This is a genomic window from Streptomyces sp. NPDC046203 (assembly GCF_040646255.1).
Lineage (GTDB): Bacteria > Actinomycetota > Actinomycetes > Streptomycetales > Streptomycetaceae > Streptomyces.
This window is the reverse complement of record NZ_JBEYZX010000001.1, coordinates 1-57464: the sequence shown is the minus strand read 5'-3', so window position 1 is coordinate 57464 and position 57464 is coordinate 1. Positions and strand designations below refer to the sequence as shown.

Genomic DNA, 57464 nt, shown 5'->3' with positions numbered 1-57464 from the left:
CGGCGGGTCGCGTGGCGGCTTCCTCGCCGAGGGCGAGTGCCAAGGCACCGAGGAAGAGATTGTCGTGGATCACGACCGTCGCCGGGAAATCGGCGAGCGTGTCCTTCAGGGCGCGGCACTGGGCGGCGGTGGGGTCGCCGAAGACATGCATGACGTCCCACACCTGAAGGGCCGGACCGGCCGGGATCCGGGCCCGCTCGGGGAAGCGGGCCGCGAAGTCCCGGTCGTCGTAGTCCGCTTCGGCGGGCAGTGGACGGAACTCCGGTCCCGCGGCCCGCACTTCGTCCGCGAAGCGCGCCCCGCCCAGGAACACCACCTGGTGTCCGGCACCGGACAGATGACTCGCGATACGGAGCAGTGGGCCGTGGTGGCCGGAGACGGGTGTCGCGGCGACGATGATCCTGGACATGGTGGATTCCCCCCGTTGAACGGTCGTCGAACGGTCGCTGCGCGCGCCGGAGCGTCGCGTGCGGCGAGACTACGACCGCCCGGACCCGGCAGCGTCGACTTTCGGCCGCCCCGGCGCGCCGGGGGTGGGGCGTGGGGCGCGCCTGGCGTCGGGGCGCCGGCGGCTCCTGGGTGGCAAGGGGGCGCGCCACAGGGGAACGGGCGGGCTCCGTCGGCCGTAGGGCAAGCCCTGTCAGCCGTACGGCAGGACTTGCCGACCGTACGACTGACTCCACCGCTCGCGCAGGGCAGGCTCGACCGGCCCGGCCCTGCGGCAGTCCCTACCGGCCGTACAGCAGGGCCGCCTCGTACGCCTCGTCCGGGTCGAGCCTGCGAAGTTCCTCGGCGATGAGTTCGGCGGTGGTGCGGACCTTGAGGGCCATCACGCGGTGGGGCTGGCCGGGGATGGAGAGATGGGCGACCGGGCCCTCGGGGCGGTCGATGACGATCTCACCGTCGGGGGTGCCCATGCGCACGGCGGTGACGACGGGACCGTCGGTGACGACCCGTTCGACGGGCACGTTCAGCCGCCGGCCGAACCAGCGGGCGAGCAGCTCGGCGCTCGGGTTGTTCGCCTCGCTCTCGACGGCGGCCGAGGTCACCGTCGCCCGGGCCTGGTCGAGGGCTGCGGCGAGCAGCGAGCGCCAGGGCGTGAGCCGGGTCCAGGCGAGGTCGGTGTCGCCGGGCGCGTAGGCGGCGGCCCGGGCGTCGAGTGCCGCGATCGGGTTCTCGACGGCGTACGCGTCGGTGATACGGCGCTGGGCCAGGGCCCCGAGCGGGTCGCGGGACGGCACCTCGGGGGCGTCGACCGGCCACCACACGACGATGGGAGCGTCCGGCAGGAGCAGCGGCAGGACGACGGAGTCGGCGCGGAGCGCGATGTCGCCGTGCAGCCGGAGCAGGACGGTCTCGCCCGCGCCCGCGTCCGTGCCGAGCCTGACTTCGGCGTCGAGGCGGGTGGTGTGCCGCTCGCGCGGGAAGCGGGCGTGCCGCTTGATGACGACGAGGGTGCGGGAGGGGTGTTCCCGGGATGCCTCGTTGGCGGCCCTGACGGAGTCGTAGGCGTTCTCCTCGTCGGTGACGATGACGAGCGTGAGGACCATGCCCACGGCCGGGGTGCCGACCGCCCGGCGGGCCTCCAGGATCGCCTTGTTGATCTTGCTGGAGCTGGTGTCCGTGAGATCGATCTTCATGACCGGCGGCAGTCCCTTCCCTCGTGGCGTACCCGCATGTATGCCAGCACCGGATCGGCTCCGGATCTTCCCGCCCCAGTATTCAGGATCGGGGCGCGCGAGTGGTCCCGGTCGTGGTGACGGCCGTTCCCGCCCGCGCCGTGGGTCACCCGGCCTCCGCCGCGCGCGCCAAGTGGCCGACGGCCAGGACCAGTTTCCCCCGGGTGTGCCCCCGGGCGCCGAGCCGCCATGCCTCCGGGGCCTCGGTGAGCGGCAGCACCCGGTCGACGAAGACGGTGAGCCGTCCCGCGTCGGCGAGTTCGGCGAGGCCGGACAGGGCGGCGCCGTCGGGCCGTACCCACACGTAGTGGCCGCCCGCGTCCGCGGCCCGCGGGTCGGCGATGGAGGCGAGGCGCTCCGGGGAACGCAGCACCTCCAGGGAGACGTCGACGGACTCGCCGCCGACGTAGTCGAGCGCGGCGTCCACTCCGTCCGGGGCGAGTGCCCGTACGCGATCGGCCAGTCCCGGTCCGTACGCGACGGGTTCGGCGCCCAGGCCGCGCAGGAAGTCGTGGTTGGCGGGGCTCGCGGTGCCGAGGACACGGGCACCGCGGGCGACCAGGATCTGGGTGGCGAGGGAGCCCACTCCCCCGGCGGCGGCGTGGACCAGCACGGTGTCGCCGGCGCCCGCGCGGACCCGGTCGGCGGACTGGAGCGCGGTGAGTCCGGCGAGCGGCAGGCCCGCCGCCTCGGCCCAGTCGAGCGTGCGCGGCTTGCGGGCGAGCATCCGGACCGGGACGGCGACCCGCTCCGCGTAACCGCCGCACTCGGCGCTGTCCTTTCGGATGTACGCGAACACCTCGTCGCCCGGGGCGAACTCGGGCGAGTCGAGGCCGTTGCGTTCGACGACACCGGCGACGTCCCAGCCGGGAATCAGCGGGAAGTGGGTCACCATCAGGGGGTCGAGCCCGCCGCCGGACATCTTCCAGTCGACGGGGTTCACCCCGGCGGCCTCGACCCGCACCAGGACCTCGCCGGGGCCGACCTTCGGCTCGGCCAGCTCCACGGGGACGAGGGCGTCGGGGCCGCCGTACTCGGGCAGGGCCATCGCCTTCACGCCGTCACTCCCCCGGCCCGTCGGCACCGGCACCGGGCTCCGCTCCGGAGTTCTCCTCGGACGCGGCCCGTGCCAGGGCCGCGGAGCGGCGGCCGACGACGCACGCGGCGCCGAGCGCCGTGCCGAGGAACGCGGTGGCGACCACCCAGGGCCGGTCGACGGCGTGTCCGGTGGCATGGTCCAGGGAGTACCGGCCGGCTCCGGCGAGCCCGATGGCCGCGGCGGTGAAGCCGAGGAACGCGGGGTACTCGTAGCCGCCCTTCATGGCGAAGAAACCCGCCGGGGCGTGCACCGCGACCGCTCCGGCCATGGCTCCCGCGGCAGCGGCACCGGCTGCCGGGGTGGCGAGCCCGAGGGCGAGCAGGGCCCCGCCGCCGGCCTCCCCGAGCCCGGCGGCGAGCGCGCTCTCCCGGGCGGGCGAGAAGCCCATCGCCTCCATGTTCTTCGTCGTCCCCTCGATGCCACCGCCGCCGAACCAGCCGAAGAGCTTCTGGGCGCCGTGCGCGGCGAGGACGGCGCCGGTGCCGACGCGCAGCGCGAGCAGTCCGAGGTCGCGGCGGTTGAGCGTGGTCATGGGGACTCCCGGTGAGCTGGGGTACGGGGGTGGGGCGGGCGATGTGGGTGGCAGCGACGGGCCCTGGGGCGGGCCCGGTCTCCACTCTGCGGGTCGCGGTGGCCGACCACCTCGCGACGCTCGTCCATATAGGTCATCTTTTGCGACATTCATCAGGTGTTGCTTGAGTAAGAACGCGAAGGGCGACCTCTCCGGTCCGCCCGGACGGGCCGGCGCGGGCCGACGCGGGCCGACGCGGACCGGCGCGGACCGGCGCGGGCCGACGCGGACCGGCGCGGGCCGGGTGTTCCGGGTGTTCCGGGTGTTCCGGACGGGCCGCACCGCGCGGACAGGCCGTACGACAACGGGACCACAGCGGGATCACAGCCGATGAGAAGCGGAGCGACCGCCATGACAGACACGTATGAACACCCGCCGTACGAGCCTCCGGGGAACGGCGGACGGGACGGCCTGCCGCCGGGGCCGCTCGGCAGACTGGCCGACTGGGCCTGGCAGGCCATGCTGTTCGCCGGCCTGGCCGCGCTGGTGCTCGGCGTTCTCGTCCTGGTGTGGCCGGGGCACTCGCTGGTCGTGGCCGGTGTGCTGTTCGGCCTGTACCTGCTGGTGAGCGGTGTCCTGCATCTGATCGCCGCGTTCGGGACCCATGGCAGGACGTCCCTGCGGGTGATGGCCTTCATCAGCGGCGCCCTGTCGATCCTGCTGGGCCTGTTCTGCTTCAAGGGCACGATGCAGTCGATCCTCCTGCTCGCCCTGTGGATCGGGATCGGCTGGCTCTTCCACGGCATCACGCAGACGATGGCGGCCGTCTCCGACCCGCGGATGCCGGCCCGGGGGTGGCATATCTTCCTGGGCGCCATCAGCGCGCTCGCCGGTGTCGTCCTCATCGTGTCGCCGCTGGAGTCGGCGGCGGTCCTGGCCGTGCTGGCCGGTGCCTGGCTGATCGCGGTCGGTCTGATCGAGATCGTGACGGCGTTCCAGGTCCGCTCGCGCGCCAGGCAGATCCCGCACGGCGTCTGACCCCGGCCCCCGCCCGCGCCTCGCCCCCGCGCGCCGCGCGTGCGGCTCGGGCCGTCCTCCTCCCCGTACGCGAGAGGGCGAGCCGTCTTCTCGCCGCACCACCCCCACCGCCACCGCCCCGGAAGAGGTCGCGCCGCACCGCCTCCTCGGCTCCGGGGCGCCCGCGCGTCCGGCCCCGGCCCCGGTCCCGCTCCCGGCCCCGGCCCTGGCCCTTCGCCGACCCTGACCCTGGCCCCGGCCGTGTCGCCGCGCGCCCCACGTGGCGGTGGGCCCCGGATCCTCCGGGATCCACGGGCCTCCTGCCGGGCCCGCCCGACGCTGCGTTACATTCTGCCGGTCCCTGATCACGATCCCTCGCGATCCCTCTCCCTTCCGGAGCCGGCACCCCATGAACGACATCGTCAACGGCCTTGGCCGGACCGCGGCCTACGGCGCCCTCGGCGTCGTCCTGCTCATCCTCGGCATCGTCCTCGTCGATCTCCTCACCCCCGGCAAGCTGGGCCGGCAGATCTGGGAGGACCGCAACCGCAACGCCGCGATCCTGCTCAGCTCCGCGCTGCTCGGCATAGGCGGCATCGTCTTCACCGCGATCTGGACGACGTACGACGACTTCGCCAAGGGCCTCGCCTCCACGGCCGCGTTCGGTCTGCTCGGCCTCGTGCTGATGGCCTTGGCCTTCTTCGTGGTCGACCTGGTCACCCCGGGCAAGCTGGGCGCGACGCTGGTCGACCCCGAGCCGCACCCGGCGGTGTGGGTGACCGCCTCCGTGAACCTGGCGGTCTCGGCGGTCGTCTCCGCCTCGATCGCCTGAGCCGTACGTACGTACGTACGTACGTATGCATGCATACCCCCGGTGCGTGCGGCGACGGTCGTCGGCACGGTCCCCGGGACTCCCGGACCGCCGCACCCGGGGTCAGCGCTCGGGCGTGGCCGGTGCCTCGACCTCCAGACGCCGGTGCCGGCGCGGACCTCGGTAGAGGAGAGCCTCCCAGCCGAGGCGTTCGAGCGCGGTGGCGCAGGCGGTGAGGGCGGATTCCGCCGCGTGGGCGGCCCCGGCGGCGGGCGGGCCGAGCCACTCGACGACGGCGGTGCCGGGGCGTTCGCCCGCCGTGACGCGATAGCCGGTGGCCACGCGGACACCGTCCGCACCGACCGCCGACGGGGGCTGCTTCGCCGCCTCCAGGGCCAGGGCCACCGCCCGGACCGGCTGCCGCACCTCCCAGTCGGCGGGGCGGGCGGCCGGATCACCGCCGCCGCCCCGACGTCCGGTCAGGCGACGGATCTGGAGCAGCCCTTCGAAGGCGGTGCGCACCTCACGGGAGCGCTGTTCCGCCTCGGCCCGGGGCAGCGGCGGGCCGTCGCCGGTGGCGGCGTCGAAAGCGCCGCTCACAGCAGCCGCCGGATGTCGCCGCGGACCCGGTAGAAGCCGCCGGAGGCCGGGTGCAGCGCCTCGACGACGTAACGGGCGCCGGGTTCGCGGATGGCGCGCGGGAACTGCACGTTCCACCCCTCTTCGTAACCGTCGGTCAGCACCCGTACGCGGGTACGGCCCGATTCCTGGACGCATTCGACCACGATCGAGCCGGTGGGCGCGGCGTGGACCACGTCGACGGCGGCGACGGTGGTGGCGGGGGCGTAGGTGGGCAGGGCGGCGGCGAGCTTGATGTCCTGGGCGACGGGGACGGTGCCCTGCTGAGCGGCGGCGATGGCCGCCTCGCTCGCGTCGACGCACACCAGGGTGCCGTCGGTGGTGACCAGGTAGAGCCGCTCGTCGTGGTACTGCATGGACAGCGCCGAACCGCCGCCGGTGCCCAGTTTCCACAGCCGGGTGCCGTCCTCGGCGAAGCAGTACACGGAGGAGGCGTTGTCCCCGGCGAAGACGAACCGGCCGCCGGGCGAGGTGGCGCAGGAGTAGACGGGGCTGTCGCAGCCGTACACCGCCTCGGTGCGGCCGGTCCGCTTGGCGAGCCGGTGCACCTGGCGGCGGGCGGTGCCCGCGTACACGGCGGTGTCCTCCTGCCAGCCGAACAGCACGCTGCCCTGGGTGGAGGTGTGCCACAACTCGCCCGTGCCGTCGGAGGCGTAGGCGGTGACGCCGGCGCTGTCGCCGTAGTAGACGGCGTTCTCGTCCGCGCGGACCATCCAGGCGTGCTCGCCCCGGCCGGACCGGGACCACTGGTGCTCGTCCTCGTGGTCGATGACGGTGAGCCGGCCGGAGCGGTCGGCGACGTCGAGTACGCCCTCGTGGATGTCGAGCCAGAAGATGTCGACGTCGGTGGAGATCTCGTACGCGGCGAACGGCAGCTTGGACGACAGGTCGTAGACCCGGCCGTCGTCGCAGCCCGCGTAGATCCAGAAGTCGTCGGCGACCAGGCACTTCACCCCGTCGGGCAGGCTGAACCGGGCGTGGATCCGGCCGTCGTGGCCGAGGGTGAAGACCTCGCCCGCCTGGTTGCCGACCCAGCAGCGCTCGTCGTCGACATGGATGCCGAAGGCGGCGGAGCCGGTACGGAAGCGCCACAGGACCGGGGCGACCGCGCGGGCCGTGGAGGGCGCGGAGGTGACGGTGCGCCGGGTGACCGGGCGGGCGGCGCGTCCGCCCTGGACGGCCGGCGCGTACCCCTTGCGGACCTTCTCGCTTATCTTCTTCGCCGCTGCCGCCTCGGCCTTCTGGACGGTCGGGAACGTCGAGGTCTGGGTCTGCCCGGCGGCACCGATACGTCCGTAACGGACCGACACCACCGTGCCGGAGATCGTCACTTCGTAGAACTTGTGCGCGCCGCCGCCGTCCTGCGACAGCTCCAGATAGGTCTTGGCCGTCATGGTCGAAAAGGTAGAGCCGACCACTGACAACGACCTCCGGAGCGGGACGAAAGTCCGTCCGATTCAGGACTTTCGTCACAGCATTCCGGGCATAACCCCTGTGACGATGAATATCGAAGATCATCCGACATGTCGTCATCTCGCCCCCTCGGTCGAGTGACGGCCGGAAGGGCCCCATGACCGAGCGACAGAAGCGGCCCGTGCTGCGTGTGCGGTGGCACAGCGACGGCATACCGATGGACGACCTGTTCCGGGCCGACCCCGCGCTGCCGACCGCGGCATTATCGCCGGTCTCCCGGCCGACGTGGACCGGTCGGCGACCGGGCCCGTCCGAGCCGCCGGGACACACCGCGCGCGTCGATCAGGCCGGCCGTGCCGATCGGGTCGGCTGTACCGATCGGGTCGGCTGTACCGATCGGGTCGGTTATGGCGATCAGGCTGAACAGGCCGGGCGGAACGGCCCGGTGGAACGGACCGGCCCGGCCGACGCACCGTCAGCGGCCACCGGGCCCGGCTCCGAGCCCCGGGCCGGAACGGCGCTGACCACGGCAACGCCGACGGCCAGGGTTGGGGCAAGGGCTGGGGCAAGGGCTGAGTCTGGGGCCAGGGAGCCGAAGCCCCCGATGCGGCAGTCGGCACCCGAGGCCAGGGCCGCCGGCCCCGCGGCGCGGACACCCGACCCGACCACGTCGCGCCGCCCGCCGGACGAGCCCGACCTGGTCGAACGCCCCGGCCCCGCCCTGCCCGGCTGGACCGCCGTACTCCTCGGGGTCACCGCGCTCGGCTCGGCCGCGGAGCTGCTCCACGGCGCCGGGCCCCTGCGCGCGGTGCGCCTGCGGCCCTGGGAGTGGGGCGCGCTGGCCGGCTGCGCGGTCGTCGCCGTGATCGCCTTCGGCGGGCTCACCCGGGGCCGGACCGGATCGGCCTGGGTGCTCTCGCTGTTCGGCCGCTATCGCGGCAGCGTGCGGCGCACCGGCCTCGTCTGGATCAGCCCGTTCGTCCTGCGCCGCCGGATCGACGTACGGCTGCGGCACTGGCGCAGCGAGCCGATCGCCGCCGTCGACGCGGAGGGGACGGCGCTGCGGGCCGTGGTGCTCGTGGTGTGGTCCGTACGGGACACGGCGCGGGCCCTGCTGGCCGTGGACGACCACCAGGACTATCTGCGCGAGCAGGTGGAGGCGGCGACCGCGCGCGTCCTGTCCCAGCTGCCGGCGGACGCGTTCCGCGGCGACGGTCCGTCGCTGCGCGACGCCGAGGCGGTCGGCGACCGCCTGACCCGGGTGCTCGCCGCGGAGTGCCGGCCGGTCGGCATCGCCGTGTTCTCGGCGCAGCCGACCCGGATCGAGTACGCGCCCGAGGTGGCGGCGGCGATGCGGCGCCGGCAGATCGCGGCGATCGACGCCAAGCACCGGGACACGGTCCTGACCAGCGTCATCGACGCGGTGGACGACACGGTGACCCGGCTGACCACGCGCGGGCTCGTGGACCTCGACGACTTCGAACGCCAGGCCCTGGTCAAGGATCTGACCGTGGCCTTCTACACCCGTCGTGGCGGATTGACCGACCAGGGTCAGGAGTGAACACCTCATGAACGCGCACCCGAACGCACCCGCGCAAGCACACGCACACACGCGCCGGAAGGGCGACGCGCTCGCGCACCCACGCCGTGGACGCGCCGTGAGCGACCGCTTGGAGAACGCCCCCGCTGCCGGAGCGACCGGCGGTGCCGGGGCCATCACCGGGGCGGCAGGCGGGCTCGGCGGAATCGTCGGGCGTCTGCCCGTGCCGGGTTTCGCCGAGGAGCCGGCCGACGGCTGCGACTGCCCCGGTTGTACGGCGTTCCGCGTCGCCGCCCGCGCCGCGCGCGGGGGCGGAGCCGGCGCGCTGCGCGGAATACGCTGCGCCGTCGTGGCCACGCTCGGCGCGGTCGCGCTGGCGGGCACCTGCACGGGTACGGCGGCGGCCGAGCCGGCGCCCTCGCACGCGGGCTGGGACGGCTCGCGCTACTGGTTCAAGAACGCGGCGGGCGAGTGGCGCTGGACCCGGCACCACGACACGTACGTGCGCGACGGGGACGGCGCGGCGCACCCCGCCACGTCCTCGACCGCCCGACCGTCCCGGGCCAAGGCCGAGCCGGTCTTCCGAGGACGCCAGGGCTGGGATGCCAAGGACCGCGTCTACTGGTTCAAGAGCGGCGGCCACTGGTACTGGACCAGTCACCAGGCGAAGTACGAGCAGCGGACGGGCCTGAAGACGGGCGGTTCGTCCCCCTCGGGCCACGGCTCCGGCTCCGGCTCCGGTCACGGTTCGGGGAGCGGTTCAGGAAGCGGTTCGGGGCACGCTTCCGGGAGTGGTTCCGGTCATGGTTCCGGGGGCGGCATCGCGGCCGGCCGGGGCTGGACGCGGCCGGTCTCCGGATACGTCTTCACCGGCACCTACGGCGAGCGGGGCACCTGGTCGCTGGGCTACCACACGGGGCAGGACTTCGCGGTGCCGACGGGCACGACGGTCCGCGCGGTCGGCCCGGGCCGGGTCGTACGCACCGGTTACGACCGCAGCTACGGCTACGAGGTGGTGATCCGTCACTCCGACGGCCGCTACACCCAGTACGCCCATCTCTCCCGTATCGACGTGTCGGCGGGCCGGAGCGTGTCGGGCGGCCAGCACATCGGGCGCTCGGGCGCCACGGGGAGGGTGACGGGTCCGCACCTGCACTTCGAGGTGCGGACCACGCCGTACTTCGGCTCGCATGTCGACCCGCTGGCGTATCTGCGGAAACACGGCGTCCGCGTCTGAGAGCCGCCCCCGGGGCCCGGCCCCGTGCACCTCCGGCCGTCGCCACGGCCACGGCCTCCGCTCCCCCGGGGATCCGGGAAGCGAAGGCCATGGACACGGGGCGGGGGCCGCAGGCCGCAGGGGCCGCGGAGGCGCGTCAGACGGCCTCCGCCGACTGCTGGTTCTCCTTGATCGTGATCCGGCCCTTGCGGAGGGTCGCCAGGCGCGGCGCGCGCCGGGCGATGGCACTGTCGTGGGTGACCATGACGAAGGTCAGCCCGTGCTCCTTCCACAGCCCGTCGAGCAGTTCGACGATCTCGTCCCGCATGGACTCGTCGAGGTTGCCGGTGGGTTCGTCGGCCAGGAGCACCTTGGGGCGCTTGACCAGGGCACGGGCGATGGCGACGCGCTGCTGCTGGCCGCCGGAGAGTTCGGAGGGCAGATGGCCGGCCCGTTCGGCGAGGCCGACCGACTCCAGGGCCTCGGCCGCGCGGCGACGGCGTTCGGCGGCGCGCGTGCCGAGCGGGACGAGCGCGGTCTCCACGTTCTCCTGCGCGGTGAGCGTGGGGATGAGGTTGAAGCTCTGGAACACGAAGCCCATGGTGCGGGCGCGGACGGCGGTGAGGCGGCGTTCGGAGAGGGTGGCCAGGTCGGTGCCGTCGAACACGATGCTGCCCGAGGTGGGCCGGTCGAGTCCGCCGAGCATCTGGAGCAGCGTCGACTTGCCGCCGCCGGTGGGGCCCTGGATGACCAGTCGGTCGCCCTCCTCGACGGTGAGGTCGATGCCGTCGAGAGCGTCGACTCTCGTCTGGCCGCGCCGGTACTGCTTGGTGACTCCGGTGAGTTCGTACATGGGATGCAACTCCTGCGGTGCGGCGGTACGGGGTGGGGGCGGGGTCCGATCCCCGCGACGGGCTCGCGCGAGCCCGTGCCTGGGCGGTCGTGTGGCCGGGTGGCCGTGAGGCCCCGGGAAGGCCCGGGCGGTCGTGACGGCCCCTGGCGACCGTGACCGCCGCGATGCCGCGGCGGCACGGTGACGCGATGGCCATGACGGCCGGGTGACCGGCCCGGATGGCCGGCCCTGGTGACCGGCCCGGGCGGGCGGCCCGGGCGGGCGGCTCGCGCGGGCCGCTATTCGACGCGGCGCAGCGCGTCGGCGGGCCGCAGCCGGGAGGCGCGCCACGCGCCGAACGCGCCCGCGACGAGTCCTCCCGCCAGGGCGAGGAGAACGGCCAGTCCGACGGTGGTGCGGCTGACCGGGGCGGTCAGGGCGATGTCGAGGGTGCGGCCGACCGCGCCGGCGCCGCCCGCTCCGAACATCCGTCCGCCGCCGGGGCCGCCGCCACCGGGCCCGCCCTCGCCGGCCATGCCGCCCGCGCCGCTGCCGAGTTCGGCGGTGAGGGTGGGGCTGATGGCCGTGACCAGCCACGCGCCCGCGAGGCCGAGGGCGATACCGAGCGCACCGCCGATCAGACCGTTGACGAGGGCCTCGCCGACGACCTGCCGGGTGACCCGGCCGCTGCGCCAGCCGAGCGCCTTCAGGGTGCCGAACTCGCGCACGCGCCGGCTGACGGCGGAGGAGGTGAGCAGCCCGGCGACCAGGATGGCGGCGAGCAGCACGGCGTACGAGAGCCAGCGGCCGACCGTGGTGGCGAGCCCCGAGGCGGTGTCGAGCGAGCCGGAGACCGTCTTCGCCAGGTCGGCGGAGGTGGTGACGGTGGTGCCGGTGACGTTCTTCTGGATGGCGGTCTTGACCGCGTCGATCTGCTGGGAGTCGGTGGCCCGCACATAGACCGTGGTGATCTTGCCGGCGTTGTCGGCGAGCGTCTGGGCCCGCTTCAGCGGCAGATAGACCTGGGCGGCGGACTGGCCGCTGTCGGCGGTGGCGATGCCGACGACCTTGAACTTCACGTCCTTGACCGTGAGGGTCTTGCCCACGGCCAGCCCCTCCTGCTTCGCGTACGCGCTGTCCACGACGACGACGGCGGCATCGGTCTCGGTGGTCTTGAAGCCGCGGCCCTCGCTGATCGTGGAGGTGGTGAGCGGTCCGAGGTCGGGGGTGGTGACGTCGGTGCCGTAAAGGGTGAAGGAGTCGACGTCGAAGGCCGCGCCGCCGCCGGTGACGGACCCGCCGGGCCCGCCCATGCCGCCGCCCGGGCCCCCGGGGCCGCCCTGACCCTGCCCCTGGCCCTGGTACTCGCCCCGCTTGAAGTCGCCGTTGATCTTGAGGTTGACCAGGCTCAGTCCGCCCACCGCCTCGGCGACGCCGTCCTGGCGGGCGACGGTGCCGACGGTGCTGTCGGAGAGGGTCTGGAAGCCCTGCACCATCAGCCGGTCGCTGCTCTGCTCCTTGCCGTCGCCGCGGCCCTCGAACTCGAACCGGGGCCGCTCGGGCTTCTCTCCGGACTGCGGCTGCTCGCGTGCCTTGGTGACGGTCAGATCCGTGCCGAGACCGTAGAGGGATTCCAGAACCTTGCTCTGGGCCTGCTTCATACCGGACGAAACGGAGCTCACGACGATGACCAGCGCGATACCGAGCGCGAGCCCGGAGGCGACGACGAGCGCCGCCTTTCTGCGGCGGCGCAGTTCGCGCCGGAGGTAGGTGAAGAACATGCGGGCGACGTTAGAAGCCCAGGGTGATGAGCGGATAAGGCCCGCGTGAGAGCGGGATGAGAGAGCGTGGTGGGGGTGCGGCGCGGGGGCCGGCGCGGGGTGTCCGGGACAGGTCGGACACGGGGCCGGAGAGGGCTCGGGCCTGAGAGGGCTCGGGCCTGAGAGGGCTCGGGCCTGAGAACCATGCGAGCGCAGTGGTGCGGGGCCAGGGGCAGAGGTCAGGGGGCAGGCGGCAGGGACCGGGGCCCAAGACCCGCGGTCGAGGACCTCAGGTCGAGAACCCGGGGTCGAGGACCCGGGGTGAGGACGGCTCAGGCGCCGTACGCCAGAGGGTCGGCCAGGATGTCGTGCAGCACCAGGGCCGCCGCGCCCCGGGCGGCGTCGGCGGTGCTGGAGGCCGCGCGCAGCCGGCCCCGGGCGGGGGTCCACAGGCCCGAAACGACCCGCAGCCCCAGTTCGGCCTCGGCGGCGGGGACGAGCCAGGCCGCGAGACGCGGGAAGATGCCGCCGAGGACGACGGCTTGCGGGTCGAGCAGGTTGACCGCGCCGGAGACGGCGACACCGAGCATCCGGCCCGCCTGGTGGAGTGCGGCGAGGGTACGTTCTTCGCCGTCCTCGGCGCGTCGTACGAGAGCGTCGACGCCGGGCGCCCCGGCGGCCCGGAGCAGGGCCGCCTGGCCCGCGTACCGTTCGAGGCAGCCGCTCGAACCGCAGCGGCAGCGCGGGCCGTCGGGCACGACGGTCAGATGGCCGATCTCGCCCGCGAAACCGTGGGCCCCGCGCAGCAGTTCGCCGTCGAGGACGATCGCGCCGCCGACTCCGATCTCGCCGGTGACGTGGACGAAGGTACGGATGCCGCCGAGGCCGCCGAACCACAGCTCGGCGAGGGCCGCGACGTTGGCCTCGTTGTCGGAGGCGACGGGCAGGGCGGGGGCTCCGGCGGGTCGGGCGGCGGCGAGGGCGCGGGTGAAGAGGGTGTCGGCGTCGACCCGGTTCCAGCCGAGGTTGGGGGCCTGCTGGACGGTGCCGCCGGCGACCAGACCGGGCAGCGCGAGCCGTACGCCCGTGGGCCGCAGGTCCTGCGCGGCGGCCTCGGCGAGGACTTCGGCAGCGACGGCCGCGGCCCTGCGCAGCACTTCCACGGGCGCGAGGGCGCGGTTGTCCAGCCGGACCGTGCGGCGCACCCGGTCGGTGCCGGTGAGGTCGGCGACGCACACGCTCACGTAGTCGACGTTGAGTTCCACGCCGAGGCCGGCGGGGCCGGTCGAGGCGGGTTTGAGTACGGTGCCGGGCCGGCCGGCGTGGCCGCTGAAGGTCTTGCCCGACTCCACCAGGAGCCCGAGTTCCATGAGCTGTTCGACGAGCGAGGAGACCGCCGGGCGGGTCAGCCCGACGTGCGCGGCGACCGCCGCGCGGGTGGTCTCGCCCGCGTCGTGGACGGTGCGCAGCACCAGGCTCAGATTGTGCCGGCGTACGCCCGCCTTGTCGGCTTTGGGTGGCTCGGCGGAGCGGCGGGGGCTGTTCATGGTGCGCATGAGCCTAACGGCAGGGCACCGGAACGGCCCAGGCCTGTCCGCCCCCGGTATCGACCGCTCGCGGACGGCGCCCCTCCGTTCGGCTCGCCGGGAACGGAGCCGAGGCGGTGCTGAAGCTGAACAAGCTCGATGCCGGGGTGCCGACAGATCCAGAGCTTCTGGTCCGGTACCGCCGGGACGGTGGGATACGCGCAAGGTGGAAGTCTCACCGACGCGCAGAGGGCCGGCCCGCGACAGATACGTCCGGATACGACGGCCCCTGTAATCGCGGGAATCATTCTCCCCGCAGGGGGCGGATCACAGTCGAACGGCTGATCAGCGCAGGCACGAGAGTCGCAGCAGGGCCTCGTTGCGGATCTCCGGGTCTGTATCCGACGTCAGCGTTCGGAGTCGGGTGATCAGCTCGCCGCCACTCTCTCCGGTCGCCCAGCGTGGGTCACTGTCAAGTTCCGCGGCCAGTTGGTCAGCCGTTCCCTCATCGGACGCCACCGCACGGGCCGCGAGCACGGCACGCAGGCCGGCCAAATCCCTCCGAGCCAGCAGAGCCGCAGCGGTGGCAGAGGTCACTCCGGTGTCCTGGGCGTCCAGGAGGAGACGGTGCAGGACACCGGCGACACCTTCGATCCGGGACACGGCCGCCAGCCGTTGCCCTGCCGCCGTTCTTACGCGCCAGTCCGGAGAGTCGGCGTCAGCGACCGAGGGATGAAGCGCTTGGTTTTCGGAATCTTCCACGGCACCAGGTTCCCAGCCCGCGACCGACGCGTTCGTCACCCGCCGCAGTCCGCTGTTCACCGTCGCGTACGAGCTGCCGGGCTCGGGGTGCGGGTCTGGCGCGCGTATCCGGTCCTGATCACCGGCGTCCACTCGGTGCGCGCCCCGGAGAAGCTGACCCAAGGGCGCGGGAGACGCCGGTGAGCCGCTGCCGGCGACGGCCGACGCCCGGAGAGTTACCCCGGAAACATGGAGAAAGAATGGTTATCGGACCGCATCGGGGTATGCGCCAAGGTAGGCCCCGCGACCGTGGCCGTCACTGGCCCGCGCCCCGCCGGGCCACGGGCCATCGACCCCGCACCGAAAGGCGATGAGTCGCCGTGCAGGACTTCGAGCTGCTGGACGTCTCCTTGTACGTGGAGGAACTGGGACGCCTCGGCATACCCCTGGGCGGCTCCGGGGCCAAGGGACCCCTGGAGATCCCGGAGGGCGCGGTGGTCAGTCTGGGGCTCACGTTCCGGCTCGGCAGGGACATCGACGCCGTGGTCTTCGAGGACGTCCGGGAATGGGACGGCGAGCAGATCGGGAGTACACGGACCGCGCTCGGCGGGTTCCGGACCGGTGGCCCGTACGAGGTGCGCCTGCCTCCGGAGCGGCTGCCGGTGGGCCGTGCGCACTGCGGGGTGTACGGAGTGACCGGGCGTGTCGTCGACGGCGAGGGCCACCCGCTCGCCGAGGAGCACCACCGGATCGAGGTCGCGCACGAGCCGGACGCGCATGGGCCCGAGGCGCACGAACCCGAGGCGCACGAGCCCAAGGCGCCCGGACCCGGGGCGCACGCCCCGAAGCCGCACGGCTGAGCGGGCCACCGGGTCGCCTGGTCACCAGGCCGCGCGTCCCGTACGTAGAGCAGGCACACGCAAAGGCCGGGGCCCGGTGTCGTGATCACGACACCGGGCCCCGGCCTTTGCGGTCGGACCGCCCCTCGGACCGACCCGGGGTTCCCGCTTCGGGCCCCGGGCGCGGGCCGCTCAGGACCTCTGCTTGAGGGCCTTCAGCTCGGCGCCCCGGGTGCCGGGCCGCCGTACCGCCTCCTCGCGGGGGCCGGCGGCGGGCCGGGTGGTCCGCGCGAAGGCGGCCAGCAGGGCGCAGCCGGCCACGGCGGCGGGTGCCGTCACGGCGAGGACCGTGCCGACGCCGTGGGAGCGGCCCCAGGTCAGCAGCAGCGCGGTGACCAGGGCGAGGGCGAGGCCCGCGCCGATCGTGCCGGCGATGTGCGCCGGGCGCGGCCCGTGCGGCCGGGGTGCGGCCCAGTCCAGGGCCGCCCAGGTCGCGGCGTCCTCCCGCTCCTCGGCGCGGCGCCGGACGGTCGCCCTGATCCGCAGGACGACGGCGGCTCCGGCCCCGGCGGTCACCACCGCGAGCAGCGGCGGGACGGGCACGCCGAGCATCATCAGCAGGGCGGCGACCGCCGCGGTGGCCCAGCCGGTGACACAGCCGGCCGCGGCGAGGCGCCGGGAGACCGGGCGGTCGGCACCGGCCCGCAGGTCGACCAGGGCGGGGACGTACCAGACGCATCCCGACGCGGTCACCGCGCCGATCCCGAGCGCGAGCACGCCGCCGGTCATCGCTGGCTCACCAGCTCATGGGGCTGCTGCAGGGGCTCGGCCCCGTTCTCCAGACGGTCGACCTGCGCGATCTCGGGGTAGTGCAGGTCGAAGGCCGGGGATTCGGAGCGGATCCGCGGGAGGCTGACGAAGTTGTGCCGCGGCGGCGGGCAGGAGGTCGCCCACTCGAGCGAGCGGCCGTAGCCCCACGGGTCGTCGACCTCGACCTTCTTGCCGTACTTGGCGGTCTTCCACACGTTGTAGAAGAAGGGCAGGAACGACAGGCCGAGCATGAACGAGCCGATGGTGGAGATGGTGTTCAGCGCGGTGAAGCCGTCGGCGTCGAGGTAGTCGGCGTAGCGGCGCGGCATGCCCTCGGCACCCAGCCAGTGCTGGACAAGGAAGGTGGCGTGGAAGCCGACGGTCAGGGTCCAGAAGGTGATCTTGCCGAGGCGCTCGTCGAGCATCTTGCCGGTGAACTTCGGCCACCAGAAGTGGAAGCCGGCGAACATCGCGTACACCACGGTGCCGAACAGCGTGTAGTGGAAGTGCGCGACCACGAAGTACGAGTCGGTGACGTGGAAGTCCAGCGGGGGCGCGGCCAGGATGACGCCGGTCAGACCGCCGAAGGTGAAGGTGACGAGGAAGCCGATCGCCCAGAGCATCGGGGTCTCGAAGGACAGGGAGCCCTTCCACATCGTGCCGATCCAGTTGAAGAACTTCACGCCGGTGGGGATGGCGATGAGGAACGTCATGAAGGAGAAGAACGGCAGGAGCACGCCGCCGGTCGCGTACATGTGGTGGGCCCACACGGTCACGGAGAGGCCGGCGATGGCGATGGTGGCGGCCACCAGGCCGATGTAGCCGAACATCGGCTTGCGGGAGAAGACCGGGATGACCTCGGAGATGATGCCGAAGAACGGCAGCGCCAGGATGTACACCTCTGGGTGTCCGAAGAACCAGAAGAGGTGCTGCCACAGGAGTGCGCCGCCGTTGGCCGGGTCGAAGACGTGCGAGCCGAACTTCCGGTCCATTTCGAGGGCGAAGAGCGCCGCCGCGAGCACCGGGAAGACCAGCAGGACGAGCAGCGAGGTCAGCAGCACGTTCCAGGTGAAGATCGGCATGCGGAACATCGTCATGCCCGGGGCGCGCATGCAGATGATCGTGGTGATGAAGTTGACCGAGCCGAAGATGGAGCCGAAGCCGGAGAGGGCCACGCCCATGATCCACATGTCGGCGCCGACGCCGGGCGAGTGGATGGCGTCGGAGAGCGGCGCGTAGAGGAACCAGCCGAAGTCGGCGGCGCCCTGCGGGGTGAGGAAGCCGCCCGCGGCGATCAGCGAGCCGAAGAGGTACAGCCAGTACGCCACCATGTTGAGGCGCGGGAAGGCGACGTCGGGCGCGCCGATCTGGAGCGGCATGAGCCAGTTGGCGAAGCCGGTGAACAGCGGCATGGCGAAGAGCAGCAGCATGATCGAGCCATGCATGGTGAACGCCTGGTTGAACTGCTCGTTCGACAGGATCTGGGTGCCGGGACGGGCCAGCTCCGCTCGCATGACCAGGGCCATCACACCACCGATGACGAAGAAGAGCAGCGCGGAACAGAGGTACAGCGTTCCGATCTGCTTGTGGTCCGTCGTGGTGAGCCAGGACACCCACGAGGGCCGTACGGGGCCGCTCTTGGCGTCCGGGCCCGGGGGTGCCGGCTGTTCCGCGGGCTTCAACTGAATGCTCTGTGCCTCGTCCACAGGACGGCGACCTTTCCTCTGTGATGCGGGATACGGCCGGAAGACGCCCGCACACGGGGGACGGGAGAGGCGGCGGTCTTCCGGCCGCCCCAGATGATCTCCGTGAGGGCCCCCTTGCCCGATAGGGCCGAACAGTCCTGGGGCCCGGAAAGGCAGGAGGGCCGAACGGCCCCTCCCGTTCGGCAGGGGGGCATCGCGTACCCTCCGAAGTGCACCCTCGCGCGATGTCACAGCGCGTCAGGCCCCGATCGGAGCCTGATCGCGGCACCGGATCGCCAGGATCGCTCCGGATCACTTCGGACCGCCCAGGATCGTCTCGGACCAGACAGGATCAGTCCAGACCACTTCAGGCCGTTCCGGATGGCTCCCGATCGCTCCTGACCGTTCCAGGCCGCTCTGACACGCCACGCGCCGATCCCGACGCGGACACCGCACGGGACCGCCACCGGCCACCACCACTGGCCACCGACCCGGACCCCGACCCGGACTCCGACCCCGACCCCGACCGTACGCAACGCCCCGCGGCAGAACGAGAGCCTCACCCTCACATGACCGACACCGCCCCGCACGCGCGTCCGCCCTGGCCCCGGCTCGACGTCCCCGAGCGGATGCACGGGCTGCTCGCCGCCGTGATGGACCTCGGCCGCGATCTGGAGCTGCCGCAGGTGCTGCGGAGCATCGTGGAGGCGGCGGCCAACCTCACCGACGCCGAGTACGGCGCGCTCGGCGTGATCGGCGACGACGGCGAGCAGCTGTCCCGGTTCCTCCCCGTGGGCATGGCCGACGACATGGTGCGCCGGATCGGTCCCGCGCCCTGCGGCCACGGCATCCTCGGCGAGCTGATCCACAACCCGGCGCCGCTGCGCCTCGACGACCTCGGCAGCCATCCGAACAGCTTCGGCTTCCCGGCCCACCACCCGCCGATGCGGACCTTCCTCGGTGCGCCGATCCGGGTCCGCGACGAGGTCTTCGGCAACATCTACCTGACCGAGAAGCGGGGCGGGCGGTCCTTCGACGCCGACGACGAGGCGGTCCTCACGACCCTGTCGATGGCGGCGGGCGTGGCGATCGACAACGCCCGTCTCTACCGCGACAGCCGGCGTCGCGAGCGCCGTCTCGAAGCGCTGGGCGAGATCACCCGCGCCCTGCTGGCGGGCACCGCGACCGACGACGTCCTGCGGCTGATCGCGCGCCGGGCCATGGAGGTGGCCGACGCCGACCTCGCGACCATCCTGCTGCCCTCCGGACCGGCCGGCGAACTCACGGTCGAGATGGCGCACGGCGACACCGCGGATCTGGTGCGGGGCGCCGTGCTGCCCGCCGCCGGGTCGATCGCCGGTCTCGCCGCGCAAGGCCAGGAGCCGGTCGTCACGAACGACGTACGCACCGATCCGCGGGCCACGCCGCTGGGCGGCGCCGGGGACGCGCATGGGGCCGTGGTGGCCGTACCGCTGCCCGTGAGCGACGCCGGGTGCGGGGCGCTGCGGCTGAGCCGCAAGGCCGGCCGGCAGGCGTTCGACGACACCGAGACGCTGCTCATCAGCGGCTTCGCGGACCAGGCGGCGATCGCCCTCGAACTCGCCCGGCGGCGCGCCCAGTCCGAGGAGCTGACGGTGCTGCACGACCGCGACCGCATCGCGCGCGATCTGCACGACGTCGCGATCCAGCGGCTCTTCGCCACCGGCATGACACTGCAGAGCGCGACCCGGACGATCGACGACACGGGCGCGGCGGAGCGGGTCACGCGGGCGGTCGACGACCTCGACGCCACCATCCAGATCATCCGCTCCACGATCCTCCAGCTCCGTACGGCCGACGACGACCGCAACGGTCCCGCGCTGCGCCGGCGGCTCGCCGAGACGGTCCAACTGGCCGCGCAGCACCTGGGGTTCAACCCGTCGCTGCGGATCACTGGACCGGTCGACAGCACCGTGCCGACCGAACTGGCCGAGCACGTCCTGGCCGTGACGGCGGAGGCGCTGAGCAACATCGCGCGGCACGCGCGGGCGAGTCGCGCGGACGTCGTGGTGGCGGTGCCGGACACGGCCGACCGGCTGCTGCTCACGGTCACGGACGACGGCATCGGGCTCGGGGCGGCCCGGCCCACCGGCGGGCTGCTCAACATGAGTTCGCGCGCCGAGCAGTGCCGGGGCAGCCTCCTGGTGGACGCGCCGGACGCGTACTCCCAGGGCACCCGGATCACTTGGAGCGCACCGCTGCACACCGACTGACGACCTCGGTCCTTCGCTCGCGGCCCTCCGTTCACGGGGCGGAGGCGTCGGATCGCACCTGCCGCCTGCGCCCTCGGGGTCGCCCGGAGTCCGCTCCGGGCGACCCCAAGGTGTATTCCGGGCTGTGGAGCGCAAGTGCGGCCAGGGCGGGGCCTGTTCAGTGACTACCGGCCTCCGGGCCGACAGGGCCATGGCCGCCCTGCGGTCGGGAGCCGTGACGGGCTGCGGCGACCCGCAGGGCGCACCGGGAGCGGACATGCCTGAGGCCCGTCCGGCGGATCAGGGCCGGACGGGCCTCAGGGGTCGGCTCAGGAGGCGGGCGGGCGGCCCGGGTTCTCCCGAAGGCGTTCGGCGATCATCGCGGCCTGGATCCGGCGCCCCACGCCCAGCTTTCCGAGGATGGACGACACCCGGTTCTTCACCGTCTTCTCGGCGAGGAAGAGCCGCTCGGCGATCTGACGGTTCGTCAGCCCGAGGCCGATGAGATCGAGGATCTCCAGCTCCCGGGGCGAGAGCCGGTCCAGCTCGCGGGGCACGGACGACTCCGGCTCCGGTTCGGGCTCGCGGATCCGGGCCATCACGCGGCTCGTCATCCGGGGGTCGAGCAGGGACTTGCCCGTGGCGACCGTACGGACGGCGGCGATCAGGTCCGAGCCGCCGATCTGCTTGAGCACGTATCCGGCGGCACCCGCCATGATCGCGTCGAACAGGGCCTCGTCGTCGTCGAACGAGGTCAGCATCAGGCAGGCCAGTTCGGGCAGCTCCGCGCGCAGCTCGCGGCACACCTCGACGCCCTCGTGGTCGCCGCCGGTCGCGTTGCCGAGGCGTACGTCGAGCACGGCCACGTCCGGCCGGGTCGCGGGCACCCGGGCCAGCGCCTCGCGGGCGTTCGACGCCTCGCCGACCACCTCGATGTCGGGCTCCGCTTCGAGCAGGTCGCGCACGCCCCGGCGGACGACCTCGTGGTCGTCGAGCAGGAAGACCCGCACGGGCTCGCCGGGACCGGCGGCGGGCCGGCCGGCGGTCAGCACGTCGGACGCGGCGCCGCGGCCGCGGGGGCGATCGGACGAGTGGGACGGTGCTTCACCAGCAACTCCTGGTCGGGGCGACGGCCACCACGGTGGTGGGGGCCTGCGGTCCGGGCCACCCGGCCCGGACACGGAATCGAGCGTCAGTATGACAACAGGGACCGCAGGCCGTTCGGCCCCGGTCCCCCAGGGCCGAACGGCCCTATGGGCGCTTCGGGCCCCGTGGTCGACTCTCCCTCGCGTCCTGGGGTGCCCGCCCCGCCGTGACCCGGACCCGTCCCCCGGGGCCGGGGCCGGCACACCCGGGGCGCCCAGACTTCCGTGCGTTTGACGGACGCGCGGCAGCCGGCAAGGCGGCGGGGTCCGGACCGAACGAACCGGACCGGACCCCGGCCGGACGAAACCCGCGCGATGCCCGGCGGGCGGCGTGAACGGGTGCCGTGCCCGGGCGCGGCGCCCAGGCGCCTGACACGAATGCCGTACGCGAGTACCGCGCCCATCAGATGCGCCTGGGATCACCGCGAGGGGCACGGCCGGCCCCCGGGGTCCGTACCGCTTCACTCCCCCGGCCCCACGCTTCCGGCCGCGCACGAGCAGGCCCGCGCAGGAACGAGCCCGCGCAGGAGCGGACCCGCACCGGACCCCGCGGACCCCCCTCAGGCGGTCCGGACCCCTCTCCGTACCGGAACCGGGGTGCGCACCGCCTGTACCGGCGTACGTACCGCCCCGGCCGGCCATACGACCTCCACCTGAACCCCGCGCGCCCGCGCGTAGGCGACCATGTGGGCGGTGGCGTCCCGGCCGTTGGTGGGCGAGCCGTCCCAGACGGCGAGGACCCGGTCGCAGTGCAGGATCAGCGCCTCGTCGGCGCGGACGCAGGCGTCGCGGTCGGCCGGGTCGTACGCGAGGAGCCGTACCTCCTCGGCGAGGGCCATCACCTCGCGGGCCTGTTCCACGGCGCGCGACGGGAGCGGCGCGGGGACCGCGCCCTGGGCGGGCAGCAGGGCGACGAGATCGCGGCCGGCGGCCCGTATCGCGCGGGCGAAGGCGGCGGCCGGCCGGGTGCCGGCACGGACCAGACCGGGGGCCGGCTCGGCGTACCGCTCCAGACAGGCCCGCAGCTCGCGCTCCACCAGGGCCGACGTATCCGGCGGCAGATCCTCGTGCCCCACCACTCCGATCATGCCTTTCCCCACTTCCCGGCCCTCCGGCGCTCGCCGCCCGTCGTCTCGTGGGACCGTCGAGGCCCGTGCCTCAGTGAACAGGGCGGCGCCGCCGGGATGGCAGGGGCCGAACGGCCCTTCCACCGCCTTGGCGCGTGCCGTCTACTGAGAGGACCGGGGCACCCGTGCCCCGCCTCTCTCTCGCGCATCACGCGACTCCATACGCAAGGCCCAGGAAGGCACCAGTGAACGAAGCCGCCCCCGCCCACGACCGTGCTGCCGACCCCGTGACAGAGCCGAGGCGACGTACGGTCGAACTGGAGGGCGACGAGGCGCTACGGCTCCTTTCCGGGGTCCCGCTCGGCCGGATCGTCTTCACCCGGCAGGCGCTCCCCGCCATCCGTCCCGTGAACCACCTCGTGGACGACGGCGACATCATCATCCGCACCCACGAGGGGGCCGCGCTGGCCCTGCACGCGCAGCAGGCGGGGGCGCGCGGCGTCGTCGTCGCATACGAGGCCGACGACATCGACCTCACGGCCCGGCTCGGCTGGAGCGTCGTCGTCACGGGCTACTGCCATCTGGTCACCGACCCGGAGGAGGCGGCCCGCTACCGGGCGGTCCTCAAGCCGTGGACCGACCAGCGCTCGGATCACGTCGTGCGGATCGAGCCGGACCTGGTCACCGGTATCCGACTGATCGCCGAGGACTGACCGCCGCTCCCCCGGGCCCGAGGCCACTGGCTCCCGAAGGCCCCGGGGCCGGCCGCCGGCGCCCGGCCCCGGGGGCCACGAGTTCCCGGGCCCCGGCTTCCGAAGGTCCGGCGCCCGGCCCCCTCAGGAGCGAGCGGCGGCGTGGTGGACGAGCGCGCCGAACAGGCCCCGCTGCGCGGGGTCGGTCGCGGCCGTGTCCTCGGGATGCCATTGCACGGCCACGAACCACCCTGGTGCGGTGGGGAGTTCGAGCGCTTCCACCGTTCCGTCCCCGGCGGTGGCCGTCACGGTCAGGCCCTCGCCCAGCCGCTCCACCCGCTGGTGGTGGTAGCAGGACGCCTCGACGGTACCGTCCCCACCATTCGTGCTTCCCGGGGCTCCCGGGTTCCCCACGCGCCCCAGGGCGCGGGCCGTTCGGGTGCCCGGCTGTACGGTCACCGGGTGGCGCAGATGGCGGTGGTCGTGGCCGGGGCCGCCCATGTCCTGCTGGAGAGTGCCGCCGAGGGCTACGTTGACGGCCTGCAGTCCCCGGCAGACCGCGAGCAGGGGAATGCCCGACTCCAGGGCCTGGCGCGCGACTTCGAGGTCGAAGGCGTCCTGGTGGTCGTCGACGTCGTACACGCTCGCGTGGGTGCCGGCGGCACCGTAGCGGTACGGGGCGATGTCGCCGCCGCCGGGGAGCAGGACGCCGTCGAACCGGGCGAGCCGGGCGGCGACCTCCGTCTCCTCTTCCGGGCCGGTCGGATGCAGGCTCACGGGTTCGCCGCCCGCCCGCCAGACGGCCTCCATCAGCGCGCGGGCGTTGACCTCGGCGGCGTAGCGCAGGGCTGAGGCCGAGGCGGAGAAACGGGCGGGAATCGCGATCAGCGGGCGGGCGGGCCGGGCCGGACGGGCATCGCCCGCCCCGGCCGCACCGGACTCACAGATCTCGCGGGTCTCGCCGGTCTCGCCGGTCTCGCCGGTCTCGCCGGTCATTCGGCGGAGGAAGCGGCAGAAACGCCGGTGGGCCCCGACTCCAGAAGTCGTCCGCCGTCCCACACCACACCGACCTGGCGGTAGTACGCGGCGATGGGCTCGCGGATCTCCAGCCGGGCCAGTTCCTCGGTGGGCGACGCGAAGAGTTCGAGGTCGGCGTCGCCGACCCACGCCTGTCCGCCCTCGAAGGACGCCGCCCCCGACTCGACGAGCTCGTTCAGCGCGAGCCCCTTGCCCTTCTCGATCGAGGGCAGCCAGCGGTGGTGGGCCATCGGGTGCCCGTTGACGAATCCGGCGGTCTCGGACGGCTCGCGCAGCGTCACCACGGCCTGGGCGAGACGGCGGTCCGCGGCGGCGAGGGTGGCGCCGAACCGCGCGCCCGCCTCGATCCGGGGCGCCGGCCCGTACGGGTGCGGGCGGGTCTGGTGCAGGGAGCCGAGCTTCTTCGGGTAGCCCTGGTGCAGGCCCCGGGCGATGGCGAAGTCCTTGTCGACCCAGATGTACACGCAGCGGCTGTACGTACGGCCCTGATACGAGCACCGGACGACGACGAACGCCTCCTTGTACTGGGCCCGCACCGGGTCGAGCAGTTCTTCGCCGGAGGCCGCGCAGGACTGCCAGTCGGCCCAGATCAAGGCCACCGCGCCGGGGTCCTCCTCGGCGAGTTCCAGCGGCTCGGGCAGCAGCTCGCGCACCCGGTCGGGGTCGGTGCGGTACTCGATGGTGAGCAGGTCGCCCGAGTAGTGCCACGGCGGGGACGGGATCAGGGACGAGGCACCGGTCGCCGTCTTGGGGTGGAAGAAGCCCTGGACGTCATGGGCACGGGACATGTCGGCACGCTCCTGGGGAGGTTCGGAGGGGCCCGCCGCGCGGGTCGCACGGGTCGCGCGAGGCGGCGGGCAGGCAGAGGGGGCACCGTCGCGGGTCGGGGCGACGGCGCGCCGCGAGCCGTACGAGGACGGTGGCGGGTGGAGGGGACCGGCCGCCCGGGTCGGTCAGGTTTCGGGCGGCCGGTCCGGTCGGGGAGGCCGGTCCGGTCGGGGAGGCCGGTCCGGTCGGGGAGGCCGGTCCGGCCGGGGAAGGTACGGCCGGCCGGGAGGGGCGAGCCCAGTCGGGGAAGACCGGGCCCGCCGGGCCGAGGAAGGCCGGGAAGGGCGGGCCGGTCAGGGGCGGGCGAGTCGCTCCACCCGCTGGTGCAGGCTCTCGACGTACGTCTCCGACTCGGGCTTCATCAGGACGCTGCGCAGGATCCGCGCACCGTCGGCGTCCGCGGTGAGGCCGGGGTGACGGGCGGTGAAGCGCTCGGCGCCGACGCGCAGGGTGCTGAGGAAGACCGGGTCCTCGGTGTCGTTCATGCCCTCGTGCATGATCCGGTCGGCGGCGGCGTCGATCTCCGACAGCTTGCCGCCGGGAGTCACCGGGAAGTAGCTGACGATGTCGAGCTGCGGCTCCTGGTAGAGCTCCAGGTGCTCGGAGTTCTCGATCAGTTCCGACCAGCGCAGCGCGGCCCGCCGGCCGGCCGCCAGGACCTCGCCGAGTCCCTCGCGGGTGGGCGGGAGCATCTGGAAGGTGAGCCACAGTCCGGCGGCCGACGCGCCCGCCCGGGAGCACTCCAGGCTGATCTCGCCCAGGTGCAGTTCGTCGGAGGTGAAGTAGGTGTACGGCGAGTCGTGCAGGTAGAAGCGGCCGACGGACGGGTCGCGGAAGAGGACGGCGCCGCAGCCGTAGGGCTGCAGTCCGTGCTTGTGCGGGTCGACCACGAGGGAGTCGGCCTGGGCGATGGCGCGCCACGGCTCGGCCGGGATGCCCTCGGGGCCGTCCGCGCCGGCCAGCAGGGTGAAGAACCCGCCGTAGGCGGCGTCGATGTGGATCCGCACGCCGTAGCGCTCGCGCAGGGCCAGGGCCTCGTGCACGGGGTCGATGGAGCCGAGGCCGGTGGTGCCGGCGGTGAGGACGACGGTGCCGACCCGGCCGCCGCGCAGGAGTTCCTCCAGCGCGTCGAGGTCCATGCGGCCGAGGTCGTCGGTGGGGACGGGGAAGCCCTCCACGCCGAGGACGCCGCACATGCGGCCGTGCGTGTAGTGGGCTTCGGCGCTGTAGGCGACACCCTTGCCGGGGTGCGTCTCCCGGGCCACGAACAGCGCTTCGAGGTTGGCTATGGTGCCGCTGGTCGTCAGGTGGCCGAGGTGGGTGTCGAAGCCGAACATGGTCGCGAGCTGCTGCACGACCTCGCGCTCCATGTCGGCGGTGGCCGGACCGCCGTCCAGGGCGTGGTTGTTGGGGTTGATCAGCATGGCGGTGAGGTAGCCGACCACGGCCGCCGGGTGCGGGGGCTTGAGCATCTGGCCCGCGTAACGCGGGTGGAAGAAGGGGTAGTTGTCCTTCAGCCGCTCGGTGAAGACCTCGAACGCGGCGGCAAAGCGGCTTTCGTCGACGGCCAGGGCCGGGTGCGGGTCGTAGGGGGCGAAGCTCTTCGTCCAGTCGGCGTTCGAGGCGACCGCCGCGGCCAGCCACTTGTTCAGATCCATTGAGTCACACTCTTCCTCGGTCGGGTTCGACAGGTCCGGTCCCGGCGCGTCGGACGCCGGCACGCACGAGGTCCGCGCGCATGTGATGCACGCGCACGAGATCCGCGCGCTCGGCGTCCACGCGCCTGGTGTCCACGCGTGGTTCAGCGCTTCGGCGGCCTGATGCCGCGGAACTCCCAGTCGCCGCCCAGCGCGGTGGACAGCACCTCCTCCGACTCGGTGGGCTGGGCGCCGACGTCCGTACGGATCGGGGTGGGGCCGGTGACGATGTGGTTGACGAGCCGGCCGAGCCCCTCGACCTCGACCTCGACGACGTCGCCCGGCTGGACGGGCCGCGAGTTGGCGGGCGTGCCGGACAGCAGCACGTCGCCGGGGTGGAGGGTGATGGTGCGGGCGATGTCGGCGACGAGGTAGTGCATGTCCCAGGTCATCTCGTCCGTCGAACCGTCCTGCACGACCTCGCCGTTGACGTAGGTGCGCAGGCGCTTGCCGCGGAAGTCCCAGTCGGTGACCAGGCCGGGGCCGAGCGGGCAGAGGGTGTCGGAGCCCTTGACCCGGAGCATGGATCCGGCGTCGGTGTCGCGGAAGTCGTGCAGACCGTAGTCGTTGGCGACGGTGTAGCCGGCGATGTAGTCGCCCGCCTCGGCCGGGGAGATGTTCCGCGCGGTCCGGCCGATGACGATGGCGACCTCGCCCTCGTAGTTGAGCCACTTGCAGCCCTCGGGGCGGACCACGGCGCCCCGGTGGGAGTTGAGGGCGGAGACGGGCTTGTGGAAGTACGTGGGGGTGTCGGTCAGGTCGATGCCGAACTCGTCCACGCGGCTGGTGTGGTTGAGGTGGACGGCGATCACCTTGGACGGCTCGACCGGCGGCAGGTGGTGGGCGTCCTCGACGGCGACGCGGCGGCCGTCGGCGGCGAGCAGTTCGTCCCCGTCGACGACGACCTGGACGGCGGCGCCGTCCAGCAGGATGCGGCGGTATTCGGGCATGGCAGGACTCCTGGTCACGGGTGTGCGGGGACGGTGCGGGTCGGCCTGTGTACGGCTCGCCCCTGTGCGGGTGGGCGTCCGTACGGGCCGGTATGCGTAAGGGGGTTGGTGTACGTACGGGGATCGGCGTACGTACGGGTCACGGGTCCGCGAGGAACCCGGACGGGCGTCTCGGGTGTACGGGGCGGCCGCCGGCACGGATCACGGCCGTACGTACGGGGCGGCCGGCCGTACGGATCACTGCTGTACGGCGAGGGCGGGCGCGGCAGGGGCGGCGGGGGCGGTCCAGCCTCCGGCGGGGCGGTCGAACCACAGGTGGACCTGGCCGGTGCCGACGGAGTTCTCGTACGCGCCGTACTGCCGGGCCTTCGCGGTGCACGCGCGTTCCCCGAGAGCGCCGGCCATCATCGTGTAGTGGTGGAACTTCGCTTCCGGCTTGAACCGCATGAAGTCCTCCATGGTGTCGAGGACTTGGCCGTGGCGACCCTCCTTGAACCAGGCGATCCGCTCCTCGTCCGCCGCGCGGGCCTCGGGGGTGAAGATGTGCGCGGGGTCGCTGGCCTCGTGGTCGCGCAGTTCGCGCAGCGGCCAGAAGGAGTGCGAGAGGGCGCCGGAGGCGATCAGCAGGACGCGGCGGCCGGGGGTGGCGGCGATGCCGTCGGCCAGGGCGCGGCCGAGTCGGAGGTGGTCCTCCACGTCGCCGGTCTGGCAGACGCCGATGGTGACCCATCGCTTGTCGGGCAGTCCTTCGCCGAGGAACTTCCAGAGGTTGATCGTGGCGTAGTAGACCGGCAGGTAGGTGTCGTCGATCGGGGTGATGTAGGTGCCGTGGCGCTCGGCGAACGAGGCGATGTTGTGGGCGAGTTCGGGGTCGCCGGGGTAGTCGTACGGCATGCGGCACATGCCGCGCGGCAGCTCCTCGGAGGTGAAGAGCCCGGCCCGGCGGTCCTGTGCGGTGACGACGAACTCGACGGTGGTCGCCCAGTGCGAGTCGAGGACGACGACGGTGTCGTAGTCGTCGCGCTCGAAGACGTCCTTGCGCAGTTGCTCCAGGCCGGTGACGAGCGTGATCTCCTTGCCCTCGTTGAGTTCCAGCCGGACCTCGCGGGGCAGCACGATGGTGGGGACGTGGGCGAGAAGGCCCGCTCCGGTGATCTCACCCACGGTCCTGCCATCCCTTCGGCGCGGTCACGGTGTTCTTGAGGTCGCAGTAGAAGTCGAAGCTCCAGGTGCCGCCCTCACGGCCGACGCCGGAGTGGCGGGAGCCGCCGAACGGCGCCTTGAGGTCGCGCACGAAGAAGCAGTTGACCCAGACGGTGCCGGCGACGAGCTGTGCGGTGACGCGGTCGGCGCGCTCGCGGTCGCCGGTGACGAGGGTCGCGGCGAGACCGAAGCGGGTGTCGTTGGCGAGCCGGACGGCCTCGTCCTCGCCGGTGAAGGTCTGGAGGGTCAGGACCGGTCCGAAGACCTCTTCCTGGACGATCTCGGAGTCCTGGGCCACGTCGGTGAGCAGGGTGGGGGCGTAGAAGTTGCCACCCCGGGGCTGTCCGCCGATGACGGTGCAGGCTCCGGCGGAGACGGCCCGCCGGACGAAGCCGTCGATCTTCTCCAGCTGCCGGGTGTGGATGACGGGCCCGATGTCGGTGGCCTCGTCGCGCGGGTCGCCCTGGCGCAGCGCGGACGCCTTCTCGGTGAAGCGCCGGGTGAACTCCTCGACCACGGCTTCCTCGACGAGCAGCCGGGTGCCGGCGAGGCACACCTGTCCGGCGTTGTCGTACTGCTCCACCGCCAGATCGACGGCCAGGTCGAGATCGGCGTCGGCGAACACCAACAGCGGTGATTTGCCGCCGAGTTCGAGGCTGACCGGAGTGAGCTGCGGGGCCGCGGAGGCGGCGATCCGGCGGGCGGTCGGCACGGAGCCGGTGAAGCTGATGCGCCGGACGTCCGGGTGCGAGGTGAGCGTGTCGCCGATCTCGGCGCCGTACCCCTGGACGATGTTGAGGACTCCGGCGGGCAGTCCGGCCTCGGCGGCGATGTCGGCGAGCAGGGAGGCGGTCAGCGGCGACCACTCGGCGGGCTTCAGGACGACGGTGTTGCCGGCGGCCAGCGCGGGGGCGACCTTCCAAGTGGCCAGCATGAGCGGCGCGTTCCACGGGGTGATGAGCACACACGGGCCGGCCGGGTCCCAGTCGACGTGGTTGGTGTGACCGCGGGTCTCGAAGTCCTCGTGGCCGAGGGTGAGCAACCAGTCCGCGAAGAAGCGGAAGTTGTGTGCGACCCGGGGCATCACACCGCGCCGGTGAGAGCGGAGCAGGGCGCCGTTGTCGGTGGTCTCGACGATCGCGAGGTCGTCGAGCCGTCGCTCCACGCCGTCGGCGATGGCGTGGAGGACGCGGGCGCGTTCGGCGGGCGGCGTGGCGGCCCAGCCGGGGAAGGCGGCCTTGGCGGCGGCCACGGCGGCGGCGGCTTCGGTCGCGGTTCCCCGGGCGATCTCGGCGAGTTCGCTGCCGTCGATCGGCGAGAGGTCGGTGAACGTGTCGGCGGAGGCGACGCGTTCACCTCCGATCCAGTGCCGGGTGTCGACCGGCACTCCGGCGACGACAGCTGTCCCAGATTCGCGGGGCATGTCCCCACCTCCAATTCGTTTGACCCCGAATAAACAGCCGGACGCGCGGGGGTGTCAAGGGATCCGACAGATTTATTTGGACTCAAACGTTTACTGGGGACGGCACCCTTTCACGCAGGTGACGACCCCCCACCCGGCAAACCGACGAACGGTCAACTCGCGTACGTGTCCGGCTCTTCGAGACGCGCGAGCCCCGCAGAGACGGGCCGTGCGCACATGCCGCGCTCTATCCCCGCGGACGGCGGCCCGAGCGACGCGGAGCCAGAGTCTCCCCGTCGAGCAGTTCCCGCCGCCGCCGCTCCCCCTGCTCCTCCAGATTGCTGACGATGGCCCGCAGGCTGTCGGCGAGCCGCAGGCACTCGTCGGCGTCGAGCGGCGCGGCGACGAACGCCTCCTCCGCGTTGAACGCCGGGAACAGCTCCTCCATCAGCCGCTCCCCCTCGGGTGTCAGCGACAGCAGTAGTCGGCGCCGGTCCTCGTGATGGGCGGAACGGGCCACCAGGCCGCGCGATTCGAGGGTGCGGGAGATCCCGGTCAGGGTGCCCTTGGAGACACCGGCCTCCTCGGCCACCGACCAGCTCTCCGCCTCCCCCCAGATCCACAGCACCCACAGCACCACGAAGCCGGTCCAGGTCAGTTCGTGCGGACGCAGGACCGAGTTCTCCAGGTGCTGGCGGACGGCCGCGGCGGCGCGGTGGATGTTTCCCACGGCGGCCATGGCCTCGTGCTGGATGGACAGACCGCCCAGTCTGCGCCGTACGGCCTGCTCGGTTTCGGTGATGGTGCGGCGGGACCCGGACACGGGATCCTCCTCGACTTTCGGTGACGGCAGAGCCGCCGGCGGTTGCGTCGCGGCCAAAGGTATCCCCCTCGGCCGCCCGGCTCCGGCGGCCCGCGCACCGCGCGGGGAGCGCCGGGACACCCGGGACGACACGGAGGGCCGCCTCCGGAAACAGGCCCGACAAAGTCGCCCCGCCCCCCTTGTGGGCACCGCACCCGGCTCTTATCGTTTGGCGTCAAATGATCTTCCCGGCCCGCCCGGCCGTCCGACGGTCCCTCCCCGCCGTCCGGTGCCGGCCGGGCCGCGCCTTCGGCGTGCCTTCCGCCGTGCGGACCGCGGACCACCACGCCGCACAACCGCACACACTCCCGTCGCACCCCTGGAGTTTCCCTTGAGCGCCCACCCCGACCCCGAGGTCCGACCCACGATGGAGGCGCTCGCCGCCGAGGGGGTCGACGTCCTCCGCGTCACGTACCCCGATCTGATGGGCTCCGCCCGCAGCCGGGACATCCTGCTGCAGCACCTGCCGCACGCGGCGGGACACGGCCTCGCCTTCAGCCGCCTCGTCTACCACACCGCCGCCCGCGGCGATCACTCCGACGTCCCCGGCGGCCTGGCGGCGGGCATGCCCGACGTCCTGGTCCGGCCGGACCTCGGCACCGTGCGCGCCCTGCCCTGGGAGCCGGGCGTGGCCTGGTGCATCGGCGACGTCCACGACCCGGCGACCGGCCGGACCGTGCCCGAGTCCCCCAGGGACCTGCTCCGCCGGGTCACCGCCCGGCTGGACGACGCGGGTCTGACCGCCCTCGTCGGACCCGAACTCGAATACGTGCTGCTCGAACCGGACGACGGCGCACCCACCGGATGGCGGCGCTACGCCGCCGCCCCCGGCAACGTCTACACCACCGGCCTCCGGGGCGACCCGGACGGCCATCTCCTGCGTACGACACGGGCTTTGCGCGACCTCGGCCTGGATGTCAGCGGCGGCAACCGCGAGTTCGACGGCGGGCAGTTCGAGATCAATCTCGACCACTCCGAGGCGCTGGACGCCGCCGACCGCGCCTTCCGGTTCAAGGCCGCGGTCAAGGAACTCGCCCGCGCCGAGGGCCGGCTGGCGACCTTCATGGCCAAGCCGACCAACGACGGCGGCGGTACGGGATTCCATCTGCACGTCTCCCTCGTCGACGCGCACGCAGCCAACGTCTTCGACGCGCCCGACGCCCCCTACGGCCTCGCCGACATCGCCCGGCACGCCCTCGCCGGGGTCCTCGCCCACGCCCCCGCCCTGTCGGCGCTGCTCAACCCGACCGTCAACTCGTACAAGCGGTTCGGTCCCGACACCGCCGCGCCCTGGCTGATCAACTGGGGCCTGGACAACCGCAACGCGATGGTCCGCGTCCCGCCGGAGCGCGGCGGCGGCGCCCGCCTGGAGGTCCGCCTCGGCGACGCCACCGCGAACCCGTACCTCGCCATCGCGGGTCTGCTCGCCGCGATGCGTCTCGGGATCGACGCCGGTGCCGAGCCGCCCGCGCCGGCCACCGGCCACGCGTCCGACACCCGCGCCGCGGACCGGCTGCCGACGGACCTCGGCCGGGCGCTCGACGCCCTGGAGGCGGACACCGCGCTCACCGAGGTGCTCGGAGCGGACTTCGTCTCCGCCTTCCTCACCTTCAAGCGGGACGAGCTGGCGCGATTCCACCACTACGTCACCGACTGGGAGTTCCGTGAGTACGCCGAGATCAACTGAGCCGGGAAAGGACACCGCCATGCGCGCGCTCGTCATCCAGCACGACCATGTGACCGCTCCCGGGATGGTCGGAGAACGACTCGTCCAGCGGGGCTACGAGCTGACGGTCCTGACCGTCGTCCCCGAGGAACTGCACAGGACACCGGACCTCCACCGCGACTTCCCCGGCGCCGAGGGCTGGGACCTCGTCGTCTCGCTCGGCGCCCCCTGGTCCGTCTACGACAGGGCTGCGGTGGGCGGGTGGATCGACGGTGAACTCGCCCTCCTGCGCGAGGCGCACCGGCTCGACATCCCGGTGCTGGGCATATGTTTCGGGGCCCAGGCCCTGACGACCGCCCTCGGCGGCAGCGTGGAACGCGCTCCGCGTCCCGAGATCGGCTGGGTGGAGATCGACAGCGACGATCCCGCGCTCGTCCCGGCCGGCCCGTGGATGCAGTGGCACTTCGACCGCTGCCTGCCCCCGCCCGGCGCCGAAGTGGTCGCCCGCAACGACGTGTGCGCGCAGGCGTTCCGCACCGGCAACGCACTCGGGGTCCAGTTCCACCCCGAGGTCACCCTGGACATCGTCCAGGGCTGGCTCGGCCTCGACGGCGCGGTGGAGCAGTGCGCGGAAGTCGGCCTCACTCCGGAGGAGTTGACCGCACGCTGCCGGGCCATGGAGCGGGTCGCGCGGGACAACGCGTACCGCTTGGTCGACACCTTCCTCGACCGGGTGGCGGCCCGGCCGGCCGGCTGACCCGGCACGGCCGTCAGCGGGAGCGGACCGGGGCCGGGCCGGGGGCGGGGGCGGGGGCGGGGGCGAGCAATCGCAGCGCCGCCTCGTGCGGGGACCCGGGCTCGGCGTGGTAGACCTTGAGGATGTTGCCGTCCTGGAGGTCGGCGGACTGGTACATCAACTCCATGTCGCCGACGGCGGGATGGCGGAGCACCTTGGTTCCTTCGACACAATTCGCCACCCGCTGACGGCACCACAGTTCCGCGAACTCGTCGCTCTGGATGGACAGTTCTCCGATCAGCTCGGCCAGCCGGGAGTCGTGCCGGTGGTTCCCGGAGATGAATCGCAGATATGTCACGTTCGAGACGGCCTCGGCGGCCCAGTCCGCGTACAGCGCCCGTACCTCGCCGTCCAGGAAGTTCAGACGGATGACGTTGGGGCGCTGTCCGGCATGGTCCGGGGCTTCCGCGTCGAGATGGGGAGCGAAGAGCCGGTGGAAGAGCGGGTTCCAGGCCAGGATGTCGCAGCGGTAGTTCAGTACGGCCGCCGCCACGCCGCCCAGCGAGGTCAGCAGCATCCGGGTGGCCTCGCTCACCTGGTCCTCGCACGGCGCTGGACGCTCCGGGTCGCTCACCGGCGTACCGATCTTCAGCAGGTAGTCCCGCTCGTCGGGGTCCAGTTCCAGGGCGCGGGCGATGGCGAGCAGGACCTGCGGCGAGGCATGGGCGGTCCGGGCCTGTTCGAGCCGGGTGTAATACGTCTGGCTCACGCCCGCGAGCGCGGCCACCTCCTCGCGCCGCAGCCCCGGGACCCGCCGGGATCCACCGGGCCGCAGCCCTCTCTGCTCGGGGCGGACGCGCTCGCGCATCCGCCGCAGGTAGCCGCCGAGGTCCGTGTTCACGATGCTCTCCATCCCGTCGATTATGGAGTCCGGTCCGGTCAGGCGGCTCGGCGAGCACCCGGCCGCCGGCGCTTGCCCGCCGCCTTGCGCAGGGCCGTCCAGATCAGCGGCCCGGCGACGAGCTGACAGACGGCGGTGACACCGACCGCCGTGTGGATACCGGTGAGCCGGGCGGCGACGCCGGGCACCGCCGGCCCGGCGACGGCGACCGACAGCGCGCTCGTCAGCGGGATGCCGATCGCCATGCCCACCTGCTGGCTCTCGGTGGCCATGCCGGTCGCCATGCCCTGCTCGCCGACGGCGGCGGAGGAGGTCACGATCACCATGAAGGACAGCGCGGCCGTCATGGAGAAGAAGGCGTTGACGAACTGGGTGGCGATCAGCGGGACCAGCCAGCGCGGGTCGGAGCCGGCCGCCACCACGGGCAGCATGAAGGCGCCCTGGAGGGTCAGGGAGAGGCCGAGCAGGGTGCGCGGCGAAACCCGTCGCAGGATGCGGGGTCCGAGCGCGCCGGCGATGATCTGCCCCACGCCGATGCCGAGCAGGACCAGACCGGCGGCGAGGGACGACAGACCCAGAACGTCCTGGACGTACAGACCGGTGAAGAAGATCAGTGCCGTCTCGCCGCCGAAGATGAACAGCGCGGCGAGATTGCCGAGCGCGACGTCCGGCTTCTTCAGGACCCGTACCGGGACCAGGGCGTCGGCCGTACGGCTCTCGACGAGCCAGAACGTGCCCAGCAGGACGGCGGAGGCGATCAGACAGACCGCGGCGGGGAGGTCGAACCCGTACTCTCCGGCGCGGGTGACGCCGTAGACCCCGGCGAACAGTCCGGCGGTGCTCAGCACCGCGCCGGGCAGGTCGATCCGGCCGTGCGGACGGGTCCCGCGAGCGGGGTCGGCGCCCACGACCCTCGGGACCACGAGGATCGCCGCGAGCGCCACCGGGACGTTGACGAAGAACGCCCAGCGCCAGGAGAGCACATCGGTGAGGAGGCCGCCGAGTACGGCTCCGGCGCTGAATCCCGAACTCATCATCACGCTGTTCAGGCCGAGCGCCCGGGTCCGCAGGGCGGGTTCGGTGAACGCGGTGGTGAGCAGGGCGAGCGCGGCGGGGGTGACGGCGGCGGTGGCCAGCCCTTGGAGTGCGCGGGCGCACAGCAGCGTCGTGGGCGCGTCGGCCATGCCGCCGACCAGCGAGGAGAGGGCCAGGACGGCCATGCCGGCAACGAAGATCCTGCGGCGCCCCACATAGTCGCCGACGCGGCCGAAGACGAGGGTGCAGCCCGCCGCGCACAGGGCGAAGGTGGTGGCGATCCACTGCAGGCCGCCGGCGGAGAAGCCGAGGGCCGTGCCGACCCCGGGAAGGGCGACGTTGAGGACGGAGAAGTCCGCTGCCAGCATGAACTGCGCCGCCAGCAGCGCCACCAGGGCCGCGCTCTGACGTGGGGTCATGCGGACGGGCGAGGGCCGGGGCAGTTCTGTGGCAGTCGGTTCGGTGGCCGGTTCGGCGGTTGACTCGGTGATCGCTTCGGCGGTTGACTCGGTGGTCGTCATGGCACCCAGATTCGGGCGCCGGGTCGCGGCCTGCCAGATCCGCCTTGAGGACACTCCCGCCGAGACTGTCACTGGCAGGGTCACCCTCGGACCACCTTGACGAGCCACTCGCTCCAACGGCGGCACCCGGCACTCGGCACGACGACCGGCGGTGCGGCGATGCGGCCCGGTTCCGGACCGGCGGACGCTCGTCCCCGCGACGCGCACCGGGTGTGCCCGGCCGGATCGGATTCCGGCCGGGCACACCCGTTCGCACGTTCAGGTGAGGCGAATTCCCTTGTCGGATACCGCAGTTCAGATACCGCAGTTGGGTGCCGACCAGTAGCGGCTGGCCCGGTGGTCGACATGGGCGTGGTCGTCATGGCCGGGGTAGCCCGGGCCGAGGATGCCGTTGAAGCCGTGGTTGCGCGCCTCCTTGTCGAGGGTGCACAGCGCGTGCGGCCCGGCGCCGAGGTCGGCGGCGTCACCGTACATATGACGGCTGGTCGCGGCACCCCCGACGGCACTGTTGCACGCCTGGCTGCGGAAACCGCTGGTCACCCGGATCGACTGGTCACCCAGGGCGTGGCGGAGCGCCTCCAGTTTCCACATGGTGCGCAGGGCGTTGGACTTGGCGGTGGCCGCGCTGACGGCACCGCCCGCCCAGGTGGAATTGCAGTGGTTGAGCTCGGCGTACGAGAAGTGGACCGGAGTGCAGTCGTCGTCCTGGAGCGCGTAGATCTTGCCGAAGGTCGCCGGGCCCGCGACGCCGTCGGCCGCCAGCCCGTACGCGGATTGGAAACGCTTCACGGCGGCGGTGGTGGCCGGGCCGTAGGAACCGTCGATGGCCAGCACGGCACCGTAGCCGGGGTAGCCGGCCACCCGGATCTGCAACGCCGTCACATCGGCGCCGGACGCCCCCTGGGAGAGGGTGCGCGACCAGGTGTAGCAGCCGTCCGCCTGCGCGGGGCCGGCGGTGGCCACCACACCCACGACCACGGACGACAGCAGCATCACGAACGAGAGGAGCAGACGTACGGGGCGGGACTGGGCGGTGCTTCTGCGCATCGGACCTCCATCGCCGAACAGGTCTGAGACGACCCGCCAGCCGGGCCGCCCCCCGAGGTTGGCGGCCGGGTCGACGCGCGTCAACCCTGTGGAACAGCCGCCTCTTTACCGACACCTCGTCTCCTCGGCGGGTTCACTTCGGGGGCGACGGGCGGGGCAAACAAAGCCGACGGCCAGCACCGGCGAATCGGGCTGCACCGCCCTTCCCGAGTCTCGCCCGAGGCCCCGGACCACCACTCACACGTGTGCTAATCTCCCGACACACGTGTGAGGGAGTGTGTTCCCGTTCCCGCGTGTCAGCGCCTGCGAAGCCACCCTCGTGATGCAAGGAGACGGACCGATGGCCGGCACCATCCCCACTGGCGACACCCGCGCATCACGCCCGGATGACCCGCATATTTGTGCAGGCCACAGCCCTTCGGCGAGCGATCGCGGGTTCGCCCTCGACGGCACAGGAGCGTCCGCTGCACGGCCGGCTCCCTCATTTCCCGTCCCCTCACAGTCCGCCAAGAGCGGAACACGTATCTCCCTCCGCGCAACCCTGACAGCGGTGGCCTGCGTGGCCCTCGCGTCGGGGTGCTCTTCCACCCCCGAGGCTCCCGCTGCCGACGGGCGCCCCTCGGTGGCCCACACGCTGCGGGCTCTCGTCCCACAGGGTGGAGGGCTCGCCGTACGCGCGTCCGGTGAGGCATCGGAGGAACCGCTGGCCCCCGCCGTTCTGACGTACACGGACGCCGGCGGCTCCGGTCGGCTGTCCGCCTCGGTCGGACGCGTCCCAGCACCCGTCGCCGCGCAGCTCTCGCAGTGCCCCGACCCGTCCGAACACCCCTACAGCCGGTGCACGGTGACGAAGCTCGACAACGGCGCGACGTTGCTCCTCGACCAGTCTCCCGTCGACGAGACCAAGCCCTCGGCCGGGCAGCGGTGGACGGCGGTGCGCATCGACCGGGACGGCGGTCAGGTCGCCGTCTCCGCGTCCCGTGACGGTGGGAGCGGTGGTGGCGATGGCGGGGACAGCTCCGCCCGCCCTCGGCCGGCGCCGGCACTCGACGGACGACAGCTCACCGACATCGCCGTCTCGGCCCGGTGGAATCCCGTCCTGGCGGCCGTTCCCGCGCCTCCCCGGGGAGCCTCTCCCGCACCCTCCTTCCAATATCTGCCCGCCGCGAAAATCACCGAGGTCATCCGTCGTGCGACGCCCCAGGGGCTGCGGACCGCCGACGAGGGAGGAGCCCCGGGCTACGGGCATCTCACCGTGGACGACGGCCGGGGCAGCTGCCTGATCGCGGTCACCGTCCAGAGGTGGAAGCCGGGCGACAAGGCCCTGGAGGAGGTCTTCGCGGGAGCCGCCGGGCAGGCGGACGGAACCCGGGTGAAGACCACTCGCGATCACCCCCGCAAGGGCGGCGAGGGGGCCGTCGCGTGGTCGGTCGACACCTGGCGGTCCGACGGGCTGCGGGTCGCCGTCACCGAACTCAACACCCACGCCTACCGGCTGCCGGGCAAACGCCACGACCCCGCACTCGGCGTCGACCGGCTCAAGCGGCTGGCGCTGTCCGACGCCTGGCGCACGGCGATCGCGGAGGAGGACTCCGTACGACGGCAGCGGTGAACGCCCGCCCGAGCCGCGCCGCACCCTTCCCCTTTCTCCACTCCCCTGCTTCCCCCTGGAACTCTGCTCCGCCTCCTGCCGGAGCAGAAGCACGTCCTGTCCGATCCGTACGACCCACCGGAGGATGACCATGCGTTTCCTGAACCGAGCCACGTCACTGGCCGCCGTCGCCGTGACCACGTCCGCCCTGACCCTGGTCCCGCTCGCCCTCGTCTCCCAGGCATCGGCCGCGACGTCGGTCGGGGGCTGGTCGCTGTGCCGGGACTACGACCTCAAGAACTGCAACTGGTGGTCGGTCGGCAACGACCCCTACTCGCCGGACCTCGGCAAGGGCGACAACTCGAGCTCCGGCGTCGAGAACCTCCAGGACAAGATCTCCTCGATCCAGATCCAGGGCGCCAAGACGCTCTACACCTGGAACGACAACAACTTCACCGGCATCCAGGGCGTGTTCCAGAACAACTACACCTGGAACACCCTCAACTACCCCTACAACGACTCGATTTCCTCGATCCGCACCTGGGGCTGATCCCACCCGGCGGCCCGTCGCCGTATGAGCGGGCCCGTGGGGCCGGCCGACCGGAAGCCCGGCGGCCGGCCCCACTCCCACCTCAGGCGTTCCGAGACCGTGGCCGTGGCCGTGGCCGTACCGTCATCCGGATCCCGTCCCGCGCCCACAGCACGAATCGCTCCACCGGCGTCACCTCGTGCCCCGGCACGGGCTGAAAGCGCAGCCGCTTGAGGAGGACGGCCAGCACGAGCTGGGCCTCGACCGTGGCCAGGGCGGCGCCCTCGCAACCGCGCGGCCCGAGCCCGAACGGGACGTAGGCGAGTCTCGGCCGACCGGCGATCTCCTCCGGTGTGAACCGTTCGGGGTCGAACCGCTCGGGGTCGGGCCAGTACGCGGGGTTCATGTGCAGCGCCCAGAACGGATAGAACACGGTCGTTCCGGCCGGGATCCGGTACGGGCCCACGCGCAGTTCCTCGGTGGCCTCGCGCGCCCCGTACGGGCCGGGTGGGAAGAGCCGCATCGATTCCTTGAGGACCCGGTCCAGATACGTGAGCCGCTTCAGGTCGGCGTAGTCGGGCACCGCGCGATCGCCGAGCACCCGGTCCAGTTCGCCGGCCACACGATCGGCCGCGCCGGGATGCAGGCCCAGCAGATGCAGCGTCCACGACACGGCGACCCCGGTGGTGTGGTGCGCCGCGAGCAGCGTCACCATCACCGTGTCCCGGATCCTCGCCGGACTCTCCCCCGCCTCGACGAGCGCCCCGATCAGATCGCTGCGGCCGGTTCGGCCGTCCGCGTGATGCGCGGCCACCGCACGGTCGACCCTGCCCCGCAGATACGCGAGGGCCTCCTCGGCCCGCTCCGCCGAACGCGGATCGGCACGCGGCACCTGGTAGAGCCGCCCCAGATGCTCGGTGAGCACCTCCTCGAAGGCCTCGACGACACACCCCTCGTCCTCCTCGGCCCCCTCGCCCGTCTCCGTCCCTTCGGCCGCTTTGCCCCCGGTGCCGAGGGCGAACCCGTCGATCATCCTGAGCGACAGCGTGGTCAACTCCTGTTGCAATTCCACTGGTTCGCCTTCAGGCTGCCGGGCCCACCGGTCCGCGAGTTCCCGTGCCTGCTCCGTGAAGCGCGCGAAGTGGCGCTCGTGGGCGGGTCGTCCGGCGAAGACCGAGAGCATCAGCCGTCGCCAGGGCGTGTGTTCGGCGGCGGGAAGCACCTGGAGGTTGCCCGCCTCGCACAGCGGGTCCAGGAACGCGAACAGCTCCTCGGGCCGCTCGTCGAGATGCGCGGTGGCCTCCAGGAGCACCGGGTCGGCGATCGACACGGCCGTGTCGGCGCCCGGCAGCCGAAAGCGCACGACGGGACCGTAGCGCTCGTGCAGATACAGCTGGTACCGGTGCAGCCCGCCCGCGGCCGCGATCGCGCGCGGCCCATCGTCGTCCTCGGGCTCGGGGCCAGGGATACGCATGACGGTCCTTCCGTTCCTGAGCCGTGCCGTCGCGGTCCGCCCGAGAGGCGTTCGGCTCACCACGCCACCGGCGGTTCCCCTCCGTCCCTCGTGTCCTACCCCTCCCCCGAGCGTGTGGACGCCCTCCTCGTGGGCAGTGTCACCCATCATCGATCCCATCGGCGACATCCACCCCGATCACCGATTCGACCCGAGGGAGCATGGAGTGACGTCTCGTCGGAACGCGACGGATTCGACACCTGCCACACCACCCGACCACGCCGAGGCCCCGGGCTACGACTTCATCGTCGTCGGCGCCGGCTCGGCGGGCTGTGTGCTCGCCAGCCGGCTCACCGAGGACGCCGGGGTCCGCGTCCTGGTCCTGGAGGCGGGCACCGACACCGCGGGCCTGCCGGAGGCCGTCTCCGATCCGCCGGCCTGGATGAGCCTGGGCGAGACGCCCGCGAACTGGGGCGACACGACGGTCCCCCAGCTCGCCGGCTCCCTTCCCCCGCGGTCCGCTCCTCGCGTCATGCTGCCGCGCGGCAAGGGACTGGGCGGCTCGTCCTCCATCAACGCCATGGTCTTCGCCCGCGGTCACCGCAGCGGTTACGACAGCTGGGGCGAGCACGGCGCCAAGGGCTGGACCTTCGACGATCTGCTCCCCTACTTCCAGCGCACCGAGACCACGCGCGGCGGGGCCCCCGGCCGCGGCGAGGCCGGTCCGCTCACCGTCGCCCCGATGGCCGAACCGAACCCCATCGGGCTCGCCTGCCTCGCCGGTGCCATCGAGACCGGCCTACGCCGCGCCACCGACATCAGCGGCGGGCTCGAAGAGGGCTTCGCCCCCGTGGACCTCAATATCGTCGACGGGCGCCGGCAGAGCGCCGCCGACGCCTACCTCACCCCCGCTCTCGGCCGGCCCGGCCTCCATGTCGTCACCGGAGCCATGGCACACCGGCTGATCTTCGAGGGCCGGCGCTGTGTCGGTGTCGAGTACGACGTCCAGGGCCGGGTTTCGCGTGCGCGAGCGGTGCGCGAGGTCGTCCTCACGGCCGGCGCCATCGGCTCCGCCCAGCTTCTGCTCCGCTCGGGGGTCGGGCCCGGCCAGAAACTGCGCGAGGCCAGTGTGGAGGTGTTCCACGAGCTGCCGGGGGTAGGCCGCAATCTGCACGACCACCCGCTCCTCACCCTCGTCCACCGCACCCGCCGCACGGTGCCCCCGTCCCGGGGCAACCACGGCGAGATCATCGGACTGCTCCGCAGCGCGCCCGAACTCGACGGGCCCGACCTCCAGTTCATCTTCGTCGACATCCCGTTCCCGAACCCGGAGCCTCAGGTGGCCAGCGGATTCTCGATCGGGATCTCGCCCATCCGGCCGTACAGCCGCGGCACCCTGCGGATCACCTCGGCAGACCCGTACGCGCGACCGGTTCTCGACCCCGGCTACTTCACGGACGAGCGTGACGTCCACACCACGCTCCACGGCATCCGCGTGGCGCGGGAGATCGCCCGCTCCTCGGCGCTCGCCGTCTGGGGACCGGAGGAGGTCGCCCCGGGGCCGGAGGTCACGGACGCCGCGTCGTTGAGCGTCTACGCGCGCACCGCGTACACGTCCTACTGCCACCCCGTCGGGACCTGCGCGCTGGGCGAGGACGAGGGCTCCGTGGTGGACTCCGCGCTGCGTGTGCGCGGGCTGGAGGGGCTGCGCGTCGCCGACGGATCCGTCATTCCCTCGATCCCCTCCAACAACACCAACCCGACGGTCTACGCCATCGCCGAGCGCGCCGCCGCGTTCCTGCGCGAGGGCGTCTGAGCGACGCCGGGCGCTTCCCCCGCGGGCCCGTGTTCCGGGGGATGCGCCCGGCACCGCCCGACGCACCCTGCGGTCCCGCGGCACACCGTGCGATCCCGTCGGACCGGCTCCGCATGTGCACACGTGTGCGCATGCGGCCCGCGCGACGATCATCGTTCCGCGGCAAGGTGTTACACTGCCGGAGAAGTAGACCGTTCGTAGAGGAGAAGCAGACGTGGTGGGTGAAGACGACATCTCCGGGTGAGATCCGGATCTGACGGCCACCGGCCGGTGCCGAAGAGCACTGCCGCCGAGGTGGTCGGCTTTGTCGTGCCCCCTTTTCACCCGTCTGCCCAGGGCAGAGGTCTATCACTCCGCCCTCAGTACTTCCGAGGTCTCGCCATGTCCGACGCCACCATCATCTGCTCGAACCTTTCCTTCTCCTGGCCCGACGACACGCCGGTCTTCCACGACCTGTCCTTCAGCATGCCCTCCGGCCGCACGGGCCTGGTCGCCCCCAACGGATCCGGCAAGTCCACCCTGCTCAAGCTGATCGCCGGCGAACTCGCGCCCACCGGCGGCTCGGTGAGTGTCGACGGCACCCTCGGCTACCTCCCGCAGAGCCTCCCCCTGACCGGGAATCTCACGGTCGCCGAGGTGCTCGGCATCGCCGAGGTGATCCGCGCCCTGGACGCCGTCGAGTCCGGCGACGTCGACGAGAAGCACTTCACCACCATCGGCGACGACTGGGACATCGAGGAGCGCACCCGCGCCCAGCTCGACCGTCTGGGCCTGGCGCATCTCGCCCTGGACCGCAGCCTGAGCACGCTCAGCGGCGGCCAGGTGGTCTCCCTCGGCCTCGCCGCCCAGCTGCTCCGGCGCCCCGACGTCCTGCTGCTCGACGAGCCCACCAACAACCTCGACCTGGAGGCCCGGCACAAGCTGTACGACGTGCTGGCGGACTTCAACGGCTGCCTGCTCCTGGTCAGCCACGACCGTGCGCTGCTCGACCGCATGGAGCGCATCGCCGAGCTCGACGGCGGCGAACTGCGCCTGTACGGCGGCAACTTCACCGAGTACGAGGAGGCCGTCCGCGCCGAGCGGGAGGTCGCCGAGAAGAACGTACGCAACGCCGAACAGGACCTGAAGCGCGAGAAGCGGGAGATGCAGCAGGCCCGCGAGCGGGCCGAGCGCCGCGCGAGCAACGCCGCGAAGAACCTCAAGAACGCCGGGCTCCCCCGGATCTTCGCCGGCAACATGAAGCGGGGCGCGCAGGAGGCCGCCGGGCGCTCCGGGCAGATGCACGCCTCCCGGGTCAGCGAGGCCAAGGCCCGTCTGGACGAGGCCGGGCGTGCGCTGCGCGAGGAGCAGCGTCTCACCCTGGAGCTGCCCGACACCAAGGTGCCCGCCGGCCGCACCCTGTTCCTCGGCGAGGGAATGCGGGTGAGGCTCGGCGACAAGGACGTCTTCGGCCCCGGCGGTCTCGACCTGACGGTCCGCGGCCCCGAGCGCATCGCGCTGACCGGTCCCAACGGCGCCGGGAAGACGACCCTGTTGCGGCTGATCACCGGCGAACTCGCTCCGGACAGCGGGGAGATCAAGCGCAGCGAGGGCCGGATCGCCTATCTGTCGCAGCGCCTGGATCTGCTGGACCTGGATCTCACGGTGGCGGAGAACTTCGCCGCGTTCGCGCCGGAGCGTCCGGAGGCCGAGCGGATGAACCTGCTCGCCCGCTTCCTCTTCCGTGGCGCCCGTGCCCATCTTCCGGTCGGGGTGCTCTCCGGCGGCGAGCGGCTGCGCGCCACCCTGGCCTGTGTGCTGTGCGCCGAACCGGCTCCTCAGCTGCTGCTGCTCGACGAGCCGACCAACAACCTCGACCTGGTCAGCGCGGGCCAGTTGGAGAGCGCGCTCGACTCGTACCAGGGCGCCTTCATGGTCATCAGTCACGACGAGAGGTTCCTCGCGCGGATCGGGATCGACCGCTGGCTGCGGCTGGCCGACGGAGAACTGAAGGAGACGGGGGCGCCCTCGGTGTGACCCGCCGGTGCGATCCGGCCCGCGCCCGAGGCATCCGCCCGGCGGGCCGCCCACCGACCTCCCACCGAAGGAACCCCCATGTCCCCGCACGCTCTGCTCGCCCATGACCTCGTCCGCGACCTGGGCGGACGCCGGATTCTCGACGGCGTCGGCCTGACCGCCTCGCCCGGCACCCGTATTGGCCTGATCGGCGAGAACGGTGCCGGCAAGTCCACCCTGCTGCGGCTGCTCGCCGGCGTGGACGAGCCCGATGCCGGACGTGTCACCCGCCCGGCCGACCTCGGCTATCTCCCCCAGGAGATGCCGTTCGACAGCGGCGCGACCCTCGCCACGGTGCTGGCCGACGCGCTCCGCGAGGCCCGCGCGGATCTCGCGGAACTCGACCGGCTCGGCGCGGAACTCGCCCGGGTCCCCGAGGACGACCCCGGCTACCCGATGCTCCTCGACGCCTACGCCGCACGCCTCGACCAGGCCCAGGCCCGGGAGTCCTGGGACGCCGGGCGCCGCGCCGCCCTCGTGCTCGACGGGCTGGGTCTCGGACCGGTTCCGCACGACCGCACACTCGGCTCGCTCTCCGGCGGCCAGCGCGGCCGGCTGGCGCTGGCCGCGCTGCTCGTACGCCGTCCGTCGGCGCTGCTGCTCGACGAGCCGACGAACCATCTCGACGACGGCGCCGCCGCCTTTCTGGAGGACCAGGTTCGCGGCATGCCGGGGGCGGTGGTGATCGCCAGTCACGACCGGGCGTTCCTCGACGCCGTCTGCACCGACCTGGTCGACCTCGATCCGGCGGTGGACGGCCCGGTGCGCTACGGCGGCGGCTACACCGCCTATCTGTCCGAGAAGCGCGCCGAGCGGGAACGCTGGGAACGTCGATACGCCGAGGAGCAGCGGGAGTTGGCGGAGCTGCGCCGCTCGGCCAACGTGACCGCGCACCGGCTGGCCCCGGACCGGGGCCGCACCGACCACGAGAAGATGGGGTACGGCCACCGCGCGGGCCGGGTGCAGAACCAGATCTCCCGCCGGGTGCGCGACGCCTCCCGGCGGCTGGAGGAGCGGGAGCGACTCCAGGTCGCCGAGCCGCCGCGTCCGCTGCGGTTCACGGCCGGGGAAACGGCCGTCGCGGTCGACGATCCGGCGGCCCTGACACCGGAAGGGCGGCCTTCGCCGCTGGTGGCGCTGCGCGATGTACGGGTGCCGGACCGGCTCTCGCTGGACCGGCTGGACGTGGCGGCGAACGACCGGCTGCTCGTCACCGGTGGCAACGGGGCGGGCAAGTCGACGCTCCTCGCCGTACTCGCGGGACAGCTCACGGCCGGGGGCGAGGTGGTCAGGCGGCGCGGTCTGACGGTGGGGCTGCTCACCCAGGACACCGTGTTCGAGCGGCCCGGGCGCACGGTCCGGGACACGTACGAGCTGTCGCTGGGTCCTGAGCGGGCCGAGAAGGTGCCGCTGACCTCACTCGGTCTGATCCATGAGGCGGACCTGGACAAGCCGGTCGGACAGCTGTCCGTGGGCCAGCGCCGGCGTCTGGCGCTGGCGCTCCTGGTGGCCCGTCCGCCTCGGCTGCTGCTGCTCGACGAGCCGACGAACCATCTCTCGCCGCGGCTCTGCGACGAGTTGGAGGATGCCTTCGGCGAGGGCCCGGGCGCGATCGTCGTCGCCAGCCACGATCGCTGGCTGCGGCGCCGGTGGCAGGGGCGCGAGCTCGTACTGGAGGCGGGCAGCGCACGGACCGGGGAGCCTTCGGCGGCTCGGGCCGTGCGCGGCTGAGCCGGCCGCACCGACACATGTGTGCCCCGCTCCGGAGCGTTCCGGTGCGGGGCACACATGTCCATACAGGGGGTTGGGGACGAGCCCGGGTCAGACGGTGATGGTCTTGTACTCGGTGTACGTGCCGAGGCCGACCGCCCCGTACTCGCGGCCGATGCCGCTGGCCTTGAAGCCACCGAACGGGCCGTCGAAGGCGACGGAGGCGCCGTTGACCGTGACGGTGCCGGTGCGCAGCCGGCGGGCGACCGCGAGGGCGTGCTCCCGGTCGGCGGACCAGACGCCGCCGGACAGACCGTACTCGGAGTCGTCGGCGATCCGGACGGCGTCGTCCTCGTCGTCGTAGGGGATGACGACCAGGACCGGGCCGAAGATCTCCTCCCGCGCGATCCGCATGGAGTTGTCGACGTCGGCGAAGACGGTCGGTGTGACGTAGTTGCCGTTCTCCAGGCCCTCGGGGATGTCCGGACCGCCGGTGACGAGGCGGGCGCCCTCCTCGATGCCGAGCCGGATGTAGTCGCGGACCCGCTGCTGCTGGTCGGGGCGGATCATCGGGCCGATGAAGGTGTCGGGGTCGGCCGGGTCGCCGACCTTCAGCGACTCCACCAGCTCCTTCAACGCGGCCACGACCTCCTCGTACCGGGCGCGGGGGGCGAGGATCCGGGTCTGCGCGATGCACGACTCGCCGTTGTTGAGCAGGGAGCCGAACTTCAGGCCCGTGACGGCCTTGCCGATGTCGGCGTCCGGCAGGAGGAGCGCGGCGGACTTGCCGCCCAGCTCCAGGCTGACGCGCTTGAGCTGTTCGCCCGCGATCGCGGCGATGCGGCGGCCGGCCCGGGTCGAGCCGGTGAAGGCGATCTTGTCGATCTCCCGGTGGGAGACGAGGTGTTCGCTGGTCTCCCGGTCGGCGGGAAGGACGCTGATCACCCCTTCCGGCAGGCCGGTCTCCTCCAGCAGGTCGGCGAGCAGACCCATGCTGAGCGAGTTCTCCGGGGACACCTTGAGGATCACGGAGTTGCCGGCGAGCAGCGCGGGGAGGATCTTCGAAGTGGCCGAGGAGAAGGGCGAGTTCCACGGGATGACCGCGGCCACGACACCGACCGGTTCACGGCGCACGATGCTGCGCACCGGGGTGGCGGGGTCGGAGGGGGTCGGGGTCTCCTCCCAGGCGAAGGTCTCCGCCGCCGTCAGATAGGCGTGGGCCTGTCGGGTCAGACCGGCCTGTCCGGCGCGGGTGAACCAGGCGGCCGAGCCGTTCTCCCGCGAGATCAGGTCCGCGATCCGTTCCGCGTTCTTCTCGCGCAGTGCGTTGAACCGGCGTAGCACGGCGATCCGTTCGGCGGGCGGGGTCAGCCGCCACTCGCCGGCCTCGAAGGAGGCCCGCGCCGCGGCGACCGCGCGGTCGATGTCCGCCGGCCGCGCCTGGGCGGCGCGGCCGATCACCGACCGGTCGTGCGGTGCGGCGATGTCCAGCGGCTCCGGGTCGCTCGGCTCCACCCAGGAGCCCCCGATGAAGAGCCGGTCGTAGGTGATCACGCGTTTTCTCCCTTTCGGCGGCGTCCGCCCGTCCGTTCACACGGACGCGGACGCGGCCCTTCGGTTTCGGTCGTGGGTGGATGGAATGACGTGGACGGTGGGCTTGTGGGCTGGTGACGGACTGGCGGGCTGGCGGGCTGGCGCGGAACTCCCTCTAGAGCCCCAGGTCCAGGGCCAGGCACGAGTAGTGGTTCCACGAGCCCTCGGGGTCGTACCGGTCGACTGTCCCGGCGTTCGGCTCGGCCTGCTTCTCCTCGGTCATGTTCTCGAAGCGGACCCGCTCGGGGAGCTTGCCGAACCGCTCGTGACGCGCCACCGCGGCGGAGTCCAGGGCGAGTTCCGTGTTCATGCTCAGCCTCCAGTACGTCGTTCATGGATCGGGTTCTGCTCACTGCCCCAACACACCTCACTATGCCCCGCGCACACGTAACCAGTCAAGTCGGTTACTCGATGCGGGGTGTGCCGGTTCGTCGATCGGCGCATCCTTCTCCCGGTGCGCGGAAGGAAAGAGTCCACGGGACACGCCGGAACAACGACGGGCCGTCCACGGGATCCGGGAGCGACAATCCGAACGTGTGCCGGACGCGCCACTCGTTCGGCCGTCTCGGCACACCCGCACCCGTACCTCACCTTGGGGGAATGAACATGCGACTCGGACTGTCCCTGCCCACCTTCGGCAGCGACGCACATCTCGACGGTGTCGTCCGCTACGCCCGGACGGCGGAGGAGCTGGGGTACGACTCGCTCTGGACGGGCGACCGGGTGCTCGCGCCCCGGACGCCGAGCGCTCCGTACCCGGGCGGGGAGATGCCACGCTCCTTCGAGAACCACATGGATCCGCTCACGAGCCTGTCCTTCGTCGCCGCGCACACCAGCCGGGTACGGCTCGGCACCAGCACCCTCAACGGTCCGTGGCAGGCGCCGATACTGCTCGCCCGGTCGCTGACCACTCTGGATCTCCTCAGCGGCGGCCGGCTCGACGTCGGGTTCGGACTCGGCTGGATGCCCGACGAGTACACGGCGGTGGGCGTGCCGTGGGAGGGGCGCGGCGCCCGGCTCGACGAGACGCTCGACGTCCTGCGGGCGTACTGGGAGAAGGAGACGTTCGCCCACGACGGGCCGCTGTTCACCGTGCCGGAGACCGTCGTGGGTCTCAAGCCGGCCCAGCGTCCCCATCCCCCGGTCCTGCTTGCCGCGTTCACACCCGCCGGACTGCGCCGGGTGGCCCGGCGCGCGGCCGGCTGGCTGCCCGTGGCGATGCCGCTGCCCGCGCTGATGGGGATGTGGCGGCAGATCCGCGAGGAGGCGGAACGCGCCGGACGGAACCCGGAGGAGCTGCGCATGGCACTGCGCCTCAACGCCACCCTCACCCAGGAGCGGACCGGTTCGGAGCAGCTGCCGGCGTCGGGCACGCTCGACCAGTACGTCGATTACGCGCGGGCCGCCGCCGACGCGGGCGTGCACGAACTCTTCATCGAACTCGGCCAGGCCCCCGGCCTCCTCGACGAGCGGCTGGACACGGCCGCGCGCTTCATCGAAGGCGTACGCAAGGGCTGAGCCGGCACGCGGGTGGCCGACGGCGGGAGCCGAGTCCGGGTCCGGCCCGGTCTCCTCCCTCGCTCCTGGTCCGGCTGCCCGCGGGCCCGATCGGGGGCCGCCCACCCGCACACCGGGCGGCGGGCCGCCACGGTCAGCGCCCGGGGGCGCGCTTGGTGACCTCCTGGAGGAACCATTCGTTTCCGTCGGGGTCGGCGAAACGGGCGAAGGTGCCGTAGCTGGGGCGGCCGGGCGCGAGCCCCGGCACCCGGCTACCGGGGGCTACCTGGTGGAAGGCTCCGGTGACGTCGTGGAACGGTCCTTCGACGTCGACTCCGCGCTCGGTCAGTTCGCCGACCGCCTGCTCGATGTCGGTCACGATCAGATGCAGGCCCCGGGCCGACCCGGCGGGGAGGGTGGTCAGTCCTTCCCCGAAGATGACCGAGCAGGCGGAGCCGGGGGGTGTCGCCTGGACGATCCGGTATCCGTCGTGGATCGGGAAGTCGGCGTCGGCGCGGAATCCGAGCGTGTCGAGGTAGAACTCCTTGGCCTTGTCGACGTCCGAGACGGAGAGGACGACGACTTCCAGCTTCAGGTCCATGGGCTGTTCTCGCTTTCGGAGGTGGTGGTCACGGCCGGGAGGGTCATCGGGTGGCGCGTGCGGCGTCCTCGATGACGCGGGTCACGACGCCGGGGCGGGAGACGGCCACCGCGTGCGAGGCGGCGACCTCGGTGACGCGGGCGTGGGCCCGCTCGGCCATGAACCGCTGCGCGGCGGCCGGGATGTTGAGGTCCTGCGTGGTGACGACGGCCCAGCTGGGGATGGTCTTCCAGGCGGCGACGGTGGCCTTCTCCTCCAGCGCGGTCTGGGCGATGGGGCGCTGGCCGGCGGCGGCGAGAGCGGCTTCCTCGCGCGGGACGTCCGCCGCGAACTGATGGCGGAACTTGTCCTGCCGTATGTAGAGGTCGGTGCCCCGGGTGCCGTCGGGCCGGGTGACGGACACCGGATCGAGAGTGTCGGGGAGGGTGGAACCGGGGTACTTGCCGGTCAGCTCCAGCGCGGACTCGCCGGGGGCGGGCAGGAAGGCCGCCACGTAGACGAGGGCCTTGACGTCGGGGTCGTTCGCGGCGGCCTCGCTGATCACGGATCCGCCATAGGAGTGGCCGACGAGGATCTTCGGGCCCTTGATGTGGTCCAGGAGGCCGCGCAGAGCGGTGGCGTCGTCGTGCGGGCCGCGCAGCGGATCGGCGGCGGCGACCACGGGGTATCCGTCGGCGCGCAGCCGGGAGACGACTCCGTTCCAGCTGGAGGAATCCGCGAACGCGCCGTGCTCCAGTACGACGGTGGGCCGGGGCCCGTCCCGGTCGGCCCGGACGGTGGCCCCCGTGTCGGCTGTGGCGGTGGCGGTGCCGGTCAGGGCGACGACCCCGAACGCGGCCCCCGCGACCGCTGCCGCCACCGCCCCAGTCAGCACCTTCCGCTTACCCGCAGCCTTGATGTTCACCATGCACGCCCTTTCGAGACCGGAGCAGCCGGCCTACCCGACCGATCAACCGTCACCGGTTTGTGTGGTGATCAACCTGCCACTCGCAAAATCACCTGTCAAGACGGTTACTTAAGTGAGTCCGTGTTCCGGCCTGCCCTGCTGACGCTCCGACAGGCGCAGCCGATGAATCCGATGGACCCGCCCGCCGCCGATCACCCCCTCCCGACCGGCGAATCCCGCCTTGCGGCGGGTACACGCGACAAACAGGGGCACCCAACTACGCCCGTACCATCGGCACTTCACACCCCGCCGACCCCGAGCGGGATCCGGAAGACAAGAGGAAACACCATGACGAGACGCCTTCCCCTGACGAGCCTGAAGCGCGCTCTGACAGTCGGCGCCGCCCTGATCTGCGGCGCCGGCGCCCTGGCCGCGACCCAGCCCGCGATGGCGAGTCCGACCGCGCACCACGCGCACCACGCGCACTCCGCACACCCCGCGCACCCCGTACACGGCGTGGCATACGTAGCCCTCGGCGACTCCTACGCCGCCGCCCCTCTGGTCCCCGACCAGGTCGACGCCCACTGTCTGCGCAGCAGCAACAACTACCCTTCCCTGGTTGCTCGTTCGTCGGCCGGAACGCGACTGACGGACGTCACCTGTTCGGGCGCGACCACCGTCGACATGACCTCCCCGCAGGGAACGGCGGCACCGCAGCTGGACGCGGTGAACCGGCGCACCGACCTGGTGACCCTCACCATCGGCGGAAACGACATCGGCTTCAGTACGGTGCTGGGCACATGCGCGCAGCTGGGGGCGACCGACCCGTCCGGCGCCCCGTGCCGCGCGTATCTCACCGGCTCGGGCACCGACCGGGTCACGGAGTCGATAGCCGCGACCGGGCCGAAGGTCGCCCAGGTCATCCGAGGCATCCACCGCCGCGCACCGCACGCGAGGATCGTCGTGGTCGGCTACCCGGCCCTCTTCCCGGAGAACGGGGTCGGCTGCACCAGCGCCACCGTGCCGCTCGCGGCCGGCGACTTCCCGTATCTGCGCGACAAGGAGAAGGAGTTGAACTCCATGCTCGCCCGCCAGGCGCGACTCGGCGGCGCGACCTACGTGGACACGTACACCCCGACAGTCGGGCACGATCTGTGCGCACCGGCCGGCACGCGATGGATCGAGCCCTTCGTCCCGCAGAGCCCGGCGGCTCCGCTGCACCCCAACGCCCAAGGCGAGAGCGCCATGGCCTCGGCCGTACAGCGGGCCCTGACGCACCGGCACTGACCCCCACGCCGATCCCCCTCTCCCTCGGTGGCACCCTCCGCCTCCGAGGGGGAAGTCCGCACGGGAGCGAGGAACCCTCGGCGACACGACACGGAATCATGAGTCACCACCTTGAATGGTGACGCCGAACGTGTCAGAGTCGTCCTCGCACACCCACACACAGGCACGTGTTCACGACTGCTTCCCGTGCGGCACGGGATGGCACCGCTACAGCGCACGGAGGGTTCACATGATCGACAGGCGCACCTTCACCAGGGCGATGGGCCTCGGCACCGGAGCGGCCGCTCTCTCGCCGGCGGGCCTCCAGGGCGTCGCGTACGCCACCACCCCGGGCCGCGGCGACACGGCCCCCGTCGTACCGGAGATCGCCCCGGGCACCCACACCACCTTCCCCGCACTGCGCCGGGTCGAGGCCGGTCTGCTGAACGTCGGCTACGCCGAACTGGGCCCCGCCCACGGGCCCGCCGTGATCTGTCTGCACGGCTGGCCGTACGACATCCACAGCTACGTCGACGTCGCTCCCCTGCTGGCGGACCTGGGCTACCGGGTGATCGTGCCGTACCTGCGCGGCCACGGCACCACGCGCTTCCTTTCCTCCCGGACGTTCCGCAACGCCCAGCAGTCGGCGATCGCGCTCGACGTCATCGCGCTGATGGACGCGCTCCTGATCCGCCGGGCCGTGATCGCGGGCTTCGACTGGGGTTCGCGGACGGGCGACATCCTCGCCGCCCTCTGGCCGGACCGCGTCAAGGCGCTGGTCTCCGTCAGCGGATATCTCGTCACCAACCGCGAGATGCAGCAGGAACCGATCTCCGCGGCCGCCGAGCACACCTGGTGGTACCAGTACTACTTCGCCACCGAACGCGGCAGGAAGGCGATGGAGCGCCAGGACCTCCGCCGCGACCTGACCCGGCTGGTCTGGGACCTCGTCTCCCCCTCCTGGGACTTCGACGACGCGACCTTCGCGCGCACCGCGGCGGCCTTCGACAATCCCGACTACGCCGCGATCGTCATCCACAACTACCGCTGGCGGCTGGGCCTCGCCGAGGGCGAGCCCCGCTACGACCACTACGAGGACCGGCTGGCCTCGGGCCCGGCCATCGGGGTGCCCACGATCGCCATCGACCCCTTGCTCGACCCCTTCACGGCGCGCCCCGCCGACGGCTCCGCCTACCGCGACAAGTTCACCGGGCCGTACGAGCACCGCACCCTGTCCATCGGGCACAACGTGCCGCAGGAGGCGCCGACGGCGTTCGCCCAGGCGGTCGTCGACGTGGACCACTTCTGACGGGAATCGGCGGTGCCCCTCGCAAGGGGATGCCGTGACCCGGTGTTCCCCGCCGAACACCCGTATGCGAAGAGCCGGGGCCGTTTCCGGCTCCGGCTCTTCGCATACGGGTGTTCGGCGCGCGTGTCACGGCACGGGGCCGCCTTCGGCCGCCGGCCCGCTGGCCGGTGTGGGCCCCGCGTGACCGCGGTTCAACTCTTCCCGCACCACCCTGATCGCGTACGCACGGTCGATCATGTACGGCAGCATCCCGCAGGGCAGCAGAGGGCTCGCCAGGGGTTTTCCGCCGCCGTCCCGTTGCGCTCCCGGGGTGAAGAGTTCAGGCATCCGCCGGCCGGAACACCCGACGGGAACTCCGCTCCGGCCCGCGCCACGCGCGGCCGCCGCACAGAACACCCCCGGCCCGCCTCCTCATCGAGTGAGAGAAGGCGGGCCGGGGGGTGTCTTCGGCGATCGCGTCGCCGCGAGGGAGCCGGCGGATCAGTGACGGGTCGGGGACACGCAGCGGAAGCTGTCGGCGGCGGCCGGGTCACCGTGGCCCTGGTAGCGGGAGACCTTCGGGTAGGCGCACAGGTCGCGGGCGACCTGCTTGCCGGTGGAGTCGGTCAGGGTGGCGGGGAGCGTCGCGGGCGCCTTGCCCCGCTCGACCCAGGCCCGCAGGGCTCCGAGGTCGTCGGTCTGCCCGGTCAGCGCGCAGTGGGCGGCGCCCGGCGCGAGGAAGACGCGGTAGAAGTCGTCGACCCGCTCGGCGCCTCCCATCCGCCGCTCGACCTGCCGGCGGTAATCCACCGTGCCCTGGGTGGGGATCAGCTGGTCCTGCTGCCCGTGCCAGGTCAGGAGCTTGCCGCCGGACTTACGGAAGGCGGAGAGGTCCGGGTCGTCGGTGCCGATGACCTTGCCGTATTCGGCCTGGGACTGCCGGAACAGCGCGGTGAACTGGGCGTAGGTGATCGTCGAGACGTCGAACGCGGGCTGCTTCTTCACCCAGGAGGCGACCCAGGCGGACGGTACGGGGAACGCCTGGCCCTTGAGGTCGCCGTGGGCGTCCGGCAGGGTGCCCGCGAGGTACGGGAACTTCAGGTCGGCGCCGATCGGGACGCCCGACCACAGCTTCTCGCCCGACGCGGTGCGCGGGCCGTCCCAGATCTTGCGGACCACGGCCGCGTCGGCCGCGGTGATGGTCACCCGCTCGCCCTCGCACTCGAGGGTGGTGCCGATCAGCCGGCGCGGGTCGAAGTCGCAGCGGGCCGGGTTCTCGACCAGGCCGTCCCGGACGCCGTCGAGCGCGTCGCAGGCCTTGATGGCGGCGGTGTTGAAGGCGTCGAACGCGCATCCGCTCGGGTAGGTCTTCTCGTTGTTCATCACCACCTGCGGCCACAGGGTGGCGACCTCGAACTCGTCCCAGTTGACGGCCGGCGCGTTGGCGAGGATGCCGTCGTAGTCGCCGGGGTGGCGCTGGGCCTCCGCGTACCCCTGACGGCCGCCGGTGGAACAGCCGTTGAAGTACGCGTAGGAGGCCGTCCTGCCGTAGTGGCCGGCGATGACCTGCTTGGCGACGACCGCGGCCTCGTGCTCGGAGCGGGAGGCGAAGTTCTTCAGGAGCGAGGTGTCGACCCGGCCCTTCGTGTCCAGGGCCCAACTGCTGTCGAGGTAGGTCTTGACGCCGGCGTCGGTGGTGGCGGTGGCGTAGCCGTTCTTGACGGCGCCCGCGAGGCCGGCGCCGTAGTCGCCGGCGGCGAAGGCGCTTCCCCCGAGTGTCTGGAGTCGTCCGTTCCAGCCCGTCTCGGGCAGCCAGACCGTCACCTTGGCGTGATCGCCCTCGCCGGGGTGTGTCAGCGTGACCGTCACATCGCAGTAGGCCGGTACGTCGGGGATGTGCGCGGCGGGGAGGGGCGGGATCTCCGGCACGTCGACGGTTCCGGCCTCCCGGGCGACCGCCGCCACACTCTCCACCGCGGTGCCCTCGGGGGCCCGCACGGTGATGGTCGAGCAGGCGGAGGCCCGGGGGGCGGATGTCCCGGTGCCGGCCCAGGCGGTCGGCAGATACATCGCCGCGACCAGCGGTACCCCGGCCGCGACGGCGGTCAGAAGTCGTCGTCTCATGATTCCCCCTCAGGAGCGGATGTGTATGCGAAGTAGTGACACATACGCCGGCGCGTCCCCAGCACGGCGAGTGTGAGAAGAGAGTGACATGGATACGCGTAACCGGTCAAGAAGGTTACGCGCGTGAGGTCGGCGCGAGCGGAACGCGCTCGTCGGGGCGGCACGGGCGGGATCATTCGGCCGATTCGGCCGCCCTGGACGGTCCGGCAGGTCCGGCAGGGCCGACAGGGCTTGCCGGACGCGGTACCCCCTCGGCGCACTCCTCCGTCAGCCATCGGGAATGCCACCGCTCGGCCCAGGACCGGCTGACATAGCCCGTCTTCATCCCCAGCCGGGCCTCCGGGTCGGCGCGCGCCATACGTGTGTGCCCGACGAGAACGAGGGCGATCGACCAGGCCAGAAGGTCGTGTACGAAGATCGCGCCGGTGCGGGAGATGAAGGGCAGCACGCCCGTGAACCACATCAGCAGACCGGTGCCCAGCATCACCAGCACGGCACCGGCGATCCAGCCCGCGTAGAGCTTCTGCCCCGCGTTGAACTTGCCGGCCGGACGGTCCCTCGGCCCGGTACGGCCCCGGCGGACGGCCCGCAGCCAGCGTCTGTCGTACGGCGCGAAGCGGTTCAGACGGCCCAGGTCGGCACGGAACTCGGCCGACAGCAGCCCCAGCAGAACGGGTACGGGAAGCAGGATGCCGGACCATCTGTGCACCGTGGTCACGAGCGGGCGCCGGCCCACGAGTTGGGCGAGCGGGCCGAGGTAGAGACAGGCCGCGGATGCCAGACAGATCAGCATGAGCCATCCGACGGCGCGGTGGACATGACGCTGGGAGGAGCCGAACCGCCGCACCCGGTCCGTCCGTTCAGGCTGCTCCATCGCCCCGGTCCGCCCCGTCGAGCCAGCCGTCGACCGGATAGCCGCGCTCCTCCCAGAACCCCGGGACCACCTTCTCGGTGACCTCGATACCGGAGAGCCACTTGGCCGACTTGTAGAAGTACATCGGGGCGACGTACAGGCGTACCGGACCGCCCTGTTCATGGGTGATCGGCTTGTCCTGCAGGTTCAGCGCCACCAGGACGTCCGAGCGGCGGGCCTGCTCCAGGGTGAGGCTCTCACTGTAGGCGCCGTCGAAGCAGGTGAACCGCACCGCCCCGGCTTCGCCGCGCACACCGGCGGCGTCGAGCAGATCGGCCAGTTTCACCCCCTCGAAGGGAGTGCCGTCGACCCGCCATCCATCGGTGCACACCACATCGCCGACGACCCGCGTCTGCGGCAGCGCCCGCAGCTGGGGCAGGGTGTAGGTGCGGGGGCGGTCGACCAGGCCGCCGATCGTCAGCGCGTAGTTCCGCTCGCTCTTGCGCGGTACCGACCCGACGACGCTGAAGTACCGGAAGCCGCCGGGATTGGGCAGCAGCCCGGTGAGTCCGGTGCCGTCCACCTGGGAGGCGGCGGCCAGAGCCTTCCCCCAGCCCCGCTGGAGCGGAGGCCCCGCCACGACTCCCACCGCCCCCGCGGCCAGTACGCCGAGGAGGGCCCGCCGCCCCACCGGGGCGCCTTCCCCGCGCCGTTTCTTCGCCTGATCCGCCATGTCCACTGCCCCCTTCGAGAGGAACGGTCGCTCAAGTAACCGTTCTGAACGGTTACGACCGTGACATGTTTCCGAGTGGGTGTCAACGCGGCGACAGGGGAGCCCTTGCGGGTTTCTCGACCGGCCTTCGGCGTCCGGGAATCGGGGAAGGCTTGCCGCATTCAGGGCGCGTACCAGGGGAGACGGTCCGAAAATGGGGCTACGAAGCCCGCCCCGTCACACGTCGCAGCGTGTGGGGGTGTCATGTGCCGCCCGCACCCTCCCGCACCGAAAGTCCGATGTGGGTACCATGCGCAACGTCATCCATTACGAGGGAGTGAACGGTTGTGA

General features: G+C 72.4%; 48 protein-coding genes and 1 pseudogene (1 of these 49 running past the window's edge). 17 read left to right on the top strand and 32 right to left on the bottom strand.

All coding sequences use genetic code 11. The features are described from left to right. The 4 genes from ABZ990_RS00245 to ABZ990_RS00230 all read right to left on the bottom strand — a co-directional run. Positions 1-409: the start of a nucleotide disphospho-sugar-binding domain-containing protein gene (locus tag ABZ990_RS00245; protein ID WP_361222810.1), read on the bottom strand. The gene continues 935 nt to the left of window position 1, outside the view; the window shows 409 of its 1344 coding nt (coding positions 1-409); it begins with the start codon at positions 407-409; the stop codon falls past the left edge of the window. 319 nt (positions 410-728) lie between these two features. Then, positions 729-1640, bottom strand: a complete 912-nt coding sequence (opcA, locus tag ABZ990_RS00240) for a glucose-6-phosphate dehydrogenase assembly protein OpcA (RefSeq protein WP_361222807.1) — start codon at positions 1638-1640, stop codon at positions 729-731. A 145-nt stretch (positions 1641-1785) separates the two neighbouring features. Then, positions 1786-2736 (bottom strand): NADP-dependent oxidoreductase, encoded by a 951-nt coding sequence (locus tag ABZ990_RS00235; protein WP_361222804.1) that lies wholly within the window; start codon positions 2734-2736, stop codon positions 1786-1788. Between the two features lie 4 nt (positions 2737-2740). Then, entirely contained in the window at positions 2741-3310 is a 570-nt protein-coding gene (locus ABZ990_RS00230; protein ID WP_361222801.1) for a DoxX family membrane protein, read from the bottom strand. 390 nt (positions 3311-3700) lie between these two features. On the opposite strand from ABZ990_RS00230, the gene ABZ990_RS00225 reads away from it, so the two are divergent. Continuing rightward, complete coding sequence (locus tag ABZ990_RS00225) at positions 3701-4327, top strand: HdeD family acid-resistance protein (RefSeq protein ID WP_361222798.1); 627 nt, start codon at positions 3701-3703, stop codon at positions 4325-4327. A 388-nt stretch (positions 4328-4715) separates the two neighbouring features. Next, positions 4716-5138 (top strand): DUF350 domain-containing protein, encoded by a 423-nt coding sequence (locus ABZ990_RS00220; protein WP_361222795.1) that lies wholly within the window; start codon positions 4716-4718, stop codon positions 5136-5138. Between the two features lie 102 nt (positions 5139-5240). Here ABZ990_RS00220 and ABZ990_RS00215 read toward each other — a convergent pair whose 3' ends face one another. After that, the gene (locus ABZ990_RS00215; RefSeq protein ID WP_361222792.1) at positions 5241-5717 is read right to left on the bottom strand and encodes a hypothetical protein; all 477 of its coding nucleotides are present in this window, start codon (positions 5715-5717) and stop codon (positions 5241-5243) included. Beyond that, positions 5714-7150, bottom strand: coding sequence for a WGR domain-containing protein (locus ABZ990_RS00210; RefSeq protein ID WP_361222789.1), 1437 nt, complete (start codon positions 7148-7150; stop codon positions 5714-5716). The genes ABZ990_RS00215 and ABZ990_RS00210 overlap by 4 nt, the downstream gene beginning before the upstream one ends. Before the next feature lie 707 nt (positions 7151-7857). Here ABZ990_RS00210 and ABZ990_RS00205 point away from each other — a divergent pair. Both ABZ990_RS00205 and ABZ990_RS00200 read left to right on the top strand, forming a co-directional pair. Next, positions 7858-8730 (top strand): annotated as a pseudogene (locus ABZ990_RS00205) (SPFH domain-containing protein); the annotation flags it as partial. Between the two features lie 97 nt (positions 8731-8827). Further along, positions 8828-9946, top strand: coding sequence for a M23 family metallopeptidase (locus ABZ990_RS00200; RefSeq protein WP_361222786.1), 1119 nt, complete (start codon positions 8828-8830; stop codon positions 9944-9946). 136 nt (positions 9947-10082) lie between these two features. On the opposite strand, the gene ABZ990_RS00195 is transcribed toward ABZ990_RS00200, so the two are convergent. From ABZ990_RS00195 to ABZ990_RS00180, 4 genes are all read right to left on the bottom strand, one after another. Then, complete coding sequence (locus ABZ990_RS00195) at positions 10083-10778, bottom strand: ABC transporter ATP-binding protein (RefSeq protein ID WP_361222783.1); 696 nt, start codon at positions 10776-10778, stop codon at positions 10083-10085. 278 nt (positions 10779-11056) lie between these two features. Then, complete coding sequence (locus tag ABZ990_RS00190) at positions 11057-12538, bottom strand: ABC transporter permease (RefSeq protein ID WP_361222780.1); 1482 nt, start codon at positions 12536-12538, stop codon at positions 11057-11059. 311 nt (positions 12539-12849) lie between these two features. After that, entirely contained in the window at positions 12850-14073 is a 1224-nt protein-coding gene (locus ABZ990_RS00185; RefSeq protein WP_361222778.1) for an ROK family transcriptional regulator, read from the bottom strand. A gap of 315 nt (positions 14074-14388) precedes the next feature. Continuing rightward, the gene (locus tag ABZ990_RS00180) at positions 14389-14805 is read right to left on the bottom strand and encodes a hypothetical protein (protein ID WP_361222776.1); all 417 of its coding nucleotides are present in this window, start codon (positions 14803-14805) and stop codon (positions 14389-14391) included. 359 nt (positions 14806-15164) lie between these two features. Here ABZ990_RS00180 and ABZ990_RS00175 point away from each other — a divergent pair, with 359 nt between their 5' ends. Further along, positions 15165-15644: a hypothetical protein gene (locus tag ABZ990_RS00175; RefSeq protein WP_361222773.1), complete on the top strand. Its 480-nt coding sequence runs from the start codon at positions 15165-15167 to the stop codon at positions 15642-15644. A gap of 171 nt (positions 15645-15815) precedes the next feature. Here ABZ990_RS00175 and ABZ990_RS00170 read toward each other — a convergent pair whose 3' ends face one another. Next, positions 15816-16412, bottom strand: a complete 597-nt coding sequence (locus ABZ990_RS00170; RefSeq protein ID WP_361222770.1) for a hypothetical protein — start codon at positions 16410-16412, stop codon at positions 15816-15818. Further along, on the bottom strand, positions 16409-18046 hold the full coding sequence (gene ctaD, locus ABZ990_RS00165) for a cytochrome c oxidase subunit I (RefSeq protein ID WP_361223652.1): 1638 nt from the start codon (positions 18044-18046) through the stop codon (positions 16409-16411). The genes ABZ990_RS00170 and ctaD overlap by 4 nt, the downstream gene beginning before the upstream one ends. Positions 18047-18747: 701 nt before the next feature. Between ctaD and ABZ990_RS00160 the strand changes: the two genes are divergently transcribed. Next, a complete protein-coding gene (locus ABZ990_RS00160; protein ID WP_361223648.1) occupies positions 18748-20370 on the top strand; it encodes a GAF domain-containing protein in 1623 nt (540 codons plus the stop codon). A 308-nt stretch (positions 20371-20678) separates the two neighbouring features. On the opposite strand, the gene ABZ990_RS00155 is transcribed toward ABZ990_RS00160, so the two are convergent. Both ABZ990_RS00155 and ABZ990_RS00150 read right to left on the bottom strand, forming a co-directional pair. Next, a complete protein-coding gene (locus ABZ990_RS00155; protein ID WP_361223645.1) occupies positions 20679-21398 on the bottom strand; it encodes a response regulator transcription factor in 720 nt (239 codons plus the stop codon). Positions 21399-22054: 656 nt separating this feature from the next. Next, the gene (locus tag ABZ990_RS00150; protein ID WP_361222768.1) at positions 22055-22582 is read right to left on the bottom strand and encodes a hypothetical protein; all 528 of its coding nucleotides are present in this window, start codon (positions 22580-22582) and stop codon (positions 22055-22057) included. 224 nt (positions 22583-22806) lie between these two features. On the opposite strand from ABZ990_RS00150, the gene ABZ990_RS00145 reads away from it, so the two are divergent. Further along, the gene (locus ABZ990_RS00145) at positions 22807-23274 is read left to right on the top strand and encodes a pyridoxamine 5'-phosphate oxidase family protein (RefSeq protein WP_361222765.1); all 468 of its coding nucleotides are present in this window, start codon (positions 22807-22809) and stop codon (positions 23272-23274) included. Positions 23275-23397: 123 nt separating this feature from the next. On the opposite strand, the gene ABZ990_RS00140 is transcribed toward ABZ990_RS00145, so the two are convergent. The 7 genes from ABZ990_RS00140 to ABZ990_RS00110 all read right to left on the bottom strand — a co-directional run bounded on the left by ABZ990_RS00140 (position 23398) and on the right by ABZ990_RS00110 (position 31194). Then, positions 23398-24249, bottom strand: coding sequence for a gamma-glutamyl-gamma-aminobutyrate hydrolase family protein (locus ABZ990_RS00140; protein ID WP_361222762.1), 852 nt, complete (start codon positions 24247-24249; stop codon positions 23398-23400). Then, complete coding sequence (locus ABZ990_RS00135) at positions 24246-25079, bottom strand: acetoacetate decarboxylase family protein (RefSeq protein WP_361222759.1); 834 nt, start codon at positions 25077-25079, stop codon at positions 24246-24248. The genes ABZ990_RS00140 and ABZ990_RS00135 overlap by 4 nt, the downstream gene beginning before the upstream one ends. Positions 25080-25412: 333 nt before the next feature. Further along, positions 25413-26777: an aminotransferase class I/II-fold pyridoxal phosphate-dependent enzyme gene (locus tag ABZ990_RS00130; RefSeq protein WP_361222756.1), complete on the bottom strand. Its 1365-nt coding sequence runs from the start codon at positions 26775-26777 to the stop codon at positions 25413-25415. A 143-nt stretch (positions 26778-26920) separates the two neighbouring features. Further along, positions 26921-27766, bottom strand: a complete 846-nt coding sequence (locus ABZ990_RS00125) for a fumarylacetoacetate hydrolase family protein (RefSeq protein ID WP_361222754.1) — start codon at positions 27764-27766, stop codon at positions 26921-26923. Between the two features lie 237 nt (positions 27767-28003). After that, positions 28004-28930 carry a 3,4-dihydroxyphenylacetate 2,3-dioxygenase gene (locus ABZ990_RS00120; RefSeq protein ID WP_361222751.1) on the bottom strand — a complete coding sequence of 309 codons (927 nt, stop codon included), beginning with the start codon at positions 28928-28930 and terminating at the stop codon, positions 28004-28006. Beyond that, positions 28923-30392 (bottom strand): aldehyde dehydrogenase, encoded by a 1470-nt coding sequence (locus ABZ990_RS00115; RefSeq protein ID WP_361222748.1) that lies wholly within the window; start codon positions 30390-30392, stop codon positions 28923-28925. The genes ABZ990_RS00120 and ABZ990_RS00115 overlap by 8 nt, the downstream gene beginning before the upstream one ends. A 226-nt stretch (positions 30393-30618) precedes the next feature. Continuing rightward, the gene (locus ABZ990_RS00110; protein WP_361222746.1) at positions 30619-31194 is read right to left on the bottom strand and encodes a MarR family transcriptional regulator; all 576 of its coding nucleotides are present in this window, start codon (positions 31192-31194) and stop codon (positions 30619-30621) included. A gap of 406 nt (positions 31195-31600) precedes the next feature. Here ABZ990_RS00110 and ABZ990_RS00105 point away from each other — a divergent pair, with 406 nt between their 5' ends. Together ABZ990_RS00105 and ABZ990_RS00100 are read left to right on the top strand one after the other, a co-directional pair. Next, entirely contained in the window at positions 31601-32920 is a 1320-nt protein-coding gene (locus ABZ990_RS00105) for a glutamine synthetase family protein (protein ID WP_361223643.1), read from the top strand. Positions 32921-32939: 19 nt separating this feature from the next. Next, positions 32940-33656: a type 1 glutamine amidotransferase gene (locus ABZ990_RS00100; RefSeq protein WP_361222743.1), complete on the top strand. Its 717-nt coding sequence runs from the start codon at positions 32940-32942 to the stop codon at positions 33654-33656. A 13-nt stretch (positions 33657-33669) separates the two neighbouring features. Here the strand turns inward: ABZ990_RS00100 and ABZ990_RS00095 are convergent, their stop codons facing one another. From ABZ990_RS00095 to ABZ990_RS00085, 3 genes are all read right to left on the bottom strand, one after another. Next, positions 33670-34548 (bottom strand): helix-turn-helix transcriptional regulator, encoded by an 879-nt coding sequence (locus tag ABZ990_RS00095; RefSeq protein ID WP_361222740.1) that lies wholly within the window; start codon positions 34546-34548, stop codon positions 33670-33672. 26 nt (positions 34549-34574) lie between these two features. After that, complete coding sequence (locus ABZ990_RS00090) at positions 34575-36092, bottom strand: MFS transporter (RefSeq protein ID WP_361222737.1); 1518 nt, start codon at positions 36090-36092, stop codon at positions 34575-34577. Between the two features lie 294 nt (positions 36093-36386). Next, positions 36387-37139 carry a D-Ala-D-Ala carboxypeptidase family metallohydrolase gene (locus tag ABZ990_RS00085; protein WP_361222734.1) on the bottom strand — a complete coding sequence of 251 codons (753 nt, stop codon included), beginning with the start codon at positions 37137-37139 and terminating at the stop codon, positions 36387-36389. 622 nt (positions 37140-37761) lie between these two features. On the opposite strand from ABZ990_RS00085, the gene ABZ990_RS00080 reads away from it, so the two are divergent. Further along, the gene (locus ABZ990_RS00080; RefSeq protein WP_361222732.1) at positions 37762-38751 is read left to right on the top strand and encodes a hypothetical protein; all 990 of its coding nucleotides are present in this window, start codon (positions 37762-37764) and stop codon (positions 38749-38751) included. Positions 38752-38881: 130 nt separating this feature from the next. Next, positions 38882-39280: a hypothetical protein gene (locus ABZ990_RS00075; protein WP_361222729.1), complete on the top strand. Its 399-nt coding sequence runs from the start codon at positions 38882-38884 to the stop codon at positions 39278-39280. Between the two features lie 82 nt (positions 39281-39362). Here the strand turns inward: ABZ990_RS00075 and ABZ990_RS00070 are convergent, their stop codons facing one another. Beyond that, entirely contained in the window at positions 39363-40733 is a 1371-nt protein-coding gene (locus ABZ990_RS00070) for a cytochrome P450 (RefSeq protein WP_361222726.1), read from the bottom strand. Positions 40734-40938: 205 nt separating this feature from the next. On the opposite strand from ABZ990_RS00070, the gene ABZ990_RS00065 reads away from it, so the two are divergent. From ABZ990_RS00065 to ABZ990_RS00055, 3 genes are all read left to right on the top strand, one after another. After that, on the top strand, positions 40939-42528 hold the full coding sequence (locus ABZ990_RS00065; RefSeq protein ID WP_361222724.1) for a GMC family oxidoreductase N-terminal domain-containing protein: 1590 nt from the start codon (positions 40939-40941) through the stop codon (positions 42526-42528). 381 nt (positions 42529-42909) lie between these two features. After that, positions 42910-44544, top strand: a complete 1635-nt coding sequence (gene abc-f / locus ABZ990_RS00060) for a ribosomal protection-like ABC-F family protein (RefSeq protein WP_361222721.1) — start codon at positions 42910-42912, stop codon at positions 44542-44544. Positions 44545-44622: 78 nt separating this feature from the next. Continuing rightward, positions 44623-46314 carry an ABC-F family ATP-binding cassette domain-containing protein gene (locus tag ABZ990_RS00055; protein WP_361222718.1) on the top strand — a complete coding sequence of 564 codons (1692 nt, stop codon included), beginning with the start codon at positions 44623-44625 and terminating at the stop codon, positions 46312-46314. 90 nt (positions 46315-46404) lie between these two features. Here the strand turns inward: ABZ990_RS00055 and ABZ990_RS00050 are convergent, their stop codons facing one another. Together ABZ990_RS00050 and ABZ990_RS00045 are read right to left on the bottom strand one after the other, a co-directional pair. Next, a complete protein-coding gene (locus ABZ990_RS00050; protein ID WP_361222715.1) occupies positions 46405-47847 on the bottom strand; it encodes an aldehyde dehydrogenase in 1443 nt (480 codons plus the stop codon). Positions 47848-48001: 154 nt separating this feature from the next. Next, positions 48002-48196: a hypothetical protein gene (locus tag ABZ990_RS00045; protein WP_361222712.1), complete on the bottom strand. Its 195-nt coding sequence runs from the start codon at positions 48194-48196 to the stop codon at positions 48002-48004. Between the two features lie 290 nt (positions 48197-48486). Between ABZ990_RS00045 and ABZ990_RS00040 the strand changes: the two genes are divergently transcribed. Continuing rightward, positions 48487-49404 carry an LLM class F420-dependent oxidoreductase gene (locus tag ABZ990_RS00040; RefSeq protein ID WP_361222709.1) on the top strand — a complete coding sequence of 306 codons (918 nt, stop codon included), beginning with the start codon at positions 48487-48489 and terminating at the stop codon, positions 49402-49404. 133 nt (positions 49405-49537) lie between these two features. On the opposite strand, the gene ABZ990_RS00035 is transcribed toward ABZ990_RS00040, so the two are convergent. After that, a complete protein-coding gene (locus ABZ990_RS00035) occupies positions 49538-49984 on the bottom strand; it encodes a VOC family protein (protein ID WP_361222706.1) in 447 nt (148 codons plus the stop codon). Positions 49985-50027: 43 nt separating this feature from the next. Continuing rightward, entirely contained in the window at positions 50028-50891 is an 864-nt protein-coding gene (locus ABZ990_RS00030) for an alpha/beta hydrolase (protein ID WP_361222704.1), read from the bottom strand. Positions 50892-51218: 327 nt separating this feature from the next. Between ABZ990_RS00030 and ABZ990_RS00025 the strand changes: the two genes are divergently transcribed. Next, positions 51219-52157, top strand: coding sequence for an SGNH/GDSL hydrolase family protein (locus ABZ990_RS00025; protein ID WP_361222701.1), 939 nt, complete (start codon positions 51219-51221; stop codon positions 52155-52157). A gap of 229 nt (positions 52158-52386) precedes the next feature. Beyond that, positions 52387-53445: an alpha/beta fold hydrolase gene (locus ABZ990_RS00020; protein ID WP_361222698.1), complete on the top strand. Its 1059-nt coding sequence runs from the start codon at positions 52387-52389 to the stop codon at positions 53443-53445. Positions 53446-53925: 480 nt separating this feature from the next. On the opposite strand, the gene ABZ990_RS00015 is transcribed toward ABZ990_RS00020, so the two are convergent. The 3 genes from ABZ990_RS00015 to ABZ990_RS00005 all read right to left on the bottom strand — a co-directional run bounded on the left by ABZ990_RS00015 (position 53926) and on the right by ABZ990_RS00005 (position 57134). Next, positions 53926-55548 (bottom strand): DUF6351 family protein, encoded by a 1623-nt coding sequence (locus ABZ990_RS00015; RefSeq protein ID WP_361222694.1) that lies wholly within the window; start codon positions 55546-55548, stop codon positions 53926-53928. A gap of 172 nt (positions 55549-55720) precedes the next feature. Further along, positions 55721-56422, bottom strand: a complete 702-nt coding sequence (locus ABZ990_RS00010; RefSeq protein ID WP_361222691.1) for a cytochrome b/b6 domain-containing protein — start codon at positions 56420-56422, stop codon at positions 55721-55723. Continuing rightward, positions 56409-57134 (bottom strand): molybdopterin-dependent oxidoreductase, encoded by a 726-nt coding sequence (locus ABZ990_RS00005; RefSeq protein WP_361222688.1) that lies wholly within the window; start codon positions 57132-57134, stop codon positions 56409-56411. Before ABZ990_RS00005 ends, ABZ990_RS00010 begins: the two co-directional genes overlap by 14 nt. Positions 57135-57464 lie beyond the last annotated feature (330 nt).

Coding starts and splice junctions, on each gene's coding strand:
- ABZ990_RS00210 (WP_361222789.1), bottom strand. CDS start 7,150: ATGACGGCCAAGACCTATCTGGAGCTGTCGCAGGACGGCGGCGGCGCG.
- ABZ990_RS00090 (WP_361222737.1), bottom strand. CDS start 36,092: ATGACGACCACCGAGTCAACCGCCGAAGCGATCACCGAGTCAACCGCC.
- opcA (WP_361222807.1), bottom strand. CDS start 1,640: ATGAAGATCGATCTCACGGACACCAGCTCCAGCAAGATCAACAAGGCG.
- ABZ990_RS00105 (WP_361223643.1), top strand. CDS start 31,601: ATGGAGGCGCTCGCCGCCGAGGGGGTCGACGTCCTCCGCGTCACGTAC.
- ABZ990_RS00125 (WP_361222754.1), bottom strand. CDS start 27,766: ATGCCCGAATACCGCCGCATCCTGCTGGACGGCGCCGCCGTCCAGGTC.
- ABZ990_RS00015 (WP_361222694.1), bottom strand. CDS start 55,548: ATGAGACGACGACTTCTGACCGCCGTCGCGGCCGGGGTACCGCTGGTC.
- ABZ990_RS00150 (WP_361222768.1), bottom strand. CDS start 22,582: ATGATCGGAGTGGTGGGGCACGAGGATCTGCCGCCGGATACGTCGGCC.
- ABZ990_RS00220 (WP_361222795.1), top strand. CDS start 4,716: ATGAACGACATCGTCAACGGCCTTGGCCGGACCGCGGCCTACGGCGCC.
- ABZ990_RS00075 (WP_361222729.1), top strand. CDS start 38,882: ATGCGTTTCCTGAACCGAGCCACGTCACTGGCCGCCGTCGCCGTGACC.
- ABZ990_RS00100 (WP_361222743.1), top strand. CDS start 32,940: ATGCGCGCGCTCGTCATCCAGCACGACCATGTGACCGCTCCCGGGATG.
- ABZ990_RS00170 (WP_361222770.1), bottom strand. CDS start 16,412: ATGACCGGCGGCGTGCTCGCGCTCGGGATCGGCGCGGTGACCGCGTCG.
- ABZ990_RS00005 (WP_361222688.1), bottom strand. CDS start 57,134: ATGGCGGATCAGGCGAAGAAACGGCGCGGGGAAGGCGCCCCGGTGGGG.
- ABZ990_RS00020 (WP_361222698.1), top strand. CDS start 52,387: ATGATCGACAGGCGCACCTTCACCAGGGCGATGGGCCTCGGCACCGGA.
- abc-f (WP_361222721.1), top strand. CDS start 42,910: ATGTCCGACGCCACCATCATCTGCTCGAACCTTTCCTTCTCCTGGCCC.
- ABZ990_RS00070 (WP_361222726.1), bottom strand. CDS start 40,733: ATGCGTATCCCTGGCCCCGAGCCCGAGGACGACGATGGGCCGCGCGCG.
- ABZ990_RS00135 (WP_361222759.1), bottom strand. CDS start 25,079: ATGTCCCGTGCCCATGACGTCCAGGGCTTCTTCCACCCCAAGACGGCG.
- ABZ990_RS00225 (WP_361222798.1), top strand. CDS start 3,701: ATGACAGACACGTATGAACACCCGCCGTACGAGCCTCCGGGGAACGGC.
- ABZ990_RS00085 (WP_361222734.1), bottom strand. CDS start 37,139: ATGCGCAGAAGCACCGCCCAGTCCCGCCCCGTACGTCTGCTCCTCTCG.
- ABZ990_RS00185 (WP_361222778.1), bottom strand. CDS start 14,073: ATGCGCACCATGAACAGCCCCCGCCGCTCCGCCGAGCCACCCAAAGCC.
- ABZ990_RS00030 (WP_361222704.1), bottom strand. CDS start 50,891: ATGGTGAACATCAAGGCTGCGGGTAAGCGGAAGGTGCTGACTGGGGCG.
- ABZ990_RS00115 (WP_361222748.1), bottom strand. CDS start 30,392: ATGCCCCGCGAATCTGGGACAGCTGTCGTCGCCGGAGTGCCGGTCGAC.
- ABZ990_RS00160 (WP_361223648.1), top strand. CDS start 18,748: ATGCACGGGCTGCTCGCCGCCGTGATGGACCTCGGCCGCGATCTGGAG.
- ABZ990_RS00195 (WP_361222783.1), bottom strand. CDS start 10,778: ATGTACGAACTCACCGGAGTCACCAAGCAGTACCGGCGCGGCCAGACG.
- ABZ990_RS00055 (WP_361222718.1), top strand. CDS start 44,623: ATGTCCCCGCACGCTCTGCTCGCCCATGACCTCGTCCGCGACCTGGGC.
- ABZ990_RS00040 (WP_361222709.1), top strand. CDS start 48,487: ATGAACATGCGACTCGGACTGTCCCTGCCCACCTTCGGCAGCGACGCA.
- ABZ990_RS00230 (WP_361222801.1), bottom strand. CDS start 3,310: ATGACCACGCTCAACCGCCGCGACCTCGGACTGCTCGCGCTGCGCGTC.
- ABZ990_RS00190 (WP_361222780.1), bottom strand. CDS start 12,538: ATGTTCTTCACCTACCTCCGGCGCGAACTGCGCCGCCGCAGAAAGGCG.
- ABZ990_RS00025 (WP_361222701.1), top strand. CDS start 51,219: ATGACGAGACGCCTTCCCCTGACGAGCCTGAAGCGCGCTCTGACAGTC.
- ABZ990_RS00035 (WP_361222706.1), bottom strand. CDS start 49,984: ATGGACCTGAAGCTGGAAGTCGTCGTCCTCTCCGTCTCGGACGTCGAC.
- ABZ990_RS00045 (WP_361222712.1), bottom strand. CDS start 48,196: ATGAACACGGAACTCGCCCTGGACTCCGCCGCGGTGGCGCGTCACGAG.
- ABZ990_RS00010 (WP_361222691.1), bottom strand. CDS start 56,422: ATGGAGCAGCCTGAACGGACGGACCGGGTGCGGCGGTTCGGCTCCTCC.
- ABZ990_RS00130 (WP_361222756.1), bottom strand. CDS start 26,777: ATGGATCTGAACAAGTGGCTGGCCGCGGCGGTCGCCTCGAACGCCGAC.
- ABZ990_RS00140 (WP_361222762.1), bottom strand. CDS start 24,249: ATGACCGGCGAGACCGGCGAGACCGGCGAGACCGGCGAGACCCGCGAG.
- ABZ990_RS00095 (WP_361222740.1), bottom strand. CDS start 34,548: ATGGAGAGCATCGTGAACACGGACCTCGGCGGCTACCTGCGGCGGATG.